At 64.7% G+C, this 57312-nt stretch carries 49 protein-coding genes, 5 tRNA genes and 1 pseudogene (1 of these 55 only partly in view); 27 read left to right on the top strand and 28 right to left on the bottom strand.

Annotated features, from left to right (window positions below; translation table 11 throughout):
• The 5 genes from rpe to ACFVTG_RS19015 form a co-directional block, all read right to left on the bottom strand.
• A protein-coding gene (gene rpe, locus ACFVTG_RS19035; protein ID WP_284752056.1) for a ribulose-phosphate 3-epimerase crosses the window boundary here: on the bottom strand, window positions 1-96 show its 5' end (the start). The gene continues 567 nt to the left of window position 1, outside the view; only the first 96 of its 663 coding nucleotides appear in the window; it begins with the start codon at window positions 94-96; its stop codon lies off the left edge, out of view.
• 93 nt (window positions 97-189) lie between these two features.
• Window positions 190-1740, bottom strand: a complete 1551-nt coding sequence (locus ACFVTG_RS19030) for an RsmB/NOP family class I SAM-dependent RNA methyltransferase (protein ID WP_390282436.1) — start codon at window positions 1738-1740, stop codon at window positions 190-192.
• A complete protein-coding gene (gene fmt / locus ACFVTG_RS19025; RefSeq protein ID WP_390282435.1) occupies window positions 1737-2657 on the bottom strand; it encodes a methionyl-tRNA formyltransferase in 921 nt (306 codons plus the stop codon). Before fmt ends, ACFVTG_RS19030 begins: the two co-directional genes overlap by 4 nt.
• Window positions 2654-3220: a peptide deformylase gene (gene def / locus ACFVTG_RS19020; protein ID WP_284752053.1), complete on the bottom strand. Its 567-nt coding sequence runs from the start codon at window positions 3218-3220 to the stop codon at window positions 2654-2656. Before def ends, fmt begins: the two co-directional genes overlap by 4 nt.
• A 50-nt stretch (window positions 3221-3270) precedes the next feature.
• Window positions 3271-4152 (bottom strand): cytochrome, encoded by an 882-nt coding sequence (locus ACFVTG_RS19015; RefSeq protein WP_390282434.1) that lies wholly within the window; start codon window positions 4150-4152, stop codon window positions 3271-3273.
• 497 nt (window positions 4153-4649) lie between these two features.
• Between ACFVTG_RS19015 and ACFVTG_RS19010 the strand changes: the two are divergent.
• Window positions 4650-4760: pseudogene (locus ACFVTG_RS19010) on the top strand (DUF2283 domain-containing protein); the annotation flags it as partial.
• 117 nt (window positions 4761-4877) lie between these two features.
• Window positions 4878-6026: a GGDEF domain-containing protein gene (locus ACFVTG_RS19005; RefSeq protein WP_390282433.1), complete on the top strand. Its 1149-nt coding sequence runs from the start codon at window positions 4878-4880 to the stop codon at window positions 6024-6026.
• A gap of 76 nt (window positions 6027-6102) precedes the next feature.
• Here ACFVTG_RS19005 and ACFVTG_RS19000 read toward each other — a convergent pair.
• Window positions 6103-6177, bottom strand: a tRNA-Val gene (locus ACFVTG_RS19000).
• Between the two features lie 327 nt (window positions 6178-6504).
• On the opposite strand from ACFVTG_RS19000, the gene ACFVTG_RS18995 reads away from it, so the two are divergent.
• The 6 genes from ACFVTG_RS18995 (at window position 6505) to ACFVTG_RS18970 (ending at window position 10785) form a co-directional block, all read left to right on the top strand.
• Window positions 6505-6577 (top strand) — tRNA-Gly (locus tag ACFVTG_RS18995).
• 55 nt (window positions 6578-6632) lie between these two features.
• A tRNA-Cys gene (locus ACFVTG_RS18990) sits at window positions 6633-6703 on the top strand.
• Between the two features lie 41 nt (window positions 6704-6744).
• Window positions 6745-6819: transfer RNA gene (locus tag ACFVTG_RS18985), tRNA-Val, on the top strand.
• A 56-nt stretch (window positions 6820-6875) separates the two neighbouring features.
• Window positions 6876-6951 (top strand) — tRNA-Gly (locus ACFVTG_RS18980).
• 720 nt (window positions 6952-7671) lie between these two features.
• Window positions 7672-9105, top strand: a complete 1434-nt coding sequence (locus ACFVTG_RS18975; RefSeq protein WP_390282477.1) for an amino acid permease — start codon at window positions 7672-7674, stop codon at window positions 9103-9105.
• Between the two features lie 462 nt (window positions 9106-9567).
• Entirely contained in the window at window positions 9568-10785 is a 1218-nt protein-coding gene (locus ACFVTG_RS18970; protein WP_390282432.1) for a benzoate/H(+) symporter BenE family transporter, read from the top strand.
• Window positions 10786-11002: 217 nt separating this feature from the next.
• Here ACFVTG_RS18970 and zapE read toward each other — a convergent pair whose 3' ends face one another.
• Window positions 11003-12040 carry a cell division protein ZapE gene (gene zapE / locus ACFVTG_RS18965; RefSeq protein ID WP_284752048.1) on the bottom strand — a complete coding sequence of 346 codons (1038 nt, stop codon included), beginning with the start codon at window positions 12038-12040 and terminating at the stop codon, window positions 11003-11005.
• Window positions 12041-12248: 208 nt separating this feature from the next.
• Between zapE and ACFVTG_RS18960 the strand changes: the two genes are divergently transcribed.
• The 3 genes from ACFVTG_RS18960 (at window position 12249) to ybaK (ending at window position 14223) form a co-directional block, all read left to right on the top strand.
• On the top strand, window positions 12249-13172 hold the full coding sequence (locus ACFVTG_RS18960; protein WP_284752047.1) for a sulfurtransferase: 924 nt from the start codon (window positions 12249-12251) through the stop codon (window positions 13170-13172).
• A gap of 88 nt (window positions 13173-13260) precedes the next feature.
• On the top strand, window positions 13261-13716 hold the full coding sequence (locus ACFVTG_RS18955; RefSeq protein ID WP_284752046.1) for a SufE family protein: 456 nt from the start codon (window positions 13261-13263) through the stop codon (window positions 13714-13716).
• A 15-nt stretch (window positions 13717-13731) separates the two neighbouring features.
• A complete protein-coding gene (ybaK, locus tag ACFVTG_RS18950) occupies window positions 13732-14223 on the top strand; it encodes a Cys-tRNA(Pro) deacylase (protein WP_390282431.1) in 492 nt (163 codons plus the stop codon).
• A gap of 33 nt (window positions 14224-14256) precedes the next feature.
• On the opposite strand, the gene ACFVTG_RS18945 is transcribed toward ybaK, so the two are convergent.
• On the bottom strand, window positions 14257-15498 hold the full coding sequence (locus ACFVTG_RS18945; RefSeq protein ID WP_390282476.1) for an alpha/beta hydrolase family protein: 1242 nt from the start codon (window positions 15496-15498) through the stop codon (window positions 14257-14259).
• A gap of 150 nt (window positions 15499-15648) precedes the next feature.
• Between ACFVTG_RS18945 and ACFVTG_RS18940 the strand changes: the two genes are divergently transcribed.
• The 9 genes from ACFVTG_RS18940 (at window position 15649) to ACFVTG_RS18900 (ending at window position 26101) form a co-directional block, all read left to right on the top strand.
• A complete protein-coding gene (locus tag ACFVTG_RS18940) occupies window positions 15649-16140 on the top strand; it encodes a hypothetical protein (protein WP_284752043.1) in 492 nt (163 codons plus the stop codon).
• A gap of 13 nt (window positions 16141-16153) precedes the next feature.
• The gene (msrB, locus tag ACFVTG_RS18935; protein ID WP_284752042.1) at window positions 16154-16645 is read left to right on the top strand and encodes a peptide-methionine (R)-S-oxide reductase MsrB; all 492 of its coding nucleotides are present in this window, start codon (window positions 16154-16156) and stop codon (window positions 16643-16645) included.
• Window positions 16646-16822: 177 nt separating this feature from the next.
• Window positions 16823-18193 carry a DUF6421 family protein gene (locus ACFVTG_RS18930; RefSeq protein ID WP_390282430.1) on the top strand — a complete coding sequence of 457 codons (1371 nt, stop codon included), beginning with the start codon at window positions 16823-16825 and terminating at the stop codon, window positions 18191-18193.
• A complete protein-coding gene (locus ACFVTG_RS18925) occupies window positions 18190-18921 on the top strand; it encodes an SDR family oxidoreductase (protein ID WP_390282429.1) in 732 nt (243 codons plus the stop codon). The genes ACFVTG_RS18930 and ACFVTG_RS18925 overlap by 4 nt, the downstream gene beginning before the upstream one ends.
• Before the next feature lie 9 nt (window positions 18922-18930).
• Complete coding sequence (locus ACFVTG_RS18920) at window positions 18931-20043, top strand: threonine aldolase family protein (protein WP_390282428.1); 1113 nt, start codon at window positions 18931-18933, stop codon at window positions 20041-20043.
• A gap of 61 nt (window positions 20044-20104) precedes the next feature.
• Window positions 20105-20761 carry a DUF3000 domain-containing protein gene (locus ACFVTG_RS18915; protein WP_390282427.1) on the top strand — a complete coding sequence of 219 codons (657 nt, stop codon included), beginning with the start codon at window positions 20105-20107 and terminating at the stop codon, window positions 20759-20761.
• 70 nt (window positions 20762-20831) lie between these two features.
• Window positions 20832-22184 (top strand): HRDC domain-containing protein, encoded by a 1353-nt coding sequence (locus ACFVTG_RS18910; protein ID WP_390282426.1) that lies wholly within the window; start codon window positions 20832-20834, stop codon window positions 22182-22184.
• A gap of 468 nt (window positions 22185-22652) precedes the next feature.
• On the top strand, window positions 22653-23954 hold the full coding sequence (locus tag ACFVTG_RS18905) for a thiolase family protein (RefSeq protein WP_390282425.1): 1302 nt from the start codon (window positions 22653-22655) through the stop codon (window positions 23952-23954).
• On the top strand, window positions 23951-26101 hold the full coding sequence (locus tag ACFVTG_RS18900) for a 3-hydroxyacyl-CoA dehydrogenase NAD-binding domain-containing protein (protein ID WP_390282424.1): 2151 nt from the start codon (window positions 23951-23953) through the stop codon (window positions 26099-26101). The genes ACFVTG_RS18905 and ACFVTG_RS18900 overlap by 4 nt, the downstream gene beginning before the upstream one ends.
• A 10-nt stretch (window positions 26102-26111) precedes the next feature.
• Here the strand turns inward: ACFVTG_RS18900 and ACFVTG_RS18895 are convergent, their stop codons facing one another.
• From ACFVTG_RS18895 to ACFVTG_RS18855, 9 genes are all read right to left on the bottom strand, one after another.
• Complete coding sequence (locus tag ACFVTG_RS18895) at window positions 26112-27182, bottom strand: nucleoside hydrolase (RefSeq protein WP_390282423.1); 1071 nt, start codon at window positions 27180-27182, stop codon at window positions 26112-26114.
• A gap of 10 nt (window positions 27183-27192) precedes the next feature.
• Window positions 27193-28170, bottom strand: coding sequence for an aldo/keto reductase (locus ACFVTG_RS18890; protein WP_390282422.1), 978 nt, complete (start codon window positions 28168-28170; stop codon window positions 27193-27195).
• A 39-nt stretch (window positions 28171-28209) separates the two neighbouring features.
• Complete coding sequence (locus ACFVTG_RS18885; RefSeq protein ID WP_028266791.1) at window positions 28210-28425, bottom strand: hypothetical protein; 216 nt, start codon at window positions 28423-28425, stop codon at window positions 28210-28212.
• 30 nt (window positions 28426-28455) lie between these two features.
• Entirely contained in the window at window positions 28456-29016 is a 561-nt protein-coding gene (locus ACFVTG_RS18880) for a hypothetical protein (RefSeq protein WP_078105496.1), read from the bottom strand.
• Complete coding sequence (locus ACFVTG_RS18875) at window positions 29013-29588, bottom strand: DUF402 domain-containing protein (RefSeq protein WP_390282420.1); 576 nt, start codon at window positions 29586-29588, stop codon at window positions 29013-29015. Before ACFVTG_RS18875 ends, ACFVTG_RS18880 begins: the two co-directional genes overlap by 4 nt.
• Window positions 29585-31558 (bottom strand): 1-deoxy-D-xylulose-5-phosphate synthase, encoded by a 1974-nt coding sequence (dxs, locus tag ACFVTG_RS18870; RefSeq protein WP_390282419.1) that lies wholly within the window; start codon window positions 31556-31558, stop codon window positions 29585-29587. Before dxs ends, ACFVTG_RS18875 begins: the two co-directional genes overlap by 4 nt.
• A 152-nt stretch (window positions 31559-31710) precedes the next feature.
• Window positions 31711-34542 carry an aconitate hydratase gene (locus tag ACFVTG_RS18865; protein ID WP_390282418.1) on the bottom strand — a complete coding sequence of 944 codons (2832 nt, stop codon included), beginning with the start codon at window positions 34540-34542 and terminating at the stop codon, window positions 31711-31713.
• Window positions 34543-34682: 140 nt separating this feature from the next.
• Window positions 34683-36080 carry a class I SAM-dependent RNA methyltransferase gene (locus tag ACFVTG_RS18860; protein ID WP_390282417.1) on the bottom strand — a complete coding sequence of 466 codons (1398 nt, stop codon included), beginning with the start codon at window positions 36078-36080 and terminating at the stop codon, window positions 34683-34685.
• Complete coding sequence (locus tag ACFVTG_RS18855; RefSeq protein ID WP_390282415.1) at window positions 36080-38053, bottom strand: APC family permease; 1974 nt, start codon at window positions 38051-38053, stop codon at window positions 36080-36082. Before ACFVTG_RS18855 ends, ACFVTG_RS18860 begins: the two co-directional genes overlap by 1 nt.
• A 110-nt stretch (window positions 38054-38163) precedes the next feature.
• Here ACFVTG_RS18855 and ACFVTG_RS18850 point away from each other — a divergent pair, with 110 nt between their 5' ends.
• Both ACFVTG_RS18850 and ACFVTG_RS18845 read left to right on the top strand, forming a co-directional pair.
• Window positions 38164-38838, top strand: a complete 675-nt coding sequence (locus ACFVTG_RS18850; protein ID WP_284752024.1) for a TrkA family potassium uptake protein — start codon at window positions 38164-38166, stop codon at window positions 38836-38838.
• On the top strand, window positions 38835-39566 hold the full coding sequence (locus ACFVTG_RS18845) for an NAD-binding protein (RefSeq protein WP_284752023.1): 732 nt from the start codon (window positions 38835-38837) through the stop codon (window positions 39564-39566). The genes ACFVTG_RS18850 and ACFVTG_RS18845 overlap by 4 nt, the downstream gene beginning before the upstream one ends.
• Here ACFVTG_RS18845 and ACFVTG_RS18840 read toward each other — a convergent pair.
• From ACFVTG_RS18840 to dut, 4 genes are all read right to left on the bottom strand, one after another.
• Entirely contained in the window at window positions 39536-40327 is a 792-nt protein-coding gene (locus ACFVTG_RS18840) for a DUF3159 domain-containing protein (protein ID WP_390282414.1), read from the bottom strand. The genes ACFVTG_RS18845 and ACFVTG_RS18840 overlap by 31 nt on opposite strands.
• Complete coding sequence (locus ACFVTG_RS18835) at window positions 40324-40677, bottom strand: hypothetical protein (protein WP_390282413.1); 354 nt, start codon at window positions 40675-40677, stop codon at window positions 40324-40326. The genes ACFVTG_RS18840 and ACFVTG_RS18835 overlap by 4 nt, the downstream gene beginning before the upstream one ends.
• Window positions 40670-41419, bottom strand: a complete 750-nt coding sequence (locus ACFVTG_RS18830) for a DUF3710 domain-containing protein (protein ID WP_284752020.1) — start codon at window positions 41417-41419, stop codon at window positions 40670-40672. Before ACFVTG_RS18830 ends, ACFVTG_RS18835 begins: the two co-directional genes overlap by 8 nt.
• 111 nt (window positions 41420-41530) lie before the next feature.
• Entirely contained in the window at window positions 41531-42043 is a 513-nt protein-coding gene (dut, locus tag ACFVTG_RS18825; protein WP_284752019.1) for a dUTP diphosphatase, read from the bottom strand.
• 99 nt (window positions 42044-42142) lie between these two features.
• On the opposite strand from dut, the gene ACFVTG_RS18820 reads away from it, so the two are divergent.
• The gene (locus ACFVTG_RS18820; protein ID WP_390282412.1) at window positions 42143-42643 is read left to right on the top strand and encodes a DUF3093 domain-containing protein; all 501 of its coding nucleotides are present in this window, start codon (window positions 42143-42145) and stop codon (window positions 42641-42643) included.
• Here the strand turns inward: ACFVTG_RS18820 and ACFVTG_RS18815 are convergent.
• The gene (locus ACFVTG_RS18815) at window positions 42640-42939 is read right to left on the bottom strand and encodes a DUF4193 domain-containing protein (RefSeq protein ID WP_078105507.1); all 300 of its coding nucleotides are present in this window, start codon (window positions 42937-42939) and stop codon (window positions 42640-42642) included. The two genes, ACFVTG_RS18820 and ACFVTG_RS18815, sit on opposite strands and share 4 nt — an antisense overlap.
• A 286-nt stretch (window positions 42940-43225) precedes the next feature.
• On the opposite strand from ACFVTG_RS18815, the gene sepH reads away from it, so the two are divergent.
• A complete protein-coding gene (sepH, locus tag ACFVTG_RS18810) occupies window positions 43226-44614 on the top strand; it encodes a septation protein SepH (protein WP_390282410.1) in 1389 nt (462 codons plus the stop codon).
• A 23-nt stretch (window positions 44615-44637) separates the two neighbouring features.
• On the opposite strand, the gene ACFVTG_RS18805 is transcribed toward sepH, so the two are convergent.
• From ACFVTG_RS18805 to ACFVTG_RS18790, 4 genes are all read right to left on the bottom strand, one after another.
• Window positions 44638-45354, bottom strand: a complete 717-nt coding sequence (locus tag ACFVTG_RS18805; protein WP_390282408.1) for a thymidine kinase — start codon at window positions 45352-45354, stop codon at window positions 44638-44640.
• Window positions 45347-46576 carry an alkaline phosphatase family protein gene (locus tag ACFVTG_RS18800; protein ID WP_390282407.1) on the bottom strand — a complete coding sequence of 410 codons (1230 nt, stop codon included), beginning with the start codon at window positions 46574-46576 and terminating at the stop codon, window positions 45347-45349. The genes ACFVTG_RS18805 and ACFVTG_RS18800 overlap by 8 nt, the downstream gene beginning before the upstream one ends.
• The gene (locus ACFVTG_RS18795) at window positions 46576-47304 is read right to left on the bottom strand and encodes a DUF5998 family protein (protein WP_284752015.1); all 729 of its coding nucleotides are present in this window, start codon (window positions 47302-47304) and stop codon (window positions 46576-46578) included. Before ACFVTG_RS18795 ends, ACFVTG_RS18800 begins: the two co-directional genes overlap by 1 nt.
• A 67-nt stretch (window positions 47305-47371) precedes the next feature.
• The gene (locus ACFVTG_RS18790; protein WP_390282406.1) at window positions 47372-50065 is read right to left on the bottom strand and encodes a GNAT family N-acetyltransferase; all 2694 of its coding nucleotides are present in this window, start codon (window positions 50063-50065) and stop codon (window positions 47372-47374) included.
• 54 nt (window positions 50066-50119) lie between these two features.
• Here ACFVTG_RS18790 and ACFVTG_RS18785 point away from each other — a divergent pair, with 54 nt between their 5' ends.
• Window positions 50120-52657 (top strand): DNA topoisomerase (ATP-hydrolyzing) subunit A, encoded by a 2538-nt coding sequence (locus tag ACFVTG_RS18785; protein WP_390282405.1) that lies wholly within the window; start codon window positions 50120-50122, stop codon window positions 52655-52657.
• 57 nt (window positions 52658-52714) lie between these two features.
• On the opposite strand, the gene ACFVTG_RS18780 is transcribed toward ACFVTG_RS18785, so the two are convergent.
• Window positions 52715-53095, bottom strand: coding sequence for a VOC family protein (locus ACFVTG_RS18780; protein ID WP_390282404.1), 381 nt, complete (start codon window positions 53093-53095; stop codon window positions 52715-52717).
• A 124-nt stretch (window positions 53096-53219) separates the two neighbouring features.
• On the opposite strand from ACFVTG_RS18780, the gene ACFVTG_RS18775 reads away from it, so the two are divergent.
• Both ACFVTG_RS18775 and ACFVTG_RS18770 read left to right on the top strand, forming a co-directional pair.
• A complete protein-coding gene (locus tag ACFVTG_RS18775) occupies window positions 53220-53738 on the top strand; it encodes a DinB family protein (protein WP_284752011.1) in 519 nt (172 codons plus the stop codon).
• Between the two features lie 8 nt (window positions 53739-53746).
• Window positions 53747-54832, top strand: coding sequence for an NAD(P)H-dependent flavin oxidoreductase (locus ACFVTG_RS18770; RefSeq protein WP_390282403.1), 1086 nt, complete (start codon window positions 53747-53749; stop codon window positions 54830-54832).
• A gap of 7 nt (window positions 54833-54839) precedes the next feature.
• Here ACFVTG_RS18770 and cydC read toward each other — a convergent pair.
• A partial coding sequence (gene cydC, locus ACFVTG_RS18765) for a thiol reductant ABC exporter subunit CydC (RefSeq protein WP_390282402.1) occupies window positions 54840-57312 on the bottom strand: 2473 nt, incomplete at its 5' end.

Raw genomic sequence — 57312 nt, 5'->3', positions numbered from 1 at the left:
GTGGACGGCATCGGCGTTGCTGATTCTCTTCAGCTCGGCTTCCAGGTTCACGAAGTCCGCGGACAGGATGCTCGGGTTGATACAGCACTCAGTCAAGGCAGTTCCCTCAGTGTTGGTGGCGGTCTAGTGGTTTTGGCAACTCTCCAGCTTAGGCACGCGGGACTTTCAGCCGGGGAAAGGCGCCGAAGGTTACGGCTTCTTCCGGATGAGCGCCAGGAACATCGCATCGGTTTGATGCACGTGCGGCCACAATTGGGCGGTCAACTCGTGGCCGGCGCCCAGGTTGCCCTTCAGGCTGATTGCGTCCAAGGCCGCGCCGGCGTCGATCTGCTCCAGGTCGTCCCGCTTGCGCAGCACATCGCTGACGACGGCGGTGGTTTCGGCCGGGTGCGGGGAGCACGTCACGTAGGCCACTACTCCCCCCGGCTTGACGGCGTCGATGGCCGAGTTGAGCAATTCCCGCTGCAACGGACCGAGGTCGGCAAGGTCCTTGGGGGTCCGGCGCCAGCGTGATTCGGGGCGGCGGCGCAGCGCGCCAAGGCCGCTGCAGGGAACGTCGACCAGCACGCGGTCGAAAGTTTCCGGTTGTTCCTTGCCGACGTCGCGACCGTCGCCTACCCGCACGCTCCAGGCGTCCGCCGGAACCGCGGTGAGTGCTTGGCTGACCAGCTTTGCCCGGTGTTCCGCGGGTTCATTGGCCAGGAGGGTCGCGCCTTCCTGATGGGCGAGGGCGGCCAGCAGCGCGGCCTTGCCACCGGGTCCGGCGCACAGGTCCAGCCACTTCTCGCCGTCCTTGGCCGCTTGTCCGAGGTCCACACCGGCGACGGCGCGGGCTACCAACTGGGATCCGACGTCCTGGACGCGCGTGGTGCCTTCGCGGATGGAGGACATACGCCCGAGGTCCCCACCGCTGGAGAGCGCCGAGTCGATGACGAGTTCACCGGGAGTGGCCCCGTTCTCAAGGGCTTCATCGAGATTGCCGATGCCGGGCAGCGCAACCAGGTTCACCACGGGGGCCGCGTTGTCGGCTTCGAGAAGTTCGTTGATTTCGCTCGCGGGACGTCCATGCATGACGAGCGACTGGCGCAGTGCCCGGACAATCCATTCCGGGTGCGCATGGCGTACGGAGGCGATCCTGGTTTCGTCGGTCTCGTTTTCCAGCAGGTGGTCGAGCCACTCCGGGAGGGTCCTGGCGGTGACTTTCCGGAGCACGGCGTTGATGAGCGACGACGGGCCGGCTCCGATGACCGCGCGTGCCAGCCCGACAGTCTGGTCGAGTGCGGCGTGGGCAGGAACGCGCATGGCGAGCAATTGGTGGGCACCAAGGCGCAACGCATCAAGGACTGCCGGATCGAGTTGGGCGAGCGGCCGGTCGACACACTTGGCGAGGACGGCGTCGTACATCCCCTGGCCGCGCAGTGCCCCGTAGCTCAGCTCGGTGGCGAATCCGGCGTCGCGCTTGTCGAGGTGGTGGTGGCGGATCCGTGACGGCAGCACGAGGTTCGCATACGCGTCTTCCGAAGCGACTGCGCGCAAGACTTCGAACGCCACCAATCGTGCCGGATCCGCGCGCCGGGTCCGCTGGGACGGTGCGTTGGCGGAGAAACCGCGTTGCGGGCCCCTGTTGCGTTCGCGGCCTTGGGCGTTGCGGTTGCTTTCGCCGCGGGGACCGCGGTTGCCGTGGCCCCCGCCGTCCCTGTTCCCACCGCTATTGGGGCCGCGTCGGCCGGACTCATTCATTCGAATTCCACGCTTTCTGGTGTTGCCAAACCACGGGCCCAATCGGCCGACGGCATCATCTTTTTGCCCGCAGGCTGGATCCGCCCGAGCTGGACTGCATGGGATCCGGTTCCGACCAGGACGTTCTTGCCGTCAACCCGGACCTGGCCGGGTGCAAGGTCCCGGATGTCCGGGCGCAACCCGACGGGTTCCAGCTTGACGCGCTGCCCGTCGAGCATGGTCCATGCTCCCGGTTCGGGCGTAACGCCACGGGACCTGCGGTTGATGGCGAGGGCCGGTTGCGTCCAGTCGAGCCGGCCGTCGTCGAGCATCAGTTTGGGCGCGAGCGAGACGTCGCCTTGCTGGGGCTGGGGGGCCGCTTTGCCCGCCTCGACGGCGGATAGTGTCTGGGTGAGCAGGACCGCGCCGCTGCGCGAGAGCCGCTCCAGCAAGTCGCCGGCCGTGTCTTCGGGGCGTACGGTTTCCGTCAACGTCCCGAAGACCGGCCCGGTGTCGAGTCCTTCTTCCAGGAGGAAGGTAGCGGCTCCGGTGATGTCGTCACCGGCGATGACTGAACGCTGGACCGGCGCGGCGCCGCGCCAGGCCGGAAGGAGGGAGAAATGGAGGTTGATCCAGCCATGGCGCGGCACTCCGAGCGCCGACTTGGGGACAAGGCCCCCATAGGCGACGATCGCGGCGACGTCCGGCTCATACGAAGCGATCCGCTCGGTGGTCCCGGCATCCACCTTGGAGGCGTGGATGATGTCGATGCCAAGTTCAGCCGCACGTGCCGCGACGGGCGACGGTGTCAGGATCCGTTTGCGGCCGGTCGGGGCGTCCGGCCTGGTCAGCACGGCGACGATCTCGAATCCCGCCCCGACCAGGGCGTCAAGGGAAGGGACGGCGACAGCCGGGGTGCCGGCGAAAAGCACCCTCATTCGGCGGCCCCGAAGCTGCCGAAGCTCGAGCCCACGGTGTTGGCCCTCTTGGCGGTGGTCCGTTCAGTCACGGAGTGGTAGTTCGCCGCGCGGATGGCCCGGAGGGCGGTTTTGCGGTCCTCACCCTCCAGCCGGTCGGTGAAAAGGATCCCGTCCAGGTGGTCGGTCTCGTGCTGGAAGCAGCGGGCGAGCATGCCTTCCGCCTCAACGGACACCGGGTTGCCGTTCATGTCCACGCCGGTGGCGCGGGTGGTCCGGCGGCGGCGAACCGGGAACGCGAGGCCGGGAATGGAGAGGCAGCCTTCTACTTCGTCAGGCTGGAAGTCATCGCTGTTTTCCAGTACGGGGTTGATGATGTGGCCTTCCACGCCGCCGATCCGATAAGTGAAGACCCGCTGGCTGACGCCGATCTGCGGAGCGGCGAGCCCTGCACCGTCCACGTCTTCCATGGTCTCGGTCATATCCGACACGAGTTTGGCGAGCTCAGGCCCGAATTCCGTGACTGGATCAGCAACCGTGCGGAGCACGGGGTCGCCGATGATACGGATACTCAAAATGGCCATGTGCTGTCTTTCCTCACGATCGGCGAAGCTTCGGTCCCCGCAAAAGGGGCCTAGGCCAGTTTAGTTGAGCCTGCGGGCGCCGCGGCGGCAGGGTACGACGGCGGAGCTACAGGGAGCAGCGCCGTCCCGGCTGCGGCCACGTCGGCAGACATTTCCCACACCCGCTTCAAGGCGCAGAACTTCCACCAATGGTGCTTGAGGACGTCCGGGTTGGCCCGCTGGGGACGCACTTCCGTCTCGCCGATAGCCACCGCAAGCAGTACCGGGTTTTCACCGTATTTCCAGGGCTCCCACTCCCCTGCCACAGGATCCACGAGGCTTTCCTCAGCCTTCATGCCCGCAACCAGCTGCATCACCACCTTGTCGTCGAGGGGTTTCACTGTTCCGTCGCGAGTGGTGCCTTTGGTCTTGTAGTCGATCAGGCAGATCCTGCCGTTGATTTTGGCGACGAGGTCGAGGGTTCCGGCGTAGCCAACGCTTGCGTTCCACACTGTGATCTCAGGCGCAATGGGCTCCACCCGATACAACTCCCACCATTCGTCGAAGCGGGCCGCGAAGGCTTCCTCGCCGTTCGAAGCGAGCTCGTCGCGCGTTTCCTTCACGCGGTGGGCGCGTCCGAGGGCGCGGAGAGCCACTTGCTCGCAGTAGTTATGCACGCGGTCGCCACGGCGTGCAGCGTCGTCCCGGTACACCTCCGCAGCCTTGGCTGCCTTGTTGACGGCCTGCCTCATCTTGGCAGGACTGGACAGATGTTGTGGTAGCTCGGGGTCCTTCGCCAAGCTGCTGGCACCCATGTAGCCGAACCAGCCGTCCAGGGAGTGGGCCTGCTGGCCGATCACCGTGGTGATGGAAGGGACCGAGAAGGTCTCGGACGTGGACCGGGCATACATCCGGCCGTATTCGGTGGCATGGGCAAGCAGTGGATCTGTCATAGGAAAACTCTTTCACACACCGCTGACAAGAAGATGCGGAGCCTTAGTGGCTGCGGACGGAAGAACGCTCCGTCGATCGGTGAGTCCCTCCCCCGTACCTGACCACCAACGGTCATGACCGCCGCCGGCGGATCGCTACCACTCATTTCTTTCAGAGCAGAGCACTCATTTTCGCCGTTACCCGGCAATCAACCTCAAAATGCTGAAAGCATCTCCGAAAGCTGTAGCTCACGCCAATGAACCGGATCCAAAACGGTGTGAGAACCGCAGGCAACCGCGGCACCGCTGTCTTCACACAGGGAACGGGCGCAAACGGAATTCGGGAGATCGTAGACAACCGAACAGGAAACATCATCACGGTGACCAAGGGGTGATCTGAATATGCGAATTTCTTACGACCGTGAAGCACGGGCCGCCTATGTTTCATTGCTCGGAGCGATCGAAGATGGTCCATCGGTACGCCAGCTTGGCCCCATTGACCTTCCGGGCGGGACGGCCAGATTGTGGTTGATTTGGACAGAGACGGACATATCCTTGGTTTCGAAATCCTCAATGCCGATCTCGCCCTGAGCCCAGAAGTAATCGCCAAAGCAACAAATCCGCTTTGATCAAATACAAAAGCAATCGCCGCTCCGCCCCGCAACCAGGGCCTTCATGCATGGCGTACCGGATTCTTTCGCTCCCGATGCCATAATTGGTCACGTCCTCGGCTACGGGAGCGAATCTTGGTCCTCGATATAACAACACTGCGAGTCGCCCTTGGCGTGGTCGCTCTCACCCTGCTCCTCTTGTTCTATGCATCGTTCAGGCGCACACGGTCGTCCTACAACGGGTGGTGGTGCATCGCCCTCTTGTTCTTCCTTGCTGGAAACCTGGCCTTCCTTCTCAACGGGACGCCACACCAAGTCTGGGCAAATCCCTCGGGGAACGTCCTCTTGGTGGCTGGAGCGCTGAGTGTGTGGACCGGCGCCCGGTCTTTGAGGATGTTGCCGCCGCCAAAATGGCAGTTTGCTACGGCCTGTGGAATCACGGCCCTCGCGTCCGTATTGGAGAGCCCCGGTCACAACACCTGGTCCGGGGGCTTGGTATATCTGGGATTCATGACGTTGGGCATCGCGTTGGCGTCGCGCGATCTGTGGCTGCTGGATTCCAGCTACTCCCATGTGCACAAGTCGATGGCGTTGGCCGCGGGATTCCTTGCCGCGTACTATTTCTGCCGCCTGGCCGTTTACCTTGTCGAAGGTCCAACCGGGCCGACCTTCCGCATGTATTTTGGCCCGTCGATTGCCAGCCTGGTCACGCTGATACTTCTGGTTGCCGTGTCTTTCAGCATGACCGCCCTGAGCAACGACCAGTTGATCAACCGGCTCAGCGAACGCGCTGCCCGTGACAACCTGACCGGGCTTCTCAATCGCGGAACTTTCATGGACCTGGCAACGAAGGAACTCGAGCGCCTGCGCACCACGAACTCCGTCGCTTCCTTGATCCTGGCCGACCTGGACCACTTCAAAGCGATCAATGACGAGTACGGTCATGCCGCCGGGGACGCCGCGCTACAGGCGTTCGCGGTTGCGTGCACCGAGTCTGTACGATCCACGGACCTGGTGGGAAGGTATGGGGGCGAAGAGTTCATCTTGCTCTTGCCGGGAGCCAGTCAGGAGCGGGCTGAAATCATCGCGGCTGATATCAATCGCTCTTTGGCGACAGCCAAAAACGTCGACGACATCCACATTCCAACGGTGAGTTACGGGGTCACCGCAACTGAGTTCGACGCCGTCGACCTCACCGCGATGATTGCGGCCGCCGATGCTGCCCTCTACGAAGCCAAGTCGCTCGGAAGGAACCGGGTGGTAAGGGCTTCGCCCCATGCATGATTGGGCGAAGAACCCACGAGCAACGACAAGAGGTCCTGTGCGAAACATGAACTATGTTTCGCACAGGACCTCTTCTTGGTGGGCGATACTGGGTTCGAACCAGTGACCTCTTCGGTGTGAACGAAGCGCGCTACCACTGCGCCAATCGCCCGTGCACAAGAAGACTAACCGACCCCGGCCGGAATTCAAAAATCGGGAAAACGTCAGGAGAAGTCCCCCTGCGACTCACCGATCGCCGGGTCGCATTCGACGTCGGGACTCAGGCCCGTCACGGCCCAACGGATCAGGCAACAACCAGGAAAATGCCCACGAATCACATCGGTGTAACTCACGAAAACCGCGCCAATTCAAGGAACTAGCGGCTATTGCCTACAACTCGGACAGATCGATTTGGAGTTTCCCGGAACCTCCTATAGAGTTTTTACTCGTCGGAAAGCGACGGAATGCCCCCTGCGGGCAGGCCGCCGAAGAAGACAATGCGGACGTAGCTCAGCTGGTAGAGCACCACCTTGCCAAGGTGGATGTCGCGAGTTCGAATCTCGTCGTCCGCTCGCAGGACACTGTCACGGCATTGACTTCTTGGAACCCCAGGAATCGTGCTTACACGGTGGGTTGGCCGAGAGGCGAGGCAGCGGCCTGCAAAGCCGTATACACGGGTTCGAATCCCGTACCCACCTCGGTGAAAACCTTGGTTTCCGGTCCAGGCCGGATTGCATTTGGGCGATTGGCGCAGCGGTAGCGCGCTTCCCTGACACGGAAGAGGTCACTGGTTCGATCCCAGTATCGCCCACCAAGGCAAGGCAACTTGCTTGTTGATGAACGTCCGGCCCGGCCGGATGACCATCATGTGCGGACGTAGCTCAGCTGGTAGAGCACCACCTTGCCAAGGTGGATGTCGCGAGTTCGAATCTCGTCGTCCGCTCCATTTCCTGGATATCGGGCCAGTTCCACTGGCCGATAGCAGTGACAGCATCCAAGCAGCTCCGCGTGAGCTGCTTTTTTGTGCCCGCAGAGACGCCCGACACGGGCCGTCTACCCCGAAACGGTGGCCGCTGGCTACCATCCACCCTAAGCTTCCAAAGCTTAGCTATCCCGAAATTCGCCCGCCAACACTGGGAAGCAAGCCCCTCCCATACATACGTTTTGTCCTATAACCGGACTATTTCGCGACGCGCAAATTACCTGGGGATGCGGTAGATCCCTGTCGACACCTGAATACAGGTGTCGACAGGGATTTGGCGTGTCGCCCAGCTTTTGCTGTAGCGCTCGGCCCCGGGCGGTCATGTCCGTCCCGGGATTGTCGTCGCTCGGATGTCGGATTCTGCTCAATCATTCGAATGGACAAATGCCGGGCCCACGGAATCACGGGACCGGCAACTTCGGCGAAGAGAATGATCCAGCAGAATCCGACAGCGTCCGTTGGTCATCCCCGAACTTCACCCGCCAGCACCGGGAAGCAAGCCCCTCCCATACACACGTTTTGGCCAACGCCTACCGGAAAGATCAGCAGAACTGATCAATACCACTCAGCAAAAATCACTTTATCCAATGTGATTTAGATCGCATACTTTTCTTCGGGCACTCATTCGTCCACGCCACAAGGCAGGAGCACACCGTGAATCAACAAACACTCGTCCGTTCGATCATGAGGAAGAAACCCATTGACGACATCGAGGAGGAAAGCAAGCACAGCGGACTCTTCAAAAGCCTGGGCCTCTGGCAACTGACAGCCATCGGCGTCGGCGGCATCATCGGCGTCGGGATCTTCTCTCTGGCCGGCCTCGTGGCGCACGGGAGCAAAGACACCCCCGGCGTCGGCCCCGCCGTGCTGATCTCGTTCCTGGTCGCGGGCCTTGCGTCAGCGGCCGCGGCACTCTCCTACGCGGAATTCGCCGGCATGATCCCCCGCGCCGGGTCCGCCTACACCTATGGGTACGTTGCCTTGGGCGAGGTCATCGGCTGGTTCATCGGCTGGGACCTGCTGCTGGAGTACATCGCGATCGTCGCCGTCGTCGCAATCGGCATCTCCGGCTACTTTGACGCGTTCCTCTCCGGGATCGGCATCCACATGCCCGCCTGGATGACCTCCACCGTGGACGAGGGAAAGGGCGGGGTCATCAACCTTCCGGCCATCTTGGTCTGCTTGCTGGTCACCTGGATCCTGAGCCGCGGAACCAAGGCGTTTGGCCGCTTCGAACTCGTGGCGGTGGCCATCAAGGTTGTCCTGATCCTGTTCATCATCGGCCTGGGCATCTTCTACATCAACACCAACAACTACAACCCGTTCATGCCCAGTGGCTTCGGCCCGGTCCTTGCCGGCTCTGCCACGGTCTTCTTCGCCGTGTTCGGCTACGACGCGATGAGTACCGCCGCGGAGGAAGCGACTGACGGAAAGAAGCACATGCCGAAGGCAATCGTCCTCTCGCTTGTCATCGCCATGCTCCTCTACGTTGCGGCGACGCTGGTGCTCACCGGCATGCAGAACTACAAGGACATCAATCCGACCGCCGGTTTCGCCTCGGCCTTCACCGGCGTCGGTCTGCCCGTTATCGCCACCATCATTTCCGTGTTCGCGGTGCTGTCCATCCTGACCGTGATGCTGACCTTCCTCCTGGGCGTCACCCGCGTCTGGTTCTCGATGAGCCGCGACGGCCTGCTTCCAGGCTGGTTTGCGGGAACCGACAAGCACGGCACCCCGCAACGCGTCACGTGGATCGCAGGCGTCGCCTCGGCTTTGCTCGCCGGGGTATTCCCCATCAAGGCCGTCGCCGACCTGACCAATATCGGCATCCTCGCGGCGTTTGTGGTGGTGTGCTTGTCAGTCATCATCTTCCGCTACAAGAAGCCCAACGCGCCCCGCACCTTCCGGCTCCCGTTCATGCCTGTGGTTCCGGCCTTCGGCATGCTGGCGTCCGGCTTCCTTATGGTCCAGCTCCATTGGGAAACCTGGCTGCGTTTTGTGGTGTGGCTGGTCATCGGACTGGTCATCTACTTCAGCTACGGCCGGAAGCATTCGCTCATGAATCCGGATAGCCCCCGCCACCAGCAACTTTCTGGCTCCGGGAACCAGCGGTTGTAACCTTTTCGACGATTCGTTTGACATCCCCGTCAAATTATCCCTTGGCACCTCCAAGGTCTCGGGTTAGGATCGAGAACGGAGGAGCGAACTGGCTCCGCGATCGAAGGGAGGTGCCCGTGGGATTACTTGACGGTCTGAAGGGCAAAGTTCAGGACCTCGTTGGTGGCAGTGAAGAAGCCATCAAGGACGGCATCGAATAGACCGCCGATTTATCGACGACTAGATGCGGTTCAGAGAGCCGCTTCCGAGTTCGTGGGCAACCTCGACGGTTTGCTGAAAGGGTTACGGCCTGGACAGCTCCCTCCGCCAATGAGGCTCCATAGCCGGTTCCGCCGGCCAGAGCTCCCGAATACAGTTACGTCAACGGGGCACCGGTCCCGCCGCGAGGCGCCGCCGGTGCCCTTGGCGTTTAACCGCTACCGCCTCGGCAGACGGACCGCTGCTCCGGTAACGTGAGGGACTATGCCAGCGTCACCTCTCCACACCGCACAGTCACGTCCGGCTTCCCCTTCCCGGCAGCTCTCCCGTCCGCTTGTGGCGGGAGTTGTGACCGCTCTGGTCGGTTTCACCTCATCTTTCGCGGTGGTGCTCGCAGGTCTCCGGGCCGTTGGCGCCACACAGGAACAGGCCGCCAGCGGACTCCTTGCCCTCACCCTCACCTTCGGGCTAGGCGTGCTCTGGTTGTCTTGGCGGTCCCGCTTGCCCGTCACGCTTGCGTGGTCGACTCCCGGCGCGGCGTTGCTCGCGGGAGCCGGAGTGCCCGACGGCGGGTGGCCGGCCGCCGTCGGCGCCTTCCTCATCGCTGGCGTACTGATCGCCCTCACGGGACTCATTCCGGCGCTTGGCAAGCTGATGGCGAAGATTCCCACGGCCCTCGCGCAGGCGATGCTCGCCGGGGTGCTTCTGTCCCTGTGCCTTGCCCCGTTCAAGGCCTTGGGCACTGCCCCTTTGTTGGTGGCGCCCGTAATCCTCTGCTGGCTGGTCACGATGAAGCTGGCGCCCCGCTGGTCGGTCCCTGCTGCGCTGTTGGTGGCCCTCGCCGTCATCGGAATCTACATCGTGGTCAACGGCGTGGGCATTCCCATGAACCGGCTGTTGCCTGAGTTGCATTGGACCACCCCGGCCTTCACGCCCAGTGCGGTGGCCGGCATCGCCTTGCCCTTGTTCATTGTCACCATGGCTTCCCAGAACATTCCGGGAGTGGCTGTGCTGAGGTCCTTCGGCTACACCGTCCCGTGGCGCCAGTCGATGCTGGTGACCGGGGCAGGGACTGCGCTTGGGGCTCCCTTTGGTGGACATGCGATCAACCTGGCCGCGTTAAGCGCTGCGCTGGCCGCCGGAGAAGAAGCGGGTGAAGACCGGAGCCGGCGCTGGATCGCGGCCTTCACTTCAGGCCTGGCCTACCTCGCGTTGGCAGCCTTCTCCGCTGCGTTGGTGACCGTCGTGGCGGCGGCACCGCCCGGGCTCCTGGAGGCCGTGGCGGGGTTGGCCCTGCTGGGCACGATGGCTTCCGCCATCGCTTCGGCGCTGGCTATCGCCGAGGAACGCATCGGAGCCTCCGTGACGTTCCTGATCGCAGCCTCTGGCCTCAGTTTCGCAGGGATCGGCGCCGCATTCTGGGCACTTGCCGCCGGAATCCTGGTGCGTTGGGTCCTGAAAGACAGGGAACCCCAAAACTAGAGTGGCCCCTAGAGTGGGGCAGCAGGGTCCCTACGTGGCGACGGAGTCGACACGAAAGGGCCTGCCCCAATCTGTGGGGTAGCAGGGTCCCTACGTGGCGACGCAGTCGACACGAAAGGGCCTGCCCCAATCTGTGGGGCAGCAGGGTCAGTCTTCACCCGCGTGGCTTGCACTCGACACGAAAGGGCCTGCCCCAATCTGTGGGGCAGCCGGGTCCCTACGAGGGCTCGTGGTTTTGGCCCTCACGCGCCAGCGCTGTCAACCGGGACACGGCGCGGAAGTACTTCTTCATGTACCCGCCGGTCATCATATCCTCGGTGAACAGCTTGTCGAAGGGCACGCCGCTGGCAAGGATCGGGACGTCCTTGTCGTACAAACGGTCGGCCAGCACCACGAAGCGAAGGGCAACGGCCTGCTCCGTGATGGTTTCCACATCCCGCCAGACAACCGCATCGATGCCTGCGATCAGCTTGCGATAGCGGCTGGGGTGGACGCCGGCGAGGTGGTCGATCAGGCCGCGGAAATCGTCCACCGCCACGGTCTGCCCATCGAACTCGGCGTGCATCTGCCGCTTGAGGTCTTCGGTCTTCAAGGGTGCCGGAGCGGCGGGCAGGCCGCGGTGCCTGAAGTCTTCCCCGTCGATCCTGACAACATCGAATTGGTCCGCGAGGACCTGGATCTCCCGTTGGAAGTCGACGGCGGCAAAGCGGCCCTCGCCCAGTGACCCGGGCAGAGTGTTGGACGTGGCAGCGAGCTTCACGCCGGCGTCGGCCAGTTCACGCATGAGGCGGGACATCAGCACTGTGTCGCCCGGATCATCGAGCTCGAATTCGTCAATGCAGACGAGCTTGTAGCTGCTCAAGGCTTCCACGGTCTTGCGGAAGGACAGGGCACCTACCAGGTTGGTGTACTCCACGAATGTTCCGAAGGCTTTCGGTCCCGGAGCCGAGTGCCACAGGGACGCCAGCAGGTGGGTCTTTCCGACGCCGAATCCGCCGTCGAGGTAGATCCCGGCCCTGCCGTTGACCTTCTTGCTGAAGAGGCGTTTGAACAGGCCGTCTCCGTCACCGGCTCCCACCGTCGAGCCGAACGCTTCCAGGGCCTTGACCGCCGCCGCTTGGCTGGGCTGGTTCGGATCAGGCCGGTAGCTTTTGAAGGACACCTCTCCGAACCGTGGCGAAGGGTAGAAACCCTTCAGAATCTCATCCACTGAGACCGCCGGCGTGCGCGCGGCGAGCTGTTCGATCTGTACCAAGGCGGTCCGTTCTTCGTGTCGTAAGTCCCCAGCAAGAATACCGGCTATGGCGTGCCCCGGGCGGACACGTGATGAAGGCCATATTTCACCATATGAACGGGGAGGAGCTTTAGTCCCCTGCCCTCGATAATGTGGGATCAATGCCGGGCACGTCCTCTCGCCCGGCGCCGCCCGGTGTCAGTGCAAGTGTCAGTGAAAGGCCATGCCAATGTCCTACCCCGTTGAACAGAACGAAAAGTTCGCCGCGTACGCCCACCCAGAACGTCTGGTGTCCACCGAGTGGCTCGCCGCAGCCCTTGAAGGCGGCGCGCTCGGCGACGGCAAGCTGGTTGTTGTCGAATCCGACGAAGACGTCCTCCTGTACGAGACCGGCCACATTCCGGGCGCAGTCAAGATCGACTGGCACACGGACCTGAACGATGAAGTCACCCGGGATTATGTCGACGGTGAAGCGTTCGCTGCGCTGGCAGCCGCCAAAGGCATCTCGCGGGACACCACCGTGGTGATCTACGGCGACAAGTCCAACTGGTGGGCCGCTTACGCGCTCTGGGTTTTCACGCTCTTCGGGCACGAAGACGTCCGCCTCCTGGACGGCGGCCGCGACAAATGGATCGCAGAAGGCCGCGAGATCACCACCGACGTCCCCCAGCCCGCCCCGGGCGAGTACCCCGTGATCGAACGGAACGACGCCCCGATCCGCGCCTTCAAGGATGACGTCTTGGCTCACTTTGGCAAGCCGCTGATCGACGTCCGATCCCCCGAGGAATACACCGGCCAGCGCACCCACATGCCCGCCTACCCCGAAGAGGGCGCCCTGCGCGGTGGCCACATTCCCACCGCAGCCTCCATCCCGTGGGCACGCGCCGCTGCCGAAGATGGCACCTACCGCAACCGGACCGAACTTGAGGCCCTCTATCTCGGGGAAGCCGGCCTCACGGAAGGCGACGACGTCGTGGCTTACTGCCGCATCGGCGAGCGTTCCAGCCACACCTGGTTCGCCCTGAAGTACCTGCTTGGTTTCGAAACGGTCCGCAACTACGACGGTTCCTGGACGGAGTGGGGCAACGCAGTGCGCGTCCCGATCGTCAAGGGCGCTGAGCGGGGCTCCGTACCCGCATTCGCCGGAAAGTAGTCCGGAATCTCCGTGCCTTGCCATATTGGCTTTGCCATATTGAAGCAACGGGGGCCAGAGCGGCCCGGACTTGCGTAAGCTGGAAGTGATGAGTACCAATACTTTGCCCGCCGCATTGGCGGAAATTGTCGATGACTTCCAGGCGTTGACCGAGCCCGATCGCCTTCAGCTGTTGCTTGAGTTCTCGCGCGGGCTCCCGGGCTTGCCGGAACGGCTGCTGGACCACCCTGAACTCCTGGAGCAAGTGGTGGAGTGCCAGTCGCCGCTGTTCCTGACCATAGAGCAGGAAAAGAACCCCGACGGCGTCGCCTACCGTTTGTTCTTCAAGGCACCGCCGGAGGCGCCCACCACGCGCGGGTTCGCGGGGGTTCTGCACGAAGGCCTGGATGGGCTGACTGCCGCAGAGATCCTGGCTGTTCCGGATGACATGCCGGAACTGCTGGGCCTCACCCGGGCAATCACGCCGTTGCGCATGCGCGGCATGACGGCCATGCTGGGGCGGATCAAGCGCAAGGTCGCCGCAGCGGACCGCTTGTTGTCCTGATCCGGGATACCGGGAATGGCCAAGAAACAGGCTTCACAGGGAACGCCGGCCACAGCCGTACTGGCTGCGGCCGGCGTTCCGTTCACCCTGCACCCGTACGCGCATGATCCTTCGGCAGCCAGCTACGGGCTTGAGGCGGCCGAGGTCCTGGGTATCGATCCCGACCGGGTGTTCAAGACCTTGATGGTGGACATTGAAGGCAAACTCGCCGTGGGCATCGTTCCGGTGAGTGGCACCCTGGACCTCAAAGCAATCGCAGCGGCCCTCGGATCGAAGAAGGCCACCATGGCCGATCCTAAAACGGCCGAGCGACGCACCGGCTACGTCCTGGGCGGTATTTCCCCGCTGGGGCAACGCCAGGCATCGCCTACCGTCCTTGACGAATCGGCCCTGGCCTTCGGAACAGTCCTTGTTTCCGGTGGACGGCGCGGCTTGGACATTGAACTGGACCCCGCGGACCTCATCCGGCTCACGAACGCCCGGACTGCGCCGATCGGGAGCTCCTAGCAAGCCCCGGGAGCAGCGCAGGCACGAAGGCTCTCAGGCCGACGCAGGCCCGCCGCGGGGCGCGAGGCGCGGAGCGAGCCATGAGCGCACCAGCCGCTCCCACTTCTGCGGGTCCACGTTCCACTCCTTCGTGTGGCGCGCGCCTTCGAAAGGCTCAAAGGTGACCATTTCCGGATTCTTTTCGGCGAGGCTGGCGGAGGGTTCGTAGGGAACGTACTCATCATCCACGCTGTGGATCACCAGCGTCGGGGTCCGCAGTTCAACGGCGCGGGTATCCCAGTCCATGGCCTTCAAGTCGACGGGAGCGGCCAGGCCGGTGAGGCGCCGGCCCAACGGGTGCCCCAACATCAACTGTCCATAGCGGCCCACCGCGTAGGGAATCCTGTTGATCTGGGCATGGTGTGCCAGGACGTTGACCCAGTTGATCACCGGGGCGTCCAGGACCATGGTCCTGATCACATGGCGGTGGTGCGAAAGATCGGCCGTCTGCAGGCAGATCGCCCCGCCCATCGACCATCCGAAGAGGACCACCTCGTGGGCGCCATGGGCGAGCGCGTACTCAATGGCCGCGTCGACGTCGTGCCATTCGGTGGACCCCAGCCCGTAACGCCCGTCGGGGGCAGACGGCGCAAGGCCGTCGTTCCGGTAGGAAACCAGCAGGCTGTCGAGTCCGAGTTCGCGCGCAGTGTGAACTGCCCGCAAGCCTTCGAGGCGGGTGGCACCGCGGCCGTGGACCATGATCGCCCACACCTTCGCGGGCTTCCCCGTGCCGGACGGAATGAGCCACGCAGGCGCCTTGCCACCCTCGACGTCGATCTGTATGTCTTTCGAATCCAGGCCAAGCGCCGCCGGGGAGTCGTAGACGGCGCCGCTCCACCATGCGCGCCGGGCCGTTGCCAGATCACCGCTGTAGACTTCCTCGACCTCGCGCTGCACCGTCCGTTCCGCGGGCGAATAGGACACGATCCGCCCAATCCGTGCGAACCCTGTCCCGCCCGCGAAGTAGAGGCTGAACACGCCGTCGATGGTGGTGTCCGGGGTGGCCGCGAGGATGACCTGAAGACCATTGTCACCACGCACCACCGCCAACACTTCCTGGTCGGCCTCGCGCACTGAGGGGGTAATGACGCGCCGGGCGAAATAGGCTGCGAGCGCAGATGACCCTGCGCCCAGCAAGCCGGCAATGCTGCTTCCGGCAACGATCCCCGCAACGGCCCATTTGGCGCGGGCGGACATTTTCGCACCGTTCTCAACGGTTGGCGCAGCTCGGGTCATGGATGCCATGTGACCATTCTCCCGGTTGCGGAGCCGTGTTCTGAACAGCGCCCTCCATGGTGTTTCCTCCCGCGAGGCCGCGGGGCGGCAAGAACAGAATTGCCGCGCCAAACCATGCCACCCGGCGCGGCTCAGGTCTACGCTGTAGCCATGAGTGATCCAATCGTCATCCTTACCGAAGAGCCTCTCGGCCCGGACGACCGCGTCAATATTGCCAAACTGCTCGACGGCGGAGACTCGCCCTTGGTGGTGCTGGTGCCCGCGAACACCGAACGGCACTTGCTGGTGGACTTCCTTGAGAACCTCTCGATGCTTGAAGTAGCCAAGGCATTCCGGGATCTGATCGCAGAGGCACCGGATCCCCAGTCGGAGCGGGCCCAGGCTGCAGAGGCCCTGTCAGCGTCCCTCACGGCCTTGGATGGGCTGGGTGGCGGAGTCACAGGTGAAATCGTCGACGGCGGTGCCGTGGCCGGCTTGGTGTCAAAGGTCAAGGAACTCAATGCGGCACAGGCCGTAGTGGTCACCCGCCCGCATGCGATTGCCGACACCTTCCATACAGACTGGGCGAACAAGGCCCAGGACCAGTTGGGGTTGCCCGTGCTGCATCTCTATGCGGGCTCGGGATTTATCGGCGACTCGTGAGCGTTGAGAGAGCATGAGCACTGCAGATAACAAGAAGTACTTCCAGGCCGCAGACCCTCTGGCCGGGGTTCCCCACCAGGATGTCCCGAAGGACGGGCAATGCGTGGAGAAAACGGACGCGGAGTGGCGCGAGGAGCTTACCCCGGAGGAGTTCAGGGTCCTTCGCCAGGCCGGAACGGAACGCCCGTACACGGGTGAGTATTGGGACACCCATACAGCAGGCGTGTACCAGTGCCGGGCATGTGGCGCAGAGCTTTTCACCAGCAACGAGAAATTCGATTCGCATTGCGGCTGGCCGTCCTTCTGGGCACCGCTTGCTGAAGGCACCGTCCGTTACCTGCATGACCGCACTTTGGGAATGGAACGGGTGGAGGTCCGCTGCGCCAATTGCGATTCGCACTTGGGACACGTATTCGAGGGCGAGGGCTACGGCACTCCTACTGACCAGCGCTATTGCATAAACTCCGTTTCGCTCAAGCTTGTCGAGTCCGCGGCCGGGCAGTAACGCCAAGCTACCGGCAGTCCCCCACGGCCAGCCCCTCCCCGGGCTGGATCTTCCGGGGGCTGCCGGAACCACTTGCACAAGAGTTTCTTATGCTCGAGCCACTTTTGAGTTAGCGACTCTGGCCGCTTGTTACGCTCACCTCAGAACAATGATTCTTGAGGAAAGGCACCGTCAACGATGACCACCACCGTTAGCACCACCCGTCCGCGCATCACGTCGGACAATCAGGACTGGATCTCCCTGAAGGCTGCGGCCACTGCCCTCCAGGCCTTCCAAGGCCAGGACGGTTCCATCCAGGATTCCCTCCACCACGAGGCTGCCCGGGCATACACATCCACCATCATGGAGGCCATCAAGAGCCTGGCTCCTGCGTTCCCGCACGACGCTCCCTATCTTGAACTCCTGGTCGAGGACTTCGGACGTTGGGCCGGCGGCGGCTTCGGGATCCCGGACTTCCTCGACTCGCTGCTGGCCTTCCAGCCGCAGGAACACCGCGAAGACGGGCTCCAGCACCTCGTGGTGTTCCCCATGTACACCCAGAACGGAAGCACGAGCCGTCTTGTGGAAGCGGTCCTGATCGAGGTGATCTGGCCCGAGTTCATCGGCGCGTTGGAAGCCGGCGACTACTCCAACAAGCTGTTCGTGCCCATCCGTTTCCTGGACTTCACCCCCGGGTACGACACCAATTCGGCCGTGCTCTTTCCCGAGACCGTCGCAGTGCGGGAAACGCCTGCCTTCACGTGGGGCGCCATCTTCGCCGACCGCGAGGCCGCACGCTTCCGCCGCGTCCTCAAGGCAGCCGCTGCAACGACGTCCCTTGAGCTGCCCGCAGACGCCGCCGAGCTGCTGGACGACCAGGAACTCACGCAGCGGACGTTCGTCATGTGGGACCTGATCCATGACCGCACCCACATGCGCGGCGACCTTCCCTTCGATCCGTTCATGATCAAGCAGCGGATGCCGTTCTTCCTCTATTCGCTCGAAGAACTCCGCTGCGACCTGACAGCTTTCCGCGAATCCGTCCGGATCGAGAAGGATGAGGACGCTTCCTCCAACGCGCGGCGCCACGCGAAGCTCGTCCAGTACGCCGTCATCTTCGACCGCATCTTCCGCTTCGCGATCACTGGCAACCGGGTCCGCAACTACGACGGCCTGGGCGGCCAGCTCCTCTTCGCCTGGATGCACCAGCACCACGTCCTGCACTGGACCGACAGCAAGCTCAGCATCGACTGGGACGAGGCCGCCGACGTCGTCATCGAGCTCGGTGCCCGGATCGAAGAACTGTACTGGCGCTCCATCGACCGCCCCAAAGCCGCCCACTGGCTCGCAGCGTATAAGCTCATTTCCGGTACGGTCACTCCCCACCCGGCATCGGTCTGGGCGAAGGGCCCAGAGGCACTGCCGCTCGATGGGCCGCCCCGCGGCCTCACCGACCAGGTCCTCGACGACGAATTCCCGCTGTCCATGTTCTACGAAGCACTGGAGAAGAAAATGCGTCCGATCATCGAATCAACCACCGGTATCACCGGGCAGTCCGAAGCCTCATGACCGGCGAGCCGCTGACTGTCGTCGTCACCGGTGGCAGCAACTCCTCCGGCATCGCTGTGGCCCGTGCCTTGGCTCAGGCCGGGCACCGGGTCTTCACGATCGGCTCGAACGAGGCCCGCATCGGAGCCGCGGCGGCCGAAGCGGGCAGCGACGTCACTCCCCTGGTGTGCGATCTTTCCCGCCTGGAGTCCGTGCGCGAACTCGCCTCGGAGATCCACGCGAGCACGGAAAGGGTCGACGGCGTGATCCACCTGGTGGGAGGGTGGCGCGGCGCCAAGGGAATCGAAGACCAGCCGGACGAGGACTGGGCTGCCCTTGAGCAAAGCGCCATCACCACCCTGAGAAACGTCTCCAGGATCTTCTACAAGGATCTCGCGTCCTCCCCCAAGGGACGATTCGCCATGGTGAGTTCGACGGCGGTCGCCGCACCTACCGCCGGGGCCGCCACCTACGCGGCGGCCAAGGCTGCCGCGGAAACCTGGACCCTGGCCGTGGCTGACGGCTTCCGCCGCGATCAATCAGGAAACAAGGACGAACCCACGGAGCAGCACAGCGCAGCCGTCGTCTTTGTGGTCAAGTCGCTCCTGGACGCGGCGATGCGGAGGGAACACCCCGAGCGGAAATTCCCCGGATACACGGACGTCGAGGACTTGGCGGCGGCCGCCGTCGGGCTCTTCGACCAGCCCGCATCGGAACTGAACGGACAGCGCCTCCTCCTGGCCAAATAGACTGAAAGCGTGAATGAACAAGTGACGAGCACTACAGAAGAATTCCCGGCTGCCCTCGACACGGAAGCCGTTGGGCGCCTCCACGATCCCTCCGTCCGCGGTTTCGCCTCGGACAACTACTCCGGCGTCCACCCTGAAATCCTGGCGGCCCTGGCCGCAGCCAATGGCGGCCACCAGGTCTCTTACGGGGAGGACCAGTACACGGAGCGGCTCCAGGAAGTCATGGAGGAGCACTTCGGCGCAGGCATCGAATGCTTCCCCGTCTTCAACGGGACTGGCGCGAACGTGTTGTCCCTGCAGTCACTGCTGCCGCGCTGGGGTGCGGTCATCTGCGCATCGACCGCCCACATCAACATGGACGAGAACGGCGCACCGGAGCGGATCGGCGGCATCAAGCTTCTCCAGGTCCCGACGCCGGACGGCAAGCTGACTCCGGAATTGATCGACCGCGAAGCCTGGGGCTGGGGCGACGAACACCGTGCGCAGCCCCTCGCCGTCTCCATCACGCAGACCACGGAACTCGGCACGTGCTACACGCCGGAAGAAATCCGGGCGATCGCCGACCACATCCATGCCAAGGGCATGAAACTGCACATGGACGGCGCCCGGCTCGCCAATGCCGCCGCCCACCTTGGCGTGCCCTTGCGGACATTCACCCGCGACGCCGGCGTCGACATCTTGTCCTTCGGCGGCACCAAGAACGGGCTGCTGTTCGGCGAAGTAGTCGTCGCCCTGAATCCCGAGGCCGCCCACGGGCTGAAGTTCCTGCGCAAGATGAACATGCAGCTGGCCTCCAAGATGCGCTTCATTTCGGCCCAGTTCATCGCGCTTCTTGAGTCCGGGCTGTGGCTGCGCTCGGCGGAACACGCAAACGCCATGGCCTCGCGGCTGCGTGCGGCGGTCGACTCCATCGAGGGCGTGGAGCCTACGCAGGCCACGGAGTCCAACGGCGTCTTCGCGGTACTCCCCGCCGGCGTCGCCGATCGCCTCCGCTCCTCCTTCAAGTTCTACGACTGGAACGAAGCGAACCGCGAGGTGCGTTGGATGTGTTCCTTCGATACCACGGAAGAGGACATCGATTCCTTCGTTGCCGCAATCAAGCGCGAACTGGCGTCCGCATAGGCAACGGGACGGGGCGGCGTGGCTTCAAGGTTTCGCCGCCCCTGACACATAATCTGCGAAGGTGAACGCACTCGCACAGGTTCCCCCGGATTTCTTGCATGCGTTGGGAACGCTACGAAAAGCAAAGTGCCGGAGCGAGCTGCGGCTCGCGGAAATTCCGGCACCCTCCCGCTTGGCCCCCTACGCCGTGGCCCTGGGAGCGGAGGTCTTCAGCCGGTCCACCCGTCCCGGCCGGACCCCTGTCCATGGCCCCGCGGCCATGGCATTTTCCAGCGAGAACACTCCCGGTACGGCCGATGATGAAGACGATGAACTCGCAACAGGCAGGTTCATCTTGCTCCACGACCCCGACGGCTCTGCAGTATGGGACGGGGAATTCCGGATCGTCACCTATATCAGGGCCCAGCTGGACGCCGACATGGGCAACGATGCCATGCTCGGTTCGGTGGCCTGGACATGGCTCGTGGACGCCCTGGAGAACCATTCGGCCCAGTACCGCGCGGCCGGCGGAACGGCCACACGCATCCTGTCCGAGAGCTTCGGGACGTTGGCCGAAAGACCGGAAACCATCGACATCGAACTCCGCGCCTCATGGACACCTGGCTCCTCCGATGCCCAGGCACATCTGGAGGCATGGTGCGACATGGTCTGCACGTTCGCTGGCCTCCCTCCCCTGCCTCCCGGCGTCACGCCCCTGCCGAACCGGCGGCTCACATGAAGGCCGTTTGTAGTCCGCTGGAGCCCCTGGCCGGACCGGCCGAGCACAGAGTCGGTAAACTGAAGGCACCATGACCCCTGAAAATCTGGAACCCACCACAGCCGGCGCTCCGGCTGCTGATCCCACACCACACATCACGGTAGACGGCTTTGAGGGCCGGATACCCGAGATCATCGATCTGGATGCCCCACGCGAGGGCGTGCCCCTTGTCATCGACACCATGGCCGGCTTGGAGCGTTGCGCCGCTGCCATCGCCGCCGGATCCGGCCCCGCCGGGGTCGACGCCGAACGCGCCTCCGGCTTCCGCTACGGGCAACGTGCCTTCCTGGTGCAGATCAGGCGCGACGGAGCAGGCACCTGGCTGATCGACCCCGAGCCCTTCGATGACCTGAAAATCATCAATGAGGCGCTGCGCGGCGTCGAGTGGATCCTGCACGCCGCGACGCAAGATCTTCCCTGCCTGGCCGAGCTTGGCATGTGGCCCGACAAGCTCTTCGACACCGAGCTGGCCGCACGCCTTGCCGGGCTGCCCCGCGTAGGCCTGGCAGCCGTCATCGAGCAACTCCTGGGCTTCGGCCTCGCCAAGGAACACTCGGCCGCCGACTGGTCCACCCGGCCCCTCCCCGAACCCTGGCTGCGGTACGCGGCCCTCGACGTCGAGGTGCTCGCCGAACTGCGGGAAGAACTCATCGAGCTCCTGGAAGCGGACGGCAAGCTTGAATTTGCCGAACAGGAATTCGCCGGCATCCTCGGAGCAGGACTTCCAGCCCCGCGGGTGGACCCGTGGCGAAAGACCTCCGGACTGCATCAGATCCGTGACCGCCGGCAGCTGGCCGCTGTGCGCGAGCTTTGGTACGAACGCGATCAGCTCGCGCGGAAACGCGATGTTGCTCCCAGCCGCCTAATTCCCGATTCCGCCTTGGTCGCAGCCGCCAAGGCCATGCCCACCACCGTTCCGCAGCTCCTGGCCACCAAAGGTTTCCACGGTCGGGCCGCGCAGCGCGAAGCACCACGCTGGCTTCGCTGCATTGCCGCCGCGCGGAACACCGAAGACCTTCCACCGCTGCATCTTCCAACCAACGCTCCCCCGCCGCCCCGCGTCTGGACAGACCGCGATCCCGAAGCCGCGGCGCGCCTGGGGACTGCCCGGCCCCGGCTTCAAGAGGCGGCCGATGGGCTCAAACTTCCCGTGGAGAACCTCCTCACTCCGGACTACATGAGGCGCGTGCTGTGGCGCCCGCCGTCGGAGATCACCGTGGAGTCCGTATCGGAGGAACTGCGCGCGCTCGGCGCCCGCGAGTGGCAAATCGCCATCACGGCGCCGATCCTGGCCGAGGCGTCACTGAATCCGCAACCACTGCCGCCCAAGGAACCCAAAGAGCCACGGAGCCCGGCTTCCACGGAACAGGCCCCGACCCCCTAGCAGGAGGTTCCCGCCTCCCCTTGAGACCCTCGCTCACAAACAAGCCCTCCCGGCCCGACGCTCGCTCACAAACAAGCCCTACCGGCCCGCCCCTCGCTCACAAACAAGCCCTACCGGCCCGACCCTCGCTCACAAACAAGCCCTACCGGCCCGACCCTCGCTCACAAACAAGCCCTACCGGCCCGACGCTCGCTCACAAACAAGCCCTCCCGGCCCGACGCTCGCTCCCCACATCCTCGCTCCCCACATCTGGGACTTTTCCAAGTGGATTCCCTAGTGATGTGAGCGAGGGTCCGCCGGAAACCCGTCATATGTGAGCGAGGGTCCGACGGGAGACGGATATATGTGAGCGAGGATCGGTATTGATCTCCTTGCGCGCTAAGTTACCGGCGAGTAACATGGCCGTAAATGACACCGGCTTCCCCTGTGAGGGCTGTCCGGCATCCATGTCTCAACGAGGAGCCACACATGAGCCAAACCGGGAACAGCGCCAAGCCGCGGGCAGTCCGCGACGTCGTCTTCGTGGACGGTGTCCGGACGCCGTTCGGCAAAGCGGGCGAAAAGGGGATCTACGCGGGCACACGTGCCGACGACCTCGTGGTCAAGTGCATCCGCGAACTGATGCGCCGCAACCCTAGACTGCCCGCCGAACGCGTTGACGAAGTTGCCATCGCCGCCACGACGCAGACCGGCGACCAAGGCTTGACCATCGGCCGCACCGCGGCCCTCCTGGCCGGCCTCCCCCGCACCGTACCGGGCTTCGCGATCGACCGCATGTGTGCCGGAGCAATGACCGCGGTCACGACGACGGCGAGCGGCATCGGTTTCGGCCCGTACGACGTCGTGATTGCCGGCGGTGTGGAGCACATGGGCAACCACCCCATGGGCGCCGGTGCGGATCCCAACCCGAGGTTCATGTCCGAGCGGATCGTGGATCCGGCCGCCCTGAACATGGGCAACACCGCCGAGAACCTGCACGACCGTTTCCCGTCGATCACCAAGGAGCGGACGGATACCTACGCCGCGGCGTCGCAGGCAAAGCTTGCTGCCGCCTACGGCAAGGGCCAGATCCAGCCCGACTTGGTCCCGGTCGCCACCATGAAGCCCGGACAAGGCTGGACAGTGAACACCATCGACGAGCCGCCACGCCCCGGCACCACGGTAGATGACCTCGCGGAGCTCCGCACGCCGTTCAGGGCCCACGGCCGCGTCACCGCGGGCAACGCCGCCGGCTTGAACGACGGCGCGACGGCGGCAGTCCTAGCTTCCGCGGACGCCGCCGAGGAGCTCGGCTTGTCCGTGAAGATGCGCCTGGTCTCCTATGCCTTCGCAGGCGTCGAACCCGAAGTCATGGGCATCGGACCGGTCCCGGCCACCGAGAAGGCCCTCAAGAACGCCGGACTCGGCATCGAGGACATCGGCCTCTTCGAGATCAACGAGGCCTTCGCCGTTCAGGTCCTGAGTTTCCTGGACCACTTCGGAATCGCCGACGACGACCCGCGCGTCAACCGCTACGGCGGGGCAATCGCCGTCGGGCATCCCCTCGCCTCGTCCGGCGTGCGGCTCATGAACCAACTGGCCCGCCAGTTCGAAGAAGACCCGTCAGTCCGGTACGGCATCACCACGATGTGCATTGGCTTGGGAATGGGCGCCACAGTGATCTGGGAGAACCCGCGTCACGTGGACTACACCAACTACAACAGCCACAGCAGCTACAACAGCGAGACCGAGACCGCCGTCGACACCGAGAGCAAGGGAGCCGCAGCATGAGCGCCGCCGAATTCCAGAAACTGGCCGGACTGTTCCCGGACGAGACAGTGACCCATTCCTATGTCCAGGACATCGAACTCCCCGGCAACGCCGGAACGTTTGCCCTGATCACCTTGGACAACGGACTGGACCACACCAAGCCCACCACCCTTGGACCCAATACCCTTGTCGAGCTGGGGACGGCGCTTGAAGGCCTGAAGGTTCGCGCTGCGCGCGGCGAGATCGTCGGTGTCGGTGTCACTGGCAAGCCGTATTTCCTGGTGGCCGGAGCGGATCTCTCGGCGGTCAAGCGCCTCGAAGAGCGCGAACACGGGCTGTGGATGGCGCAACTGGGCCACGACGTCTACGCGACGCTGGCCGATCTGGGTGTTCCCAGCTTCGCCTTCATCAACGGCCTCGCGCTCGGTGGTGGCCTCGAAATCGCCCTCCAGTCCACGTACCGCACGGTCTCCACGGGCGCCGGCGCCCTCGCCTTGCCGGAAGCCTTCATCGGGCTCGTCCCCGGTTGGGGCGGCGTCTACATCCTGCCGCGACTCATCGGCCCGGAAAACGCCGTCAAGGTCATGATCGAGAATCCGCTGAGCAACAACCGCACGCTCACCGGTCCCCAGGCTTTCCAGCTCGGCATCGCCGACGCGATCTTCGAACCAGCGGACTTCGTGGAGCAGTCCATTGCCTGGGCCGCGAAAGTGATCGCGGGCGAGACCGTCCCGGAGCGGAGCAACTCCGTGGACCCGGAGGATCCCGCCGTTGCCGAACGCTGGGCCGGCGCCGTGGCAGCAGGTCGTGCGTTCGTGGAAGCCAAAACCTCAAACGCATCACCGGCTCCGGCCAAGGTGCTGGATATCCTCGAGGCCAACCGGACCATGGGCAAGGCGGAATCCGCGGCCCTGGAATGCGAGACGCTCGCAGAGTTGATGCAGACGGACGAGTTCCGTTCCACCGTCTACGCCTTCCTGGACCTCGTGCAGAAGCGCTCCAAGCGGCCTGCCGGTGCGCCCGACCGCAAGCTCGCGCGTCCGGTGACGAAGATCGGCGTCGTCGGTGCCGGCCTGATGGCGAGCCAGCTCGCCCTGCTGTTCGCGCGCCAGCTCAAAGTACCCGTGGTCCTGACGGACATCGACCAGGAGCGCGTGGACAAGGGAGTCGCCTATGTCCATGCGGAGGTGGACAAGCTGCTCGGCAAGAAGCGGATCAGTTCCGACGCCGCGAACAGGACCAAGGCCTTGGTCAGCGGCTCCGTCTCCAAGGAGGCATTCGCCGACGCCGACTTCGTCATTGAAGCCGTCTTCGAAGAACTCAACGTCAAGAAGCAGGTCTTCGCTGAAGTGGAGGCCATTGTCTCCCCCGAATGCATCCTCGCAACCAACACGTCCTCGCTCTCCGTAACCGCGATGGCTGAGGATCTGCAGCACCCGGAACGCCTGGTCGGTTTCCACTTCTTCAACCCGGTTGCTGTCATGCCGCTCCTGGAGATCGTGCGTGCCCCGAAGACCGACGACGCCGTGCTGGCCACCGCCTTCGAGCTCGCCAAGGGATTGAAGAAGACAGCCGTGCTGGTCAAGGACGCGGCCGCCTTCGTCGTCAACCGGATCCTGCTGCGGCTCATGGGCGAAGTCATTGCCGCGTTCGACGAAGGGACGCCGGCGGAAGTCGCCGATTCGGCGCTGCGCCCCATGGGCCTGCCGATGAGTCCGTTCACCCTCAGCGCGATGGTGGGCCTTCCGGTCGCCCAGCACGTCCAGGAATCGCTGCACACTGCCTTCGGCGAACGTTTTGCGGTATCCCAGAACCTGCAGAAGCTGATCGACAACGGGGTAAAGTCACTGTGGGCTCCTGGTCCTGACGGAAAGCCGGTCATCCCGGCGGAGACGTTGGCGCTCATGTCCTTCGGCACCACGCCGTCCACAGCCGGGGAAGTCCTGCGTCGCACGCAGGACGCCCTGGCTGAGGAAATCGGACTCATGTTGTCCGAAGGCGTAGTGGCAGGGCCTGAAGACATTGACCTCTGTGTCATCCTCGGAGCTGGCTGGCCGATGTTCCTGGGCGGGATCACACCCTATTTGGACCGGGTGGGCGCTTCCGAGCGTGTCAACGGCAAACGCTTCCTGGCACCCGGGATCGCTTCGAAGCCGGTGGCCGGATAGCGTTCCGCCGTCAGGTGTCCGACAGGCTCCGGGCAAGGCCGCCCAATGAGCGCACCAGTTCGGCGAAGGCTTCGCTTGGGTGGTTTTCCGAGACGATGCGGGCGTTGGGCGGCTCGCCCCACAGTCCGCGGAAGTCCGCCACGGTGGTTCCGATAAGCCTGGGGGCCGTTGTCTCAACGTGCACTGTCGCCGTACGGGTGCTGTACCTGGCGGTTCCCGCGGCAACGGACGCCGCGAAGTAGTCGTGGATGTGCGCCACATAGCCCTGGTCGTAGTGGCGATGGAACTCGAAATAGAAGCGCAGCATGTCGCTGAGGTGCCGAACGAGTTCATTGGAGGCAGTGCTGCGCCGCCTCTCCGGCTGCTCCGGAAGGACAAGTTCCGGCTCCGCGCAGCCCGCCGCGGAAGCCAGTGCGGCTACGTGTTCGGGTGTCAGTTCGATCCGTTCCGTGGTCTCCAGCGCGCACACCACGGGAAGGCATTCCTCGGGAAGGCCGGAGAACGCCGCAAACACCTCGGCGGCTGCGTGCGGATCAACGTGCGTGTTCCACTCGGCGGTGGGCGTCGTGTTGCCCTGGTAGTAGTAGCTGCCACCCATGATCACGACGCCGCGCAGCAGCTCCGGCAGCCGAGGCTCGGCCCGCAGGGCAAGGGCGAAGTTGGTGAGGGGCGCCGTCAGCAGGGCGGTCAGCTCCCCCGGCCGTGACCGGACCGCTTCGACCCAGAGTTCGACGGCGTCGGCGTTGTTCACCTGTCCGTGCGGTTCCGGCAGCTCGGCGTAGCCGACGCCTTGGGGCCCGTGGGTTTCCGGGGTGGTGGTCAGCGGAATCCGCAGCGGCGCCAGCGCACCGATCGCAACGGGGACATCGGGGCGGCCACACAACTCGAGCAGGGATAGGTTGTTGCGTGCAACCTGCTCCGCCCCGACGTTGCCCGGAGTACTGCTCACGGCTACGAGCTCCACATGCGCCTGGCTGCACAGATAAGCAAGGGCGAGGGCGTCGTCGATTCCCGTGTCGCAGTCCACCAGCAAGCTCACGGACTCGCGCCGGCCTACAGCCGCTGCCTGCTCCGCGTTCATGGAACGCTCCTTAGAAGAGGGCGACCTTGGGCGTACGCGGGAAGATGTCATCCAATTCGTCGCGTTCTTCAGCCGTGGGCACCCAACGCACCGCCTTCGCGTTTTCTGCGATTTGCTCAGGGCGGGTGGCTCCCGCAATAACGCTGCTGACTGCGGGCTGGGCGGCCAGCCAGGAGAAGGCCAGCTGCAGTTCGTTCAGGTCCCGCTCCTTGGCGAATTGGCTGAACCTGCCCAACTGGACCCAGTCGGCGTCGTTGACCATGTTGGTCCGCGTATGGCTGAGGCGCGATCCTTGCGGGGCGCTGCCTGGAGCGTATTTTCCCGTCAGGAGGCCGTTCGCCAAGGGGAAATACGGCAGGACACCGAGACCGAACGCCCGGGCGGCCGGCAGCACTTCAAGTTCCGCGCGACGGTCCAGCAGGTTGTAGTGGTTTTGCGTCGAAATGAACCGCGCACCGCCCTGCATCCGGGCGACGTATTCGGCTTCGGCGATCTGCCAGCCCGCTCGGTTGGAATGGCCGATGTACCGGACCTTGCCGCTTGTCACGAGGTCATCGAGGGCTGCGAGGGTCTCGTCAACGGGGGTGAGAGGGTCCGGGGTGTGGTACTGGTACAGGTCAATCCAGTCGGTGCCGAGGCGGCGCAGCGATGCCTCGGCGGCCTGGATGATGTAGCGGCGCGATCCCCGGGAACCGAAATCGTTGCCGTTGGCGCCGTGCATGTCCATGCCGAATTTCGTGGCCACGATCGCGTCGTCCCTGCGACCTTTCAGGGCGACGCCCAGCATGGTCTCGCTCAGGCCGGGCTCCCGGCCATAGACGTCTGCAACGTCGAATAGGGTCACGCCGGCATCCAAAGCAGCATGCACTACTGCGTTGGTACCTTCTTGCGATTCCGTGGCCGTATTGGCCCGGCCGAGATTGTTGCACCCCAAACCGACTACTGAGACGGTCAATCCGGAATTTCCAAGACGGCGATATTCAGTCATGGTTTCACCCTACAACGCCCGCGGTGGCCAATCCGCCGCTCAGGATCCGAAGGCGATTCCTGCCTCTTCCATCGCGTCGTGCAACTGGGCCATGACCTTGGGGCCCATGCCGTGCAAGGCCGCCACCCGCCCCTCGCCGAACTCGGCGAGCTGTTCCAAGGTCTCCAGCCCCTCGTGGGCGAGTGCCCTGCGTGCCGGAGCGGACAAACCCTTGGGCAGCGGAGTGTGTCCGGGCCAGTTGCTCTTGGGCGCCATGCGTGTCCCTTCGAAGCGGTGATGTAGTCCTTAGAGGGTAAAGCCCGCACCGGTTTTCGGCGAGTGTTTCACTTTGAATGCGGTTGGTTCGGCATGGGGCGCCGCCGCGATGCTCAGCTTGGTGAAGTCCAGGTCTTCTCCCCTGATGCACACCTTGATGGCGTTGACGGCCTTGTTGACGTCCGGGCACAGGCAAAAGATGTTGAGCTTCGAATCGCTGATATCGGAACGATCCACGGTGCCCAGGCCCCGCCAGGCCAGTTCGCTCGTCAGCGCGGCCTTGGCCTTGCGTTCAAGGTAGCGGTCGCGGTCGGTGCCGTCCTTCGTCTTGAGCGCGATCTGCGCGACAACCCAAAACTGCTCAGTCTCGGGAATCTCCGCATAGCCGTCCTCTTCGCATTGCGCGGCAAAGGCCGTCATGAGGCCTTCGACGGCGGACTCGTCCTCGACGTCGGTTTCGTCAGTGCTGCTCTGGTGTCCTACGACCCCGTGGTTGATGACGAACTGCTTGAATTCGTCGTCGTACCAAGCCTCGCGGAAATGCAGGACCGCTTCGTCGTCGCGCTTGTAGGTGCGGATAATGCCGCTCATGCCCGTCCTTTTCTGAACCACTCCGCGCAGGTGCTGTTTGGACCTGTGCCGTCGAAGGGTGCCTGTTTTTTGGATACTGCCCGGAACAACTCGTCACATTCGTGCCGTATGGATTCGACCACGCCGTCGGGATAAGCCATGGAGGCGCGGTGCTCGTCGAATTCGTCCTCGTCGTCAATGAAGACGTCCCTGTGCACGGAGCGGATGACATCGAGATCCATGTCAATCACGTGGAATTCGGACACACCAGGCTCGATGGTCTTCCACTCGTGTGCCGTGGCGAGGTCGACGTAGATCCGAAAATCCCCCGGGTAGCTGTCGTCGTAGAAGGTGGCAACATATTCGCCTGAACGCGGCACGAGGAGCACCGCGTCGGACGCGGTGTAGAAGGCCGCCCCCGGCCGGGAACAGAACTCACCCTGCCCTTGGAAGATCCACCAGCCGTGGATGTCTTCGCCGAGATAGCTCCCCGGGACAACCCAGTGGGCGGTGCCATCCCATTTCCGGTTTCGGGCAACCACCAGGTCGCCTGGTTGGAGTCCTCCCGGCAACCGCGATGAGTCCCCGCTCACAGTGTGGGAAGACTGCCTGTGCTGGGATGTTCCTGTCCTGGCAGGGGCCGCGCGAATGGCACCTTTGTCCCCAGGACCTGCGCGACGACGTCGTGCGTTATCTGTTGGGCGGTGAGCCCTACCCGCTCGAGAACCTGGCTCCTGGTTCCATGGTCGAGGAATTCGACCGGAAGCCCCACCTCGTTGAGGGCCGTGTCCACGCCGGCCGCGCGCATCTCCTGCCGGATCCGGGAGCCGACGCCGCCCGCGCGGACGCCGTCTTCGATGCAGATCACTAAACGGTGCCGGGCGGCGAGGGCAATGATGGACTTGCGTACAGGCAGGACCCACCGCGGATCCACCACTGTTGAACTGATGCCTTGGGATCCGAGCCGGGACGCGACGTCGAGGGCGAGCTCGGACATCGCGCCGACGCTGACAATCAGGACATCGTTCTCCGTGGAGCCTTCGGGGCGGCGCGCCAGCACGTCGACGCCGTCGAAAAGCCGTTCGATCGCTTCGATCTCGCTTCCCACGCTGCCTTTGGAGAAGCGCACCACGCTTGGTGCGTCGGCGATGGCAACCGCCTCGCGGAGTTCTTCCCGCAGGCGGCTAGCATCGCGCGGAGCTGCGAGATGCAGCCCCGGCACAATCTGGACCATAGCCATGTCCCACATGCCGTGGTGGCTGGCTCCGTCTGGGCCCGTCACGCCGGCGCGGTCCAACACAACCGTCACCCCGGCTTTGTGCAGGGCGACGTCCATGAGCAGCTGGTCGAAGGCACGGTTCAGGAACGTGGCGTAAACGGCCACGACCGGGTGCAGTCCGCCAAAGGCCATGCCTGCGGCCGAAGTGAGTGCGTGCTGTTCGGCGATGCCGACGTCGATCACTCTTTGTGGATGCCGTTCCGCGAACTTGTGCAGTCCGACGGGGATCAGCATTGCGCCGGTGACACCTACGATGTCTTCGCGCTCATCGGCGATGTCCGCGATTTCCTCGGCGAACACCGATGTCCACGAGCGGGCTCCGCCGGCTTCGGTGGGTTCGCCAGTCTCCGGATCGATGATCCCGACGGCGTGGAACTGGTCCGCCTCGTTGGCGAGGGCAGGTGCGTAACCGTGGCCCTTTTCTGTCATCGCGTGGACGATCACGGGGCCGCCGTAATTGCGGGCAGTAGTCAGCGCGTGCTCGAGGGCCCGCATGTTGTGGCCGTCGACAGGGCCGATGTACTTCATGCCCAGGTCTTCGAACATGCCCTGCGGAGCCCACCAGTCCTTGATGCCCTTCTTCATGGCATGAAGGCTCCTGTAGGTGAACTGGCCGATCGGTCCGCCGCTCTGCAGTTTCTTCTTCCACCAGTCCAACACCACCTCGTAGGTGGGCGCTGCCCGGAAAGAATCGATCGTGGGGCGGAGGGAAGCGAGATAGTCGGCAAGGCCCCCGACTGTGGGGGCATAGGAGCGCCCGTTGTCGTTGACGACGATCACCACGCGGCGTCGTTTGTCCGCGGCGATGTTGTTGATCGCCTCCCAAGCCATGCCGCCCGTCAGGGCGCCGTCACCGACGACGGCGACAACGCAGCGGTCGCCCTCACCGGTCAGCTGGCGGGCGCGGGAGATACCATCGGCCCAGGACAGGGAAGAGGACGCGTGGGAACTCTCCACGATGTCGTGCTCGGACTCGGCCCGATCAGGGTAGCCGGACATGCCCCCTTGCTGCCGGAGGGTGCTGAAATCCTGCCTGCCGGTCAACAATTTGTGGACGTAGGACTGATGGCCGGTATCGAAAACGATGCTGTCGCGGGGCGAATCGAAGACCTTATGGATGGCCATGGTGAGTTCCACCACGCCAAGGTTCGGTCCAAGGTGACCACCCGTTTGAGCGACGTTGGTGATGAGGAAAGTCCTGATCTCGCCTGCAAGCTGCTCCAGCTGCTGACTGGTGAGCTTGGCCAGGTCCTGCGGGTTCCGGATTGTCTCCAAAAGTCCCAACGGCCCCTCCTTAGGGTGATTGACGTGCTATACAACTCTAACGCCTTGGCCGGAACCAAGCCGCAGGAAAGGCTACAGCCCCGGCAGGTCGATGACCAGCCGGGGCTGTAGCTGTTGCCTTCCAGCTCAGGCGGAACCTGAGCAAACTTCGGCTAGTGTGCCGAAATTTGGCGCAAAACGTACTGCAGGATGCCGCCGTTGCGGTAGTAGTCCGCTTCGCCCGGGGTATCGATGCGCAGCACGGCGTCAAAGGACTTGGTGCTGCCGTCCTCTGCCGTTGCGCTGACCTTGAGCGTCCTCGGCGTCGTGCCGTTGTTCAGCTCGGTGACGCCCTCGACGGAGAACGTTTCCGTGCCGAGCAGGCCCAGCGACGCAGCGGATTCGCCGGCCGGGTACTGCAGCGGGAGGACGCCCATGCCGATGAGGTTGGAGCGGTGGATGCGCTCGTAGCTTTCGGCGATGACAGCCTTGACGCCCAGCAGCGCGGTTCCCTTGGCAGCCCAGTCACGGGATGAGCCGGAGCCGTACTCCTTGCCGGCCAGGACCACCAGGGGGGTGCCGGCTGCCTGGTAGTTCTGGGCAGCGTCGTAGACGTAGGCCTGGGGGCCGTCCGCCTGGGTGAAGTCGCGGGTGAAGCCACCCTCGACGCCCGCACCGTCGTTGAAGTCAGCGAGCAGCTGGTTCTTGATGCGGATGTTCGCGAAGGTTCCGCGGATCATGACCTCGTGGTTGCCACGGCGTGAACCGTAGGAGTTGAAGTCCTTGCGCTCCACACCATTGGCCAGAAGGTACTGGCCTGCCGGGGTGTCCGATTTGAAGGAGCCGGCCGGGGAGATGTGGTCGGTAGTGACGGAGTCGCCCAGCTTCAGCAGCACGCGGGCTCCGGCGATGTCCGTTACCGGTTCCGGCTGAGCCTTCATGCCTTCGAAGTACGGGGGCTTCCGCACGTACGTGGACTTGGCGTCCCAAGCGAAGGTGTCGCCTGCCGGGGTGTCGAGTGCCTTCCAGCGGTCGTCGCCGTCGAAGACGCCTTCGTAGCCGCGGGCGAACATTTCCTTGTCGATCGAGGAATCGATGACCTTCTGGACCTCGACGGGGTTCGGCCAGATGTCCTTCAAGAAGACGTCGTTGCCGTCCTGGTCCTGGCCCAGGGGATCGGCGTCGAAGTCGAAGTCCATGGTTCCGGCCAGGGCGTAGGCGATGACCAGCGGCGGGGACGCCAGGTAATTCATCTTGACGTCCGGGTTGATGCGGCCTTCGAAGTTGCGGTTGCCGGAGAGGACAGCCGTGACGGAAAGGTCGTTGGCCTGGATGGCCTCGGAGATTTCGGCGTCGAGCGGTCCGGAGTTGCCGATGCAGGTTGCGCAACCATAGCCCACGATGTAGAAGCCGAGCTTCTCCAGGTAGGGAGTCAGGCCGGACTTCTCGTAGTAGTCGGTGACAACCTTGGAGCCGGGAGCGACCGAAGTCTTGACCCACGGCTTGGAGGCGAGGCCCTTGTCCACGGCGTTGCGGGCGAGCAGCGCGGCAGCCAGCATCACGGAGGGGTTGGAGGTGTTGGTGCAGGACGTGATCGAAGCGATCGAGACGGCACCGTGGTCCAGTTCGAATTCGCGGCCGTCAGCTGTTGTGACGCCCACCTTGTTCGACGGGCGACCGTTGGACTTCGGTCCGTGTGCGTGCGGAGCTACGTCCGCCAGGTGCGACGCGGAGGCGGTGAACGACGGCGAATCGGAGGCCGGGAAGCTCTCGTCAATCGCTTCGTCCAGGCTTCCGTCGGCCAGGTCTTCCTTCACGTAGTTGCGCAGGTCCTCGCGGAACTGGGCCTTGGACTCCGTGAGGATGATGCGGTCCTGGGGACGCTTCGGGCCCGAGATGGAGGGAACAACCGTGGACAGGTCGAGCTCGAGGTACTCGGAGAACTTGATCTCGTGCGAGGGGTCGTGCCAGAGGCCCTGTTCCTTCGCGTACGCCTCGACGAGGGCGACGTTCTGCTCGGAGCGGCCGGTGAGGCGCAAGTAGTCGAGCGTGACGTCGTCGATCGGGAACATCGCTGCCGTGGAACCGAACTCGGGGCTCATGTTGCCGATGGTGGCGCGGTTGGCCAGCGGCACGGCCGCAACGCCTTCGCCGTAGAACTCCACGAACTTGCCGACCACACCGTGGTTGCGCAGCTGCTCGGTGATGGTCAGGACGACGTCGGTTGCGGTGGCGCCGGCCGGGATGGAGCCCGTGAGCTTGAAACCGACAACGCGCGGGATCAGCATGGAGACCGGCTGGCCCAGCATGGCAGCCTCGGCTTCGATGCCGCCAACGCCCCAGCCCAGCACGCCCAAGCCGTTGACCATGGTGGTGTGGGAGTCCGTGCCGACGCAAGTGTCGGGGTAGGCGCGGAGGACGCCGTCAACTTCACGGGTCATGACGGTGCGTGCCAGGTATTCGATGTTGACCTGGTGGACGATGCCGGTTCCCGGGGGAACAACCTTGAAGTCGTCGAAAGCAGTCTGGCCCCAGCGCAGGAACTGGTAACGCTCGCCGTTGCGCTGGTATTCGATCTCCATGTTGCGCTCGAGGGCGCCGGAGTTGCCGAAGGCGTCGATCTGCACGGAGTGGTCGATGACCATCTCAGCAGGAGCCAGCGGGTTGACGCGCTTGGGGTCGCCTCCGAGGTCCTTGATGGCTTCGCGCATGGTGGCAAGGTCAACCACACAGGGAACCCCGGTGAAGTCCTGCATGATGACTCGGGCCGGGGTGAACTGGATCTCGGTGTCTGGCTGGGCATTCGGATCCCAGCCGGCCAGGGCGCGGACGTGGTCGGCCGTGATATTGGCGCCATCTTCCGTCCGCAGGAGGTTTTCAAGCAATACCTTAAGGCTGAACGGAAGGCTGTCTGCGCCCTCAACGGAGTTCAACCGGAAAATTTCATAATCGGTGCCGGCTACATTCAGTACGCCTTTGGAACCGAAGCTGTCCACAGTGCTCATGGCAGGACTCCTCTCGCAACAGCTTTCATCTTTGTCGCGTGGTTGACCGCTAGCTAGTTAGGCAAGCCTAATCTGAGCGCCGTGCCGGTCGGTGGAGAAGTGAAGCGCGACGTAGGACTTCTCCACCATCGTAGTGTCGGCTATGCCGCGGGCACCAGCAACGCAACGGTCTCCAGATGATGCGTGTGCGGATACAGGTCAAAGGCCCGGACGGATTCAAGCCGCCATCCGCCGTTCCGGAAGTACCCCAGATCACGCCCGAAAGAGGCCGGATCACACGACACATAGGCGATTGCCCGCGGCCCGGACTCAATGAGCTGGCTGACCACGGCTTTGCCGGCACCCGCCCGCGGCGGGTCGATCACCAACGCGTCGAAGCTCCGGGGGCGCTGCCGGAGGACACGTTCCACCCTGCCCTGGACGATTTCCACCTGGGTCTCTCCGTGCAGATTCTTGCGGGCATCCCTGCTGGTCCCGGGCGATCCTTCGACGGACAGTACCGAACCGGTGACCCCCACCGCATCCGCCAAGGGCGCCGTAAACAATCCGGCTCCGGCGTAAAGATCGGCCACGGCCGATCCCGGAAGGAGGTATCCGCCGTCGTGCAGGAATCCCGTCACCGCCCCCACCAGGGTCCCGGGCGCATCCTTGTGGATCTGCCAGAACCCTTCTCCCGTCACACGGTATTCGTGACCGGCGGCCGATTCCTGGACCCACGTCCTGCCGCGCAGCTGCAGGACTTCTCCGCGGACGGGGTCGAAGGATGCCACTGACACCTCATGCGGGAGCTGGCCCAGGATCCGGTTGAGGCGCCGGGCATCGGTGCCTTCTTCCGGTGCAAGAAGGACGAGCGGACGCGATCCATTGGCAGGCGCAGCCACTTCCACCCGCGGTATCCCCCGCAGGTCGATGTCCCAAAGCCGCAACTCGTTGATGCCCGGCAGTGCCAAGGGCATCTCGTGGACCGGAATGACGACGTCGGAGCGGTGGGCATGCATCCCCAGCCGGCCCTCGGGGGTGACGGCGAAGCTGGCACGGGTCCGCCAGCCAAGCCCCTTATCGCCGTCGGACCCTGTAACGCCGCCGGGGCCCGGGTCACCCGCGGCCGCCGGCTCCACCTCGACATTGAGTTCGACGCCGGCGAGCCGCTTCAGTTGCTCGGCGAGCACTTCGGATTTGAGCAGGCGCTGCCGTTCCAGTGTTACGTGCCCGAGTTCGGCGCCGCCCACGGGCGGACCGCCCTTGCTCCAAGCCGCAAGCGAGTCGGCGAGCGGCCAGAAATGGCGGGTCCGGTCGTCGGACGCTTCCAGGACGTCGACGACGTCGGCGCGCCAGAAACGGGAAGACTCTCCCGCGTCGGTCAACCGGACCCGGACCTTCTCCCCCGGGATGCCGTGCCGGACAAAAATGACCCGGCCTTCGTGCCGTGCGACAAAGTGGCCGCCATGGGCGATGGGGCCGACGTCCACCACCAGCTCCGTGGCAGCTCCGTCCTGGGCCGTCGGCGAGCTGGATTGGGTGTTGCTGGGGTGGGTCATTAGGTATCCTGCAATGCCTTTGCTTCTTCGGAGGACTTCAATTGCCATGGAACGCTGGCCACCATGACGCCGGGTTCAAAGTGGAGCCGGGCCTTGATGCGCAATGCGGTCTGGTTGTGGACGAGCTGTTCCCACCACTTGCCGACGACGTACTCCGGAATGTATACGACGATCAGGTCGCGCGGGGAATCGCGGCGCATGTTCTTGACGTAGTCCAGGATGGGCGTGACGGTTTCGCGGTACGGGCTCGCCAAAACGGTCAACGGGACCGGAATGTCCAGCTTGTCCCAGGCCTCGACGGTGTGCGCCGTTTCCTCGTGGTCGATGTCGACGATGATGGCGTCCAGCCGCGACGGCCTCGACGCCCGGGCGTAGGCGAGGGCCCGCAGCACCGGTTTGCGGACATGGGACACCAGGAGCACGGCGTGGACCCGGGTAGGCAACGCACGCGGGGACGAATCCTCGTCAACGGCCAGTTCCTTCGCCACATTGTCGTAATGGGCTCGGATGCTCCACATGATGAGGAACAGGACGAACATCGCCAGGAGGGCGATCCAGGCGCCTTGTTCGAACTTGGTGATCAGCACAATGGTCAGCACCAGCGCTGTCATGGCGAAGCCGAGCATGTTGATGGTGCGGGACTTCACGATCCTGCGGCGGACGGCCTTGTCCTGCGCGAGTTTGAGTTCCCTGCCCCAGTGCCGCACCATGCCCAGCTGGCTCATCGTGAAGGAAATGAAGACGCCAACGATGTACAGCTGGATGAGCTTGGTGACATCGGCGTTGAACGAAATGATGAGGACCAGGGCCCCGGCCGCAAGGGCCAGGACGCCGTTGCTGAAGGCCAGGCGGTCTCCGCGGGTCCGGAGCTGGCGGGGAAGGTAGCCGTCCTGGGCGAGGATCGAGCCGAGGACGGGAAATCCGTTGAATGCCGTGTTGGATGCGAAGACCAAGATGACACCCGTGGCGGCGACCACGATATAGAACGGGATGGACCCTGCTCCAAAGATGGTCTGCGCAATCTGGCTGATGGCCGGATTCTGGATGTAGTCGTCCGGCAGCGCCTGGCCATGCAGGAGGAATTCTTTGGCAGGATCCAGCACAATGTGGACCTTGGTGGCGTTGGCAAGGTAGATGATGCCTGCGAGCATCGCCGAGGCGATGACTCCGAGCAGCAACAGAGTGGTGGCCGCGTTCTTGCTCTTGGGCTTCTTGAAGTTCGGCACACCGTTGCTGATGGCCTCCACGCCGGTCAGTGCGGCCGCGCCGGAGGAGAAGGCCCGCAGGAGCAGGAACGCCCCGGCCAGGCCCACGAGTCCCTGGTCGAATCCCTCTTGCGGGACGATCGTGAAGGCCGCCGAGGGAGCCTGGCCGAGTTGGCCTGTGGCCGCCTGGAAGATACCGACGGCCGTCATGCCCAGGATGGAGAACATGAAGATGTACGTGGGAACTGCGAAGACACTGCCCGCTTCCTTGATTCCGCGCAGGTTCACGAGGGCCAGGATGACGACGCCGACAGTGGCGATGAGCGCCTGCTGCCCATGCATCGACGGGATCGCGGTGGTCAGGTACGCCGCTGCGGAGGACATCGACACGGCGACGGTGAGGACGTAGTCCACCAACAAGGCAGCGGCGACGGTCAGGCCCGCGAACTTTCCCAGGTTGACGTTGGCGATTTCGTAGTCTCCGCCACCGGAAGGGTAAGCGTGGACATTCTGCCGGTACGAGGCAACTACCGTGAGCAAGACCACCATGACCGCGAGGCCTACGAGCGGCGAAATGGCCACGGCACTCACACCCGCGAGGGCCAGCGTCAGCAGGATTTCGTCAGGGGCGTACGCCACGGAGGACAGGGCGTCCGAGGCGAAAATCGGCAGCGCAATGCGCTTGGGAAGCAGGGTGTGGGCCAGACGGTCGTTCCGGAACGGCCGCCCCACCAAAACCCGCTTCGCGGCGTTGAGAATTGTCAGCACTCCGCAAAGCTACTCTGAATCGAACGCGATGTCATGACGGCGGACTGGCTTCCGCGACTTGCCCCGGTAGAGTCTTACCGAGCGGCATGCATAAGAGTGAAGGAGAAACCGTGGCTCACTTTGTGATCATGGGTTGCGGACGAGTTGGCGCAACGTTGGCGCACACCTTGGAAGACGCCGGCCATTCAGTGGCAATCATCGACCAGGACGACCGTGCCTTCCGCCGCTTGCGCAGCGGATTCACCGGCAGGAAAGTCACCGGCGTCGGCTTTGACCGGGACACCCTCAAGCAGGCAGGTTGCGAGGAAGCGTACGCCTTCGCCGCCGTCTCCAGCGGTGACAACTCCAATATCCTCGCCACCCGGGTAGCCCGTGAGACTTTCCATGTTTCGCATGTTGTAGCCCGCATCTACGATCCCGGCCGCGCCGAAATCTACCAGCGCCTGGGCATCCCCACGGTGGCCGCCGTGCGTTGGAGCGCGGACCAGGTCCTGCGCCGGATCCTGCCCGAACAACACCTGGCAGGCGATTACCGCGAACCCTCCGGCCGGCTTGTTTTGTCCGAAGTCGACCTTGACCAAGGCTGGATCGGGCACCCGTTGACTGCCATCGAAGCAGCGTCCGGAATCCGCATCGCTTTCCTCACCCGCTTTGGTGAGGGCGTCCTGCCCCAGGCCGGAACGGCGTACCAGGAGGGCGACACCGTGCACGCCATGTTGAATCTGGACCGCAGCGCCGAGGTGGCGCGCATCCTTTCCAGCGCACCTGCCAAGGAGTCTGAGTGAAAGTCGTTATTGTCGGCGCAGGCAGCGTCGGTTCATCGATCGCGCGGGAACTGCTCGCCCACAAACACGAGATCATGCTGATCGACCTCAAACCGGAGGTCATTGGGCGCAGCGGGCTCCGCGGGGCCCGCTGGCTCGTGGGCGATGCATGCGAATTGAGCACGCTGCAGGAGGCGAAGTTGGAAGGGGCCGACGTCGTCGTGTCGGCGACCGGCGACGACAAAGTCAACCTTGTGGTGTCCTTGCTGGCCAAGACCGAGTTCGGCGTGGGCCGCACGGTGGGCCGCGTGAACAATCCCAAGAACGACTGGATGTTCAACGATTCGTGGGGCGTCGACGTCGCTGTCAACACTCCGCAGCTCATGACGGCGCTCGTGGAAGAAGCCGTGGAAATCGGTGACCTCGTCCGCTTGCTGACCTTGCAGACGGGCGTGTCCTCGCTCGTGGAATTCACGGTTCCCCACGACTCGCACATCATCGGCAGCACCGTTGGCGGCACCGAATGGCCCGAAGACGCCACCCTGGTGGCGATCCTGCGGGACCATGCCCCCATCACCCCGAGCCGCGACGACGTGATCGACGGCGGCGACGAACTGTTCTTCGTCACGACCATTGCCGCCGAAGACGGGCTCAGGGCCTTGTTGTCCCCGTCCGCGGCCGACCACGGCTCAGTTGAGGTCGAGGAAGAGTTTGCGGATCAGTCCGACGACGACGGCTTCGACGGCTGAGGATCCTTGTTCGGCTTCTGGCCTGGCGTCGGCCGGGTCAGGAGCCAGGCAATCCAGAGACCCAGGATGTATAGCGGAGCGCCCATGATCAGCCTCATGGTAGCGAGCGCGGCGAGGCCCGGGTCGCCCATGAAATACAAGGGCACCTGGACCACAAGCCGTAGTGCCAGTACCCCAATGACCACCCACGTGCCGATGGCATAGGCCCGCAAGCGCTCCGGGTTCTTCCGCCATTCGAAGCCTTCGTTGCGGACGAATCCGAACAGCAGACCGGCGATCGGCCACTTGAGCAGGATCGACAGCACCATTCCCACGATGTACGCGATATTCGTATAGAAGCCCAGGACATAGAAATCCTCGGCCTTGCCGGTGGTGTTCGCGAGCCAAGCGGAGATGGCGACGCCGGCGATCCCGGCAAGCGCCTGGGTCAACGGGCGCCGTTGGACCAGGCGGACCACGGTGAAGACGGCTGCCGCCGCGAGGGAGGCAATCAGGGAGGCCGGAAGGTTGCGGGTGACCATGAAAGCGATCAGGAAGACGAGGCCGGGCACGATGCTCTCGGCGATCCCCTGGATACCCCCGGCCGATTTGAGGATGTCGACGTGTCCGTGGCTGTTGCGTTGGAGCCCGGCTTTTTCGGCATAGCCTGCGGCGAGGTCCGCAATGCTCGGCCCCTGGGTTCCCTGCCCGGTATCCCCTGCCGGGCCGGGCTTTTCCTGGATTGGCTTTTCCTGGGGGTCGGATCCGTTGGCGACGGTCATTGGTGCTCCTGCCGGGAGAGGATTTCGTAGCGCGGATTGAACATGGTGGGCATCCCGTCCCGCTGGGTAACCATGCCTTCGAGCCGCAGGACAGTCCCGGGTTCGATGCCTGGCACTTTGCGGCGCCCGAGCCAGATGACGCGCAAGCGGGTCAACGGACCAGTGTCGCCCCTGTGCGCAATCCGGTCGACGACGATCGCCGAGAAGTGTGCTTGCTCGTTGGCCGGCTGGTAGGTCACCGACTCGATGAAACCCGTGCAGTCGACCCGTCCCCGGATGGGGAGCTCAGTAAGGGGCAGGGGCGCCGGGCCGCCCTGGGCGGCAGCGGCTTGGGCCGCTTTGTCAGCCAATCTGGGTGATCTCCGGGCCGCGTTCGGGCCGCTGAAGCTCCGGCGTTTCTTGGGGAGCTCCGTGCTGCCCGGGGGCTACGGCGTCCTTGGGGAGCTTCAGCTGAAGCAACTCGCGGGGCGGCATGGGGTTGTCTCCGCGAATGACCACAACCTTGCGGAAGAGGTTCTCAAGTCCTTCGGCCGCGTCCCTGTCCAAAGCCGCCTGGCCGCCGATGACGCCGCGGAGGAACCAACGGGGTCCATCCACGCCCATGAACCGGGCAGCCCGGAAGCCACGTCCGCCGTCGGCGGATTCGGTAGGAAGTTTGGCGATGAGTTCCGTGCCGAAGGTGCCGACGATTTCCTCGACTTCGCCTCCCTGGCTGGCTACGGACTGGCCGATTTGTTCGCGGATCTCGTCCCACAGCCCTTCGGAACGTGGAGCGGCAAACGCCTGGAGCTGGAGGCTCGAGCCATCGAGGTCCATGGTGACCGCTACTACCCGCTGGGTTGCCTCTTCTACCTCAAGGCGCAGTTGAAGGCCCTCGGAAGGTTCGATCAGCAGGGCGCCAAGGTCCACGTAGCCATCTTGGCTATCGATTTCGCTGGCATCCAACGGCCCCTTGGATAGACGGAAGTCGCCCTTGGCGGCTCCGGTGGTTACCGTGCCCGCGTCCTGCCGCGTCGTCGCGGCATCGGCCTGCTCAGTACCGTTGTCTTTCGGCTGCTCGGCCTTGGACTTCTTTCCGCGCCCAAAAAGCATCGGGTTGTCTCCTTAGTAGTGGTCTACCCCCCAGTAAACCGCAGACTGCCCGTCAACTCGCGGGCAGCATGGCAATCAGCTCTGTACGGTGCAGATTGTCGGGGGTTGTTGCTAGCTCACGGCCGGCGCGAAGCCTCCGGTGGATCCAAAGCCGCCGGTGCCGCGCGAGGTGTCGGACAACTCCTCCACGGAAACGAACTGCGCGTACTCGACGCGCTGGATCACCATTTGAGCAATTCTATCGCCGCGCTTGAGTTCGATTGCCTGGTTTTTGTCTGTATTCAAAAGCGTCACGGAAATTTCACCTCGGTAGCCGGCATCAACCGTCCCGGGAGCGTTCACCACAGTGAGTCCGTGCTTGGTGGCCAGCCCTGACCGCGGGTGTATCAACGCGACAAAGCCGTTTGGCAACGCGATTGAGACGCCCGTAGGAACGAGCTTCCGCTCTCCCGGGGCGAGTGATACGTCCGCGCGGGCCCGCAAGTCCGCACCGGCATCACCGGGGTGGGCGTACGACGGCGCTTCCAAACCGGCGTCGAGCATTTTCAGTTGGACCTGAAGGGTCGGCGCACCGTATTCGGCGAAGGTGTCTGCGGGGTTGGCTACTGCTGTTTCGTGGCTCACAGTCACATATTCTATCGTCCGCGGGGTACTGCGACCGTTGCAGTCGCAGGGCATCAGGCGGGTTAATTCCAGGGGCCACAGTCCCGATAAGCTGGTGGTATGCCTGAATCGACTGCTTCCGTACCCGTGCCGCACCATTCCTCGACTGGAACGGGCGTCCTGTTTACGGAAAAGCTCTGGCCCTCCCTTTGGATCTGGATTGTCGTGGTCGGCTTGTCCGCCGCGGGCATCCTGATGTTCGCGCCGATCAGCATTACCGCGGGCATTATCGCCGCGCTGGTCCTCTTCGCGGTCATGACCACCATGCTGGTGTTGTCCACTCCTGCGATTGTGGTGGACCAAGACACTGTCCAAGTAGGACGTGCCACTATCCAGCGCGAATTTGTCGGCGCAGTCACCGCCTATCGCAAGGACGAAGCCACCGCGGAGCGCGGTACCCGGCTCCACGGGCTGGCGTTCCTGTGCCTCCGCGGCTGGATTGATCCCGTGGTTCGCATTGAAATCACCGACCCGGCGGACCGCACTCCGTACTGGCTGACGTCAACGCGCCGCCCCGACGAACTGCTGGCAGCGCTGTCCAAGCAGGCCTCCCGAGGCTAGCTTTCGCATTCCTTGCAGTACAAATGCCCGTCTTTCTCCCGCGCAATCTGGGAGCGGTGTTTGACCAGGAAGCAATTGAAGCAAGTAAATTCGTCCGCCTGCGGAGGCAGGACGCGGACCAGCAGCTCTTCGCCAGACAAGTCCGCCCCGGGGAGCTCGTAGGCATCGGCCAAATCAGTCTCATCGATGTCAACAGCCGATGATGACTGTTTCTCGGTGCGATGCGACTTGAGTTCCTCGATCGAGTCCTCGGTGTCTTCTTCCGTCTTCCGAGGGGCATCGTAGTCCGTTGCCATGGTCCCTTCTTCGTTCTCCCTTGTGCTCCACGCAGGGCTTGCGGTCCTGTCGACCAGAACCTGCTCCGGTCTAAGGATGTAACGCAGCAGGCCGCATTTTTGTGCCCGATATCGGGCAGATTGTCCTCCCGGCAGACTCGAATGTCCATACCCCCGGCAACGATCGCCCACGCAAGCGAATGCCGGAAAATCGCGGAATATCGCGGCGCGCCCTTTGTCCTAGTAGGAAAAGGCCCTACCGGGTGGCAGAGTTTCGAATGTCAGATAGGCCATGGTGGAGGATTTTATGCGGGATCTACGGCTGGTTGGCGTCCACGACGACGGCGGACATCTCCTGTTGAGCGGTACCGGCGGCGAGATGTTCCAGCTTCCGATTGATGAGGCGTTGCGCGTTGCAGCGAGCCGGACACCTGCTCAGGTGGCCGCACGTGCCTCGATCACGCCCGTCGCCATGTCCCCCCGTGACATTCAGTCACGTATCCGCAGCGGCGCTACGGCCGCGGAGGTGGCGGAGCTCTCAGGGCTGCCGCTCGCCAACGTGCAGCGGTATGAGGGGCCTGTGCTTGCCGAGCGCGAGTACATCGCCCAGCAGGCCCGCAAAGTCGAAGTCGCCGCCCCGGCCCCCGGCCAGGACGCCTACCGCGCGGCGTTCGGCGACGAACCTGCAAGCCTGGGAGAGATGGTCGCACACCGGCTCACGGCCCACGGGATCGATTCCTCTGCGGTGGAATGGGACTCCTGGCGTCGGACCGATGGCTCGTGGACCGTCGTCGCACGCTTCGAAACCAAGCCGGGCAGCCTGGAGACCATCGGCGAAGAGCCACCCGCGATGTGGACGTTCCATCCCGCCCGCAAATCCATCCAGAACGCCAACCGCTGGGCCCAGCAGCTGAGCGAACTGGAACCCCTCGACGGCCCCGTACCGGCACGGCGACTCGCGGCCGTCTCCGACCGGCCCTTTGACTTCGAGGCCGACGCCGGGACCGCCGCCCGTGTGGCCGCTGCCGCTGCCACCAGGGAAGCCGACGGGCTCCTCGACATGCTGCGCTCACGTCGCGGACAGAGGCTGGGACTTGACGAGGACAGCGACGACGCTTTGGCGCTGCTGCTCAGCAGCGGCGTTCCGGCTGCGCATCCGCGGCACGGCGACATCGAAGACGGACCCGGGGATACGGAAACAGCTGACAAAGAGTCAGCCGACACGGACACGGACGAGCAGGTGGAATCCGAACCCGCCGCCAGCCGCCGTGACGCGCGTGCGTCCATGCTCTCGCGGCTAAGCCTGGCCCCGAAGCACGACGACGAGGAAAACGACTCCCTCCATCTTCACGATGGCGTGAGCACGGATACGCGGGAGATCACGGTGATCCCAAGTCCGCTGCGCCCCGTGACCGTGCTGCGCGGCAGGAACGACAACGACGCCCGGACCGACAATGATGCCCAGACCGGCCACGACGAATCCACGGCCCGGGAAGCAACAGCACCGCGGGCAGGCCTGGACGAACTGCTTGGCGGAGCTCCCCGGCGGGAACGCGAAGAGCCGAGGCCAACGCCTTCCGGCCAGAAGGATGAAGAACCTTCAGATGCGGCGGCGGCCGAGCGCCAGCCGTCAAGGCCAAAGCGCTCCAGCATCCCGAGCTGGGATGACATCCTGTTCGGAACCCGCGGGGACTAGGAAGCTTCCAGTTCCCGGCAGCTTCAGCTGGCGCCGTGCCAAAGGCAAGCGTCGACGTCGAACGGCAGCAACTGGTCCCGGCTCGCCATGAGGTTGGCCCCGTGTGCCGTGACCCGGCGCATGTAGTGCCTGCGGCATAGGGTCTCGTACCCGACGACCGGTTGCGAGGCTTCGATGTGCTCCGGGGTAGCCTCCGCCCGGCCGGCCTCCATGGCAACGTCCCCCACCACGACCTGCTCGCCTTCGACCACCATGATGCCGTCCACGGTCCGCGCATTGTGTGTTGCCCGGCGGCCGCACCAGCAAAGCGCTTCGACCTGCAGGACCTGCACCCTGTCCGCGAGCTCCACCAGACGCTGGGATCCGGGGAACAGCCGGGTACGGAAGTCGGACGTGATTCCGAAAGCGAATACGTCTACGCCCATCTCATCGACCACCCGCGCCAGCTGTTCCACTTGTTCGGGTGAGTAGAACTGGGCTTCATCACAAATCAGGTAGTCCACCTTGAGGCCCGTCGTCCGGCGTCGGACAACCTCGTCCCAGAAATCGGTAGTATCAATGACCTCCACCGCATCCGTCTGGAGCCCGAGCCGGCTGGAAATGACGGAACCGCCGGCCCGGTCGTTGCAACTGAAGCGCACCCCGCCCCGCCCGCGCGCACGGTGGTTGTAGTCCATCTGCAAAGCGAGGGTGGACTTGCCGCAGTCCATGGTTCCGGAGAAGAAAATGAGTTCAGCCACGGCGGCCCTTGGGACCTCCGGCTTGGAAGCAAAGCAGCGGAACTTCGCGCTCCGACTTGGTCAGCGAACCGTGCTGCCCCACCACTTCCAAGGCAGTCGGACGGACGCGGCGGACATCGTAGAGCGCCAAGGCGTCGCGGGCGGCGATCATGACATCCCCGATCCGGGGGGAAACCTCAGCTCGCAGGTCCCCGAAGAGACCTGCCTCAAGGGCCTGCTCGCGGGTGAAGGCCCAGATCCGCTCGCCGAAGCGGGTGCGCCAGGCATCCAACAGGGCTTCCCGGTGACGCTCTCCGGCGTCGGGTTCGAGGTACAGGTGGACCATGCGTGGCTCGCCCGCCGTATGCCGGACCCCGGCAATAAGGGCAGGATCGGCGGAGTAGTCGATGCGCTGTGACTCCGGGACGTCCAGCATTCCATGGTCGCCGGTGAGCAGGATGGTTGTCCCCGCCGGCAGTGACGCAGAGAGCCTCTTGACCGTCGAATCGATTTCTTCGAGCTGGTGCTCCCAGCGATCGGACTGGCAGCCGTAGCGGTGCCCGGCCTTGTCCAGTTCGTTGACGTAGAAGTACATGAGCGAGCGGGTTCCCGCGGCCATTTCCTCCCCCGCTGCTGCCGTTCGGGCATGGAGCGAGGTGCCGCCTACGAACCGGCTTCCGCGGAGCGCCGCGCGGGTCATCGGTGACGCGCCGAACTGGGGCAGGCTCACCGTGACGACGTCGGCGTCAGCAGCAACGCGTTCGAAAATTGTCGGGAACGGCTGCCAGCGCAGGGGGTCGACTCCGGCGTCCCAATTGCCGAGCAGGTTGACCACCTTGTCCTGGGCAGGATCCAGGACGTCATAGCCCACCATGCCGTGTTCACCGGGCGTACGGCCGGTTCCAAGGCTGGCCAAGGACGATGCCGTGGTGGAAGGAAAAGCCGAATCAAGCCACACGGGAACAGCTCCCTGGCCCGCATTCGCAATTGACCTCAGAAACGGGGTGTGGGCAGCCTTCTGCTTTAGGAGGTTGCGTCCCAGTCCATCAGCGAGAACGACGCACACACGTTGCGATGCAGGCAATTGCAGTTTGTTTTCGAAACCGGGCAGGCCCATGCACGCCGCAGCGCTCGTGAAGACCTCGGCGATCGACTTGCTCCCATAAAGCGGCGCGCCGGGAAGCTCAGGGACGGTGCTGGAAACGGGGACGGTGTCCTGGGCGACGGGTTCCGACGTCGCCATCAGCGCTGGTGCCCACGGCTCAGCCGGTTGCCGAAAACGCCCGAGCGGAGGCGCGGAGCCGAGATGGAACCGGTGTGGACCGAAGGGCCGGGAGCGCCGGTGTTCACTGCCCGCAGCGCGCGGGCGAAGATCTTCGCGTCCTGGACAGCCCTGGGTCCGTCGGCCTCGGAGCTGATCCGCAGCACGATGTCCTCCTGGGAGATGGTGCCCGTGTACCCATGGTCGGCTTCGCACTGGGGATCGCCGCAGCTGGCGGGTCCGACATCCAGTCGCTGGCCTCCGGACCAGGCAATGGACAGGGTCAGCTCCCTGACGGGGTCGCTTGGAGTGTAGTTCTGCGGCTGGGCATACATGTAGCTGAGGACCACCGAGCGGATCTGTGCCACGGGCACGGACTCCGTGGAAATCTGGGCGACGATCTGCTCGCCGGCTTCGTCAAGCTGCTGATCGTCGACGTGGGTGATCACCAGCATGTCCTCGGTGAGGACCAGGACCGTGATGTGCCGCCGGACCTCGGCACGGTCGAAATGTGTTTCCAAATGCACCAGGTGCGCAAGGCAGTCACGCCCGTCCAAGGCATCGGCCACAACATCGGCAACAAGGACAGGATAGAAACCGGCCCGTTGAAGTGCCTGGTCCAGGCTCTGCCCCTGCGAGCTGTGGTTGTGTGCTGCGTGGTGCCCGGTGGTAGCCGGACCGGACGGAGGCGTCGGGGACTTCGAGCTCATTCCCCCATTTTCACAGATCGGCTGGGGACTTCATAACCGTCCGGCCCTCTGGCGGTCAACCGTCAGCTCAGCTGAGCATCGCACGGCGGGCACTGTCCGTGCGATGTGCGGCGTTCCCGATCCACACTTCGGCTGCAAGGATTTTCGCGCCCCGGGTCCCGGCCAGGACGGGATTGAACTCCACCAAGGCAATCTCAGGGTGTTCATCCTTGAGGCGGACCAGCCGTGCCCCCAGGTCCTCGAGGGCAGCCACGTCCACGGCAGGCAGCCCTTGGTAGCCGAACAATTTAAGGGAAGCGCGAGGGGCCCTGATGAAGTCGTGGAGATCGGCAGAGGACAACGGAGGTACCCGGTGCGCCCAATCGTCCAAGAGGTTCACGGCGTCTCCCGCCAATCCGAAGGACACCACCGGCCCCAGGAGCGGATCCTCGATGGCGCGGAACGTGCAGGCCTGACCCACGGGAGCCATCGCCTGGACCTCGATGGCGGGCGAACCGTAAGGCTCAAGGGCGTGACGCATCTGCGCGATGTTGCGACGCAGCGAGTCCGCATCCTCGATGTCCAACCGCACACCCCCGAGGTCCAGTCGGTGTCGGAGGGCGGGATCCGTGGTCTTGAGCACCACGGGCCAGCCGAGCAGTTCAGCCGCGGCCACGGCGTCGTCGTCGTTCTCGAACGCAACCGACGGCACCACAGGGATGCCGTAGCGTGACAGCAAGGCCGCACCTTCGCCGTCGTCGAGCCGCACCAATTGCTCCCCCGTGACGGAAGCCAGGAGCCGTTCGATGTGTTGGCGGGTACCCTCGCGGTCGCAACCCGGAGGCTCCACGAACATGCCCTGGTCCCGGTCCAGCCACTTCGCGTATCGGACCACTGCCGCCAGGGCCGCCACTGCGCTGCCCGCGCTCGAGTAGCAAGGAAGGGATGGCCCGGACTCGCCGTTTGGAGCAAGCACGCCATCCAGCTGCACGGAAGCGTCAAGGATCCCCGTGAAGGCCGCTACGACGGGCTTGCCGGCCTCCGCTGCGCATTCGGCAAGCACTCCGGCGATCGCTTCCATCGTGAGGCTGCGGGACGGCACCATGGCCGCCACCACCGCATGCACGGAATCGTCCGCGAGATTCTTCCGGAGGCTGCTCCGCAGCTGCTCCTGCGCTGCGGACATCCCCGCGTCGAGGTCCACGTCGGTGACGATCCTGTCGACGACGAGTCCTTGGGGCGCCGCGTTGTCCGCCACGACCTTCCCGAAGGCCGCGGAATTGCTGTAGACGGCGAGCGCCGGGCCCTTGGGCAAAGGCTGGCTGGAGACGATCTGCGCCACGTCCATGAGCTGTTCAATGGTTTCGACGGCGATGACCCCGGCTTGGCGCATCATCGCGTCCAACGCGGCGGCAGGCGCCAACGTGGTCCTCACCACATGCCCCGGCGGAAGGCGCAGCCCGGTGACATCCGATTTGGCAACGATGACCGGCTTGCTGCGCGACAAGCGGCGGGCCAGTCGGGAGAACTTGCGCGGGTTGCCGATCGACTCCAGGTAGAGCCCGACGGCGACAGTATCGGGGTCGTCCTCCCAGAACTGCATGACGTCGTTGCCTGAGACATCGGCGCGGTTGCCTGCGGAGAGGAACGAGGAAATGCCCAGGCCGCGGCGGCTCGCGGCGGCGTAGACGGAAACCCCAATGGCCGCTGACTGCGTGAACAGCCCCAGTCCCCCGCGCCGGGGCAGGCTCGGGGCCATGGAGGCATTGAGGGAAACGTCCGGGTTCGTATTCACAATCCCCAACGATTCGGGGCCGATCACGCGCATCCCATAGGACCTGGCCCGGCGCACCAGCTCCCGCTGCCTCCGCAGCCCCCGCTCGCCGTCGTCGGCATACCCGGCGGTGGCGACCACAAGGCCTTTGACCCCGGCCGCTCCGCACTCGGCCACGACTTTCGGCACTTCCTCGTAAGGCACGGCAATGATGGCGAGCTGTACCGGCCCGGGGACGTCGGCAATCCGGGCGAAGGACTTCATGCCAGCCAGCTCGAACGCTTCAGGGTTGACGGCATAGACCGCGCCAGTGAAGCCACCCTCCAGGATGTGCTCAAGCAACTGGTGCCCTACGGTCCCCCACCGGCGGCTGGCACCCACCACGGCGATCGACGACGGCGCCAGCAAGTCCCGCACGCTACGGGCCTCGGCGCGGTGCTCCCGCGACTCCATGACGGCGAGGGATTTTTCGGTGGGGTCGATGTTGAATTCGACGCTGACGACGCCGTCGTCGAATTTGCGCGCAAGCTCGTAGCCGGCATCGGCGAACACCCGGAGCATTTTGCGGTTCTCCGGCAGGACCTCGGCGGTGAAGCGGCGGATGCCGTTCTCCCGGGCAGCCGCAGCCAAGTGTTCGAGCAGGATGGAGCCGATGCCGCGGCCCTGCTGGACATCGGAAATATTGAAGGCCACTTCGGCCTCGGCGGGATCATCGAGCCGGTCGTAGCGGCCGACGCCCACGATCTCTCCGCCGATGGTGATGACGAACGCCACCCGGTCCTTGTGGTCCACCTCGGTGAAGCGGCGCAGTTCCTTGCTGGAGAGCCTCGACTTGAACGAGAAGAACCGCATGTAGATGGACGTCTCGGACTGCGCGGTGTGGAATGCCTGCAGCGCATCGGCGTCTTCGGGTGAGATAGGTCTCAAGTGGGCCGTTCCGCCGTCGCGAAGCACGACATCGGCCTCCCAATATTCCGGATATACGCCGGCGCCGGCCTGATCCACCATAGGCTTAGCCTAGCTAAGTCTTCCGCAGTACACGTTTAAGGATCCACCGACTCCATGGCACGAAGCCAAAGTCCCTCCCGCTCGAACGCGGCCCCGGCCGCCGTCGACGGGGACTTCACCGAGAACATCATCGATATCGACGTCACTTCCGAGATGGAAGGCTCCTTCCTGGAGTACGCGTATTCGGTGATCTATTCCCGCGCGCTCCCCGATGCGCGCGACGGCCTCAAACCCGTCCAGCGGCGCATTTTGTACATGATGAGCGACATGGGCCTGCGCCCGGACCGCGGGCACGTCAAGAGCGCCCGAGTGGTGGGCGAAGTCATGGGAAAGCTGCACCCCCACGGTGACGCGGCCATCTATGACGCCATGGTGCGCATGGCACAGGACTTCTCGCTGCGCTTGCCCCTGATTGACGGGCACGGCAACTTCGGTTCGCTCGACGACGGCCCGGCGGCACCGCGTTACACGGAAGCCCGGCTAGCCGCGGCTGCGATGACGATGACCGAGCACCTCGACGAAGACGTGGTGGACTTTGTCCCCAACTACGACAACCAACTCACCCAGCCGGACGTCCTGCCCGCGGCCTTCCCCAATTTGCTCGTCAACGGCACCACGGGCATTGCAGTCGGCATGGCCACCAACATGGCTCCCCACAACCTCGTGGAAGTCATCGCGGCCGCCCGGCACCTCATCGCCAATCCGGACGCCACGCTGGAAGACGTCATGCGGTTCGTGCCCGGCCCGGACTTGCCCACAGGCGGCCGGATCGTGGGGCTGGACGGAATCCGTGATGCCTATGCCACGGGTCGCGGTTCGTTCAAGACCCGCGCCAAGGTGGAAATCGAACAGCTGACCGCCCGCCGCACCGGCTTGGTGGTGACCGAACTCCCCTACATGGTGGGCCCGGAGAAGGTCATCGAGAAGATCAAGGATGCCGTCAACGCCAAAAAACTGACGGGCATCAGCGATGTCATGGACCTCACGGACCGCAAGCACGGACTGCGCCTCGTGATCGAGATCAAGAACGGCTTCAACCCCAACGCCGTGCTGCAGCAGCTCTACCGGTTCACCCCGATGGAAGACTCCTTCGGCATCAACAATGTGACCTTGGTGGATGGGCAGCCGCAGACCTTGGGTTTGCTCCAGCTCCTGCAGGTCTATGTCGGCCACCGCCTGTCCGTCGTACGCCGTCGCACGGCCTTCCGCTTGGGCAAGAAAAAGGACCGCCTCCACCTGGTGGAGGGCCTGTTGATCGCGATCGTCGATATCGACGAGGTCATCCAGATCATCCGCTCCTCGGACGAGGCATCGGCGGCCCGCGAACGGCTGATGTCCATCTACGACCTGTCCGAGATCCAGGCCAACTACATCCTGGAACTCCGCCTGCGCCAACTGACCAAGTACTCGCGCATCGAACTCGAGAAAGAGCAGGAAGAACTTCGCCGGGAGATCGCCGAGCTCGAGGCGATCCTCGCGTCCGACGTGCTCCTGCGCGAGCTGGTATCCGGGGAATTGGCCGAGGTGGCTGAGAAGTACGGCACACCACGACGCACGGTTCTCCTCGAGTCCGAGGCAGTCTCCCCCACCGTCGCCGCAGCGCTCGCGGCAGCCGTCCCGGCGGGCAAGGGCAAGGCCGCCGCGCTCCCGCTCGAGATCCCCGACGACCCCTGCTGGGCGCTCCTCAGCACTTCCGGCCAGATCGCGCGGACCTCCAACCAGGAGCCGCTGGCCGAATCCGGGCCGCGGAGCAAGCATGATGTCTACCGCTCCGTGGTCAAGACAACCGCGCGCGGCGAGATCGGCGCGGTCACCTCGCAGGGACGCATGCTCCGGGTACAGGTCATGGACATGCCGGCGCTGCCGCCCGTTTCCGGCCTGCCCAATCTTGCCGGGGGCGTCGCGGCAAAGGACTTCATCACCCTGCTCAAGGGCGAATCGCTCGTGGCGTTCGTGCCGCTGGATGCCGTGTTGGCCATCGGCACGGTCCAGGGCGTCGTCAAGCGCGTCCAGCCCGACTACCCGCTGAACCGCGAAGACTGGGAAGTCATCGCGCTCAAGGACAAGGACACTGTGGTGGGCGTGGAGCCGGCCCAGGACGACGACGTCGACCTGGTCTTCGTGACCCGGCTTGCGCAGCTACTGCGTTTCAGCGCCTCCGCCGTTCGGCCGCAGGGCCGCACCGCGGGCGGCATGGCGGGTATCAAGCTGGGGGACGGCGACGACGTCATCCACTTCGGCGCGGTGCGCGCCAACGACCCTGCCGCCGTCGTCGTGACGATCGCGGGCAGCAACGGCGCGCTGCCGGGGACCGCTCCGGGCACGGCCAAGATCACCCCGTTCGAGGAGTATCCGGCCAAGGGCCGGGCGACGGGAGGCGTGCGGGCCCACCGTTTCCTCAAGGGTGAAGACACGCTCCTGCTCGGGTGGGCGGGCCACGGCCCGGCGAAGGCGTCATCCAGCGCCGGCGTTGCCCGGGCCCTCCCACAGGAGCACGGCCGCCGCGACGGCTCGGGCGTTCCCCTCTCCCAGCCTGTAGATGCCATCGGTGCGAGCATGGCGTGGGAAGAAGGGAACCCCGGGGAAAATTGACCGGAAGTAGGCTTTGACTGTGACGTCGCGGCTGTGCTTGGGCCTGACTATGCCGGGCTACATCGTCGAGATGCTGAGGATGTTTCCTTCCGTGTCGAGGAACCAGGCTCCCCGTTCTCCGCTCGACATGGTGGCTACGCCGTTTTCGGTTTTCAGGCCCGGGAAGTCGTACTCTTCGAAGACAACTCCGCGTTCCCTGAGGTCGGCCATGTCCTGGTCCAGGTCCGTGCTCTGGAATCCCAACTGGGTGTTCTTGGCGGTCCCGGCATTCGGCGTCTCGTAGAGCAGGAACGCGGTGCCGTTGGCGCACTTGTACATCAGGTTGTCTGTGGCCTCCGGGTTGTCCGGTTCGAGGCCGAGCTTGTCGCGGTAGAAGTCGCGGGCGCGGGCGATATCGCTGGCAGGGAGCACTCCGGCGACGTTTAGATCCTTAAGCATGGCAATTTCACTTTCCAGGCTTCCCCAGCACAAACTTTACTCCTGATCGGTCTGATCAGACCTGGGATGGGCCGCTCGCCGGGCAGTGTGCCCGGATCGGTAATCCGGGCCCTAGACTACTGCCATGCCGATCATTCCCGATGACAAGGACTGGACCTGGGTCCTGTCCACGCCCTGTCCCGAATGCGGCTTCGACGCCGCCACTGTGACCCCGTCCACTGTCCCGGGGACAGTCCTCAACATGCTGCCGCGTTGGCGGGCCGTTCTGCGCCGGGAAGACGCGTCCACGCGCCCGGACGAGCACACGTGGTCGCCCTTGGAGTATGCCTGCCACGTGCGGGACGTCTTTAGCCTCTTCGACCAGCGCCTGAACCTGATGCTGCGGGAGGACGACGCGCACTTCGCCAACTGGGACCAGGACAAGGCCGCGATCGACGGCGACTACGCCAATGCGGACCCCGCGGAAGTCACTGCGCAGCTGGCCACCGAGGGCACTCAAATTGCCAACTCCTTCGCCGCTGTCCACGAAGACGAGTGGCCCCGCACGGGGGTCCGGAGCAACGGCTCGACGTTCACCGTGTTGACGTTTGCCCAGTACTTCCTGCACGACGTCGTCCATCACCTGCACGACGTGGACGGCTAGGCGCCGCGATGTCGTGGAAAGACACGCGGGCAACCCGCCTCTTCAATATTGACCTGCCCATCGTCCTCGGTCCTTTCGGTGGCCTGTCGTCGGTGGAGCTATCGGCCACGGTCAGCGAGGCGGGCGGGCTGGGTTCCTACGGCCTCTACGGATACGATGCGGAACGGATTGCCGCCACGGCCCGCGAACTCAGGACGGCCACCGGGAAACCGTTCGCACTGAATCTCTGGCTCCCCATCGAGGGCGAAGAGCCGCCAACCGCGGATGCCCGGCAGTTCGCCGCCTTTGTGGACATCCTCCGGCCGTATTTCGAGCTGGTGGGCGTGGAGCCACCCGCGCAACCGGAAACCTACCTGCCCGATCTGCAGGAACAGATTCAAGCGGCCGTCGACGCCCGACCAACCGTGCTGAGCTTCGTGTTCGGTGTTCCGTCCGGGGCTGTCATCGAGGAGGCTCACAAGAACGGCATCGTGGTGGTCGGTACCGCGACCACGGTTGACGAAGCCGTGGCCTTGGATGCCGGCGGCGTGGACGCCATCGTCGCCACGGGGATGGAGGCGGGCGGACACCGGGTTTCCTTCCTGCGCGCCCCGGAGGACTCGCTCGTGGGGACCATGGCCCTGGTACCCCAGGTGGTGGATGCCGTCTCGGTCCCGGTCATCGCCGCTGGCGGCATCTCCGACGGCCGTGGGGTCGCTGCAGCCTTGGCGCTTGGCGCGGACGCGGTCCAGATCGGTTCGGCCTTCCTGGTCACGCGGCAGTCAGCCATCAGTCCCGCACACCTGGCCGCGATGCGCGGACCCGACGCCGCCCACACCGTCCTGACCCGCGCCCTCAGCGGCCGCTTGGCACGCGGCATCCCCAACCGGATCATCGCGGAGCTCGCCGATCCTTCCGCGCATGCCCCGTTCCCGATCCAGAACTGGCTGACCGGCAAATTCCGGCCCGCCGCGGCCGAACAGGGAATCCCGGACCTGATGTCGCTGTGGGCCGGCCAATCCACGCCGCTCATCCGGGAGGACGACGCGCGGAAACTCGTGGACAAAATCGTCGAGTCGGTGGACGCCACCCTCGGGCGGCTCGGACAAACGTAACTTCGGGCTAGTTCCCGCGCACCAGCTCCGGGAGCGCCGACGGCGAGCCGAGATCCAGCCGGGAATCTCCCCCGGCGATGTCGGCCGGGTTGTGGGTCACCAAGACCACTGTGACGTCCTTTAGCCCGGCGCGCAGCTCCGCCATCATGAGGCGCCCGGCCTCGGCGTCGAGATGGGCAGTTGGCTCGTCCAGGAGCAGGACAGCTGCCCCGGTGAGGAGCGTGCGGGCCATGGCGAGCCGTTGGCGTTCGCCGCCGCTCAGGAACGAACCCGAGGGACCTATGCGGCTATCGAGGCCACCGGGGAGCCCGGATACCACTCCGGAAAGCCCGACGGCGCCCAAGGCCTTGTACATGTCCGCTTCGGAAGGCTTGCTGCCGGCCGGGCGGGCGAGCAGCAAATTGCCGCGAATCGTGGAGTCGAAGAGGTGGGCCTCTTGGGGACACCAAGCGGCCCTCCCGCTGACGCTGGCCCTCCCGGATGATGCCGGCAGGAAGCCAAGAAGCACGGAGAGCAGCGTGGATTTCCCCGAGCCGGAGGGACCGGTGACCGCGAGCCAGTGTCCGGGGGCCGCTTCGGCGCTGAGCCCGCTGAACACCGGCGCGCCGCCGGGCCAGGACGCTTCGAGGCCATCCAGCAGCATCCCCGCGGAGCCGTCGGGTCGCTCCGGCAACGTCAGCACACCGCCGTCGGCTTCCGGCGTATCGAAGGCCCCTGACCGGGCGATCCGCCGCAGTACCGCGGCCAAAGCCGGACCCTGCCGCACGGCGGACACTGCCGCCCCGTAGGGTTCCGCGAGGGCCAGCTGAACAAGGACGACGACGGCCAGGACGGCCGGCGCGACAGTTCCGGCTTGCACCGAAGGTGCGGCGAGAAGGCCGGCCGCCAGGGCTCCCAGGGTGCAGGCAAGCACGGTCAACCCTTGGCCGATTCCGTCAGCCCACGCGGAACGCTGCGCGGCCGCCGTGGCCGCAGTGTCCCTCCGGGTCAGGGATGACAGGACCGGGCCGGCGACGCCGTTGGCGCTGAGCTCCGCGCGCGCGTCGAGGGCCGCGGCAACGTCGCGCAGCACGAGTGAGCGCAGTTGCTGCTCGGCGCGTGCCGCGTTCCGGTCCGCCACCAGTGCAAGAAGAGGAGCCAGGACCAGGCCAACCACGGCGGTCGTGGCAACCGCCGGTACGGTGGCGGGAACCAGCAGCGCCGAGGCGACCACCGCCGACACCGCGACGGCGAGTGCGGACAGCGGGGGAAGCACGACGCGCGGCAGCACGTCCCGCAGCGTGTCGACATCGTCCACCACCGCTCCGAGGACATTGCCGCCCTGCAGGAGCCGCCGCAAGGACAGGGCGCGCGCGCTGAGATTCGCCCAGAGCGCGCCCCGGAGCCTTGTCATCGCGGCGAAGACTGTGTCGTGGACGACGAGGCGTTCGGCGTACCGCAGCACCGCCCGGCCTATGCCGAAGAACCTGACTCCAACGATCGCTCCAAGCAAGTACAGGATGGGCGGTTGTTCGCTGGCCCGGATAATGAGCCAGCCGGAGAGCCCGGACAACGCCACGGCAAACAAGGCTGCGAGCGCCGCGAGGAGCGTGGCACCGGCGAACTTGTAGCGGACGGGCGCCAGGATCCGCGCCAGGGCCTTGAGCGTGGAGATGCCGGTGGGGGGTTCAATTCCCCCCGCCGGTGCGGTTGCGGGATTCGTGTCCCGTGGAAGCGGAGCTGACGCGGGTGCGGCGGATTCCAGCCCTGCGGGGCCTGCTTGCTCCTGCGCCGCCCTTCGGTCGATCTCCCCGCCGCCGACGTTCCCGCCGTCGACCTTCACTACGTTGTCCGCCAGCTTCCGGGTGGTGGCGTCGTGGGCCACCAGGATGACAGTCGCGGCCCCCCGCAGCCGCGCGATGGCCGAACGGATGGCGTCCGCGGACGCGACGTCCAGGTGTGCGGTGGGTTCGTCGAGCAGCAGGACCGTGGCACCCGCGTCGAGGCGCGCCAAGCCGCGCGCCACGGCCACCCGACGCACTTCGCCGGGGCTCAACTCGGCGGGATGTTTGAACGCGAGGTGCTCCGCGGCGGCCTGCTCCAGGCAGCTCATGGCCCTCGCGGTGTCCGCATCGGCGGTGGATCCGGGGTCCATCGACGCATCGACCTGGGACCCTGGGCCGGGATTGCGGCCGTTCAGGTAAAGGACCACCTCGTCCAGCACCGTGCCGGCAACCATGACGGGATGTTGCGGAACCCAAGCCACCGCGCCGGCGCCCACGCCGGTGACGGAACCTTCGATGGTTGCCAGCGGACCGTCGCCGATCGTGCCGGCGAGGACACCCAGGATGGTGCTCTTGCCCGAACCGCTGCGGCCGTCAAGCGCGGTGATCTGCCCGGCCGGAGCCTTGAAGTCGATGGGCCCGACGGCGGCAGCCACCCTTCCCGCGTACGTCACCGTCAGTCCGGTGACCACGACGCCGGCCGGCGCCCCGCTGCCG

It is taken from the genome of Arthrobacter sp. NPDC058127, from assembly GCF_042884555.1.
GTDB lineage: Bacteria > Actinomycetota > Actinomycetes > Actinomycetales > Micrococcaceae > Arthrobacter.
The sequence above is the reverse complement of the archived record's forward strand: the minus strand, read 5'-3'. Positions and strand labels throughout refer to the sequence as shown.

Excerpts from the sequence above, each read along its gene's own strand:
- ACFVTG_RS19030 (WP_390282436.1), bottom strand. The coding sequence starts at position 1,740 with ATGAATGAGTCCGGCCGACGCGGCCCCAATAGCGGTGGGAACAGGGAC.
- fmt (WP_390282435.1), bottom strand. The coding sequence starts at position 2,657 with ATGAGGGTGCTTTTCGCCGGCACCCCGGCTGTCGCCGTCCCTTCCCTT.
- def (WP_284752053.1), bottom strand. The coding sequence starts at position 3,220 with ATGGCCATTTTGAGTATCCGTATCATCGGCGACCCCGTGCTCCGCACG.
- ACFVTG_RS19015 (WP_390282434.1), bottom strand. The coding sequence starts at position 4,152 with ATGACAGATCCACTGCTTGCCCATGCCACCGAATACGGCCGGATGTAT.
- ACFVTG_RS18975 (WP_390282477.1), top strand. The coding sequence starts at position 7,672 with ATGAGGAAGAAACCCATTGACGACATCGAGGAGGAAAGCAAGCACAGC.
- ACFVTG_RS18970 (WP_390282432.1), top strand. The coding sequence starts at position 9,568 with ATGCCAGCGTCACCTCTCCACACCGCACAGTCACGTCCGGCTTCCCCT.
- ACFVTG_RS18960 (WP_284752047.1), top strand. The coding sequence starts at position 12,249 with ATGTCCTACCCCGTTGAACAGAACGAAAAGTTCGCCGCGTACGCCCAC.
- ACFVTG_RS18955 (WP_284752046.1), top strand. The coding sequence starts at position 13,261 with ATGAGTACCAATACTTTGCCCGCCGCATTGGCGGAAATTGTCGATGAC.
- ybaK (WP_390282431.1), top strand. The coding sequence starts at position 13,732 with ATGGCCAAGAAACAGGCTTCACAGGGAACGCCGGCCACAGCCGTACTG.
- ACFVTG_RS18945 (WP_390282476.1), bottom strand. The coding sequence starts at position 15,498 with ATGACCCGAGCTGCGCCAACCGTTGAGAACGGTGCGAAAATGTCCGCC.
- ACFVTG_RS18940 (WP_284752043.1), top strand. The coding sequence starts at position 15,649 with ATGAGTGATCCAATCGTCATCCTTACCGAAGAGCCTCTCGGCCCGGAC.
- msrB (WP_284752042.1), top strand. The coding sequence starts at position 16,154 with ATGAGCACTGCAGATAACAAGAAGTACTTCCAGGCCGCAGACCCTCTG.
- ACFVTG_RS18930 (WP_390282430.1), top strand. The coding sequence starts at position 16,823 with ATGACCACCACCGTTAGCACCACCCGTCCGCGCATCACGTCGGACAAT.
- ACFVTG_RS18925 (WP_390282429.1), top strand. The coding sequence starts at position 18,190 with ATGACCGGCGAGCCGCTGACTGTCGTCGTCACCGGTGGCAGCAACTCC.
- ACFVTG_RS18910 (WP_390282426.1), top strand. The coding sequence starts at position 20,832 with ATGACCCCTGAAAATCTGGAACCCACCACAGCCGGCGCTCCGGCTGCT.
- ACFVTG_RS18905 (WP_390282425.1), top strand. The coding sequence starts at position 22,653 with ATGAGCCAAACCGGGAACAGCGCCAAGCCGCGGGCAGTCCGCGACGTC.
- ACFVTG_RS18900 (WP_390282424.1), top strand. The coding sequence starts at position 23,951 with ATGAGCGCCGCCGAATTCCAGAAACTGGCCGGACTGTTCCCGGACGAG.
- ACFVTG_RS18895 (WP_390282423.1), bottom strand. The coding sequence starts at position 27,182 with ATGAACGCGGAGCAGGCAGCGGCTGTAGGCCGGCGCGAGTCCGTGAGC.
- ACFVTG_RS18890 (WP_390282422.1), bottom strand. The coding sequence starts at position 28,170 with ATGACTGAATATCGCCGTCTTGGAAATTCCGGATTGACCGTCTCAGTA.
- ACFVTG_RS18885 (WP_028266791.1), bottom strand. The coding sequence starts at position 28,425 with ATGGCGCCCAAGAGCAACTGGCCCGGACACACTCCGCTGCCCAAGGGT.
- ACFVTG_RS18880 (WP_078105496.1), bottom strand. The coding sequence starts at position 29,016 with ATGAGCGGCATTATCCGCACCTACAAGCGCGACGACGAAGCGGTCCTG.
- ACFVTG_RS18865 (WP_390282418.1), bottom strand. The coding sequence starts at position 34,542 with ATGAGCACTGTGGACAGCTTCGGTTCCAAAGGCGTACTGAATGTAGCC.
- ACFVTG_RS18860 (WP_390282417.1), bottom strand. The coding sequence starts at position 36,080 with ATGACCCACCCCAGCAACACCCAATCCAGCTCGCCGACGGCCCAGGAC.
- ACFVTG_RS18840 (WP_390282414.1), bottom strand. The coding sequence starts at position 40,327 with ATGACCGTCGCCAACGGATCCGACCCCCAGGAAAAGCCAATCCAGGAA.
- ACFVTG_RS18830 (WP_284752020.1), bottom strand. The coding sequence starts at position 41,419 with ATGCTTTTTGGGCGCGGAAAGAAGTCCAAGGCCGAGCAGCCGAAAGAC.
- ACFVTG_RS18820 (WP_390282412.1), top strand. The coding sequence starts at position 42,143 with ATGCCTGAATCGACTGCTTCCGTACCCGTGCCGCACCATTCCTCGACT.
- ACFVTG_RS18815 (WP_078105507.1), bottom strand. The coding sequence starts at position 42,939 with ATGGCAACGGACTACGATGCCCCTCGGAAGACGGAAGAAGACACCGAG.
- sepH (WP_390282410.1), top strand. The coding sequence starts at position 43,226 with ATGCGGGATCTACGGCTGGTTGGCGTCCACGACGACGGCGGACATCTC.
- ACFVTG_RS18800 (WP_390282407.1), bottom strand. The coding sequence starts at position 46,576 with ATGGCGACGTCGGAACCCGTCGCCCAGGACACCGTCCCCGTTTCCAGC.
- ACFVTG_RS18795 (WP_284752015.1), bottom strand. The coding sequence starts at position 47,304 with ATGAGCTCGAAGTCCCCGACGCCTCCGTCCGGTCCGGCTACCACCGGG.
- ACFVTG_RS18790 (WP_390282406.1), bottom strand. The coding sequence starts at position 50,065 with ATGGTGGATCAGGCCGGCGCCGGCGTATATCCGGAATATTGGGAGGCC.
- ACFVTG_RS18785 (WP_390282405.1), top strand. The coding sequence starts at position 50,120 with ATGGCACGAAGCCAAAGTCCCTCCCGCTCGAACGCGGCCCCGGCCGCC.
- ACFVTG_RS18780 (WP_390282404.1), bottom strand. The coding sequence starts at position 53,095 with ATGCTTAAGGATCTAAACGTCGCCGGAGTGCTCCCTGCCAGCGATATC.
- ACFVTG_RS18775 (WP_284752011.1), top strand. The coding sequence starts at position 53,220 with ATGCCGATCATTCCCGATGACAAGGACTGGACCTGGGTCCTGTCCACG.
- ACFVTG_RS18770 (WP_390282403.1), top strand. The coding sequence starts at position 53,747 with ATGTCGTGGAAAGACACGCGGGCAACCCGCCTCTTCAATATTGACCTG.